The sequence below is a fragment of the Colwellia sp. SU-HH01172 genome (genome assembly GCF_057553355.1).
Genome location: NZ_BAAJMB010000002.1, coordinates 1 through 57,671, shown reverse-complemented (window position 1 = coordinate 57,671; position 57,671 = coordinate 1). Strand labels below are relative to the sequence as shown.

The 57,671-nt window shown below is 39.1% G+C and carries 45 protein-coding genes and 9 tRNA genes (1 of these 54 running past the window's edge); 17 read left to right on the top strand and 37 right to left on the bottom strand.

Going from position 1 to position 57,671, the window contains the following annotated elements; genetic code table 11:
* Window positions 1–326, bottom strand: the 5' portion of a protein-coding gene (locus tag AC27JP_RS07345) for a sensor histidine kinase (protein WP_487113595.1). Its footprint begins 802 nt before the window's first position; only the first 326 of its 1,128 coding nucleotides appear in the window; it begins with the start codon at window positions 324–326; the stop codon falls past the left edge of the window.
* 455 nt (window positions 327–781) lie between these two features.
* Window positions 782–1,003, bottom strand: a complete 222-nt coding sequence (locus AC27JP_RS07340; protein ID WP_487113593.1) for a hypothetical protein — start codon at window positions 1,001–1,003, stop codon at window positions 782–784.
* Window positions 1,004–1,473: 470 nt separating this feature from the next.
* Between AC27JP_RS07340 and AC27JP_RS07335 the strand changes: the two genes are divergently transcribed.
* Window positions 1,474–4,083 (top strand): EAL domain-containing protein, encoded by a 2,610-nt coding sequence (locus AC27JP_RS07335; protein WP_487113591.1) that lies wholly within the window; start codon window positions 1,474–1,476, stop codon window positions 4,081–4,083.
* A gap of 6 nt (window positions 4,084–4,089) precedes the next feature.
* On the opposite strand, the gene AC27JP_RS07330 is transcribed toward AC27JP_RS07335, so the two are convergent.
* From AC27JP_RS07330 to AC27JP_RS07305, 6 genes are all read right to left on the bottom strand, one after another.
* Window positions 4,090–4,989 (bottom strand): ABC transporter ATP-binding protein, encoded by a 900-nt coding sequence (locus tag AC27JP_RS07330; RefSeq protein WP_487113589.1) that lies wholly within the window; start codon window positions 4,987–4,989, stop codon window positions 4,090–4,092.
* Window positions 4,986–5,801 (bottom strand): hypothetical protein, encoded by an 816-nt coding sequence (locus AC27JP_RS07325; RefSeq protein ID WP_487113588.1) that lies wholly within the window; start codon window positions 5,799–5,801, stop codon window positions 4,986–4,988. Before AC27JP_RS07325 ends, AC27JP_RS07330 begins: the two co-directional genes overlap by 4 nt.
* A 161-nt stretch (window positions 5,802–5,962) precedes the next feature.
* A complete protein-coding gene (locus tag AC27JP_RS07320) occupies window positions 5,963–8,383 on the bottom strand; it encodes a DUF748 domain-containing protein (RefSeq protein WP_487113586.1) in 2,421 nt (806 codons plus the stop codon).
* A 134-nt stretch (window positions 8,384–8,517) separates the two neighbouring features.
* Complete coding sequence (locus AC27JP_RS07315; protein ID WP_487113584.1) at window positions 8,518–9,192, bottom strand: DUF2959 domain-containing protein; 675 nt, start codon at window positions 9,190–9,192, stop codon at window positions 8,518–8,520.
* Entirely contained in the window at window positions 9,185–9,418 is a 234-nt protein-coding gene (locus AC27JP_RS07310) for a hypothetical protein (protein WP_487113582.1), read from the bottom strand. The genes AC27JP_RS07315 and AC27JP_RS07310 overlap by 8 nt, the downstream gene beginning before the upstream one ends.
* A 333-nt stretch (window positions 9,419–9,751) precedes the next feature.
* Complete coding sequence (locus tag AC27JP_RS07305) at window positions 9,752–10,540, bottom strand: PEP-CTERM sorting domain-containing protein (RefSeq protein WP_487113580.1); 789 nt, start codon at window positions 10,538–10,540, stop codon at window positions 9,752–9,754.
* 402 nt (window positions 10,541–10,942) lie between these two features.
* On the opposite strand from AC27JP_RS07305, the gene prsT reads away from it, so the two are divergent.
* On the top strand, window positions 10,943–13,780 hold the full coding sequence (gene prsT, locus AC27JP_RS07300) for an XrtA/PEP-CTERM system TPR-repeat protein PrsT (protein WP_487113578.1): 2,838 nt from the start codon (window positions 10,943–10,945) through the stop codon (window positions 13,778–13,780).
* Between the two features lie 104 nt (window positions 13,781–13,884).
* Here the strand turns inward: prsT and AC27JP_RS07295 are convergent, their stop codons facing one another.
* The 14 genes from AC27JP_RS07295 to AC27JP_RS07230 all read right to left on the bottom strand — a co-directional run bounded on the left by AC27JP_RS07295 (window position 13,885) and on the right by AC27JP_RS07230 (window position 20,231).
* A complete protein-coding gene (locus AC27JP_RS07295) occupies window positions 13,885–15,204 on the bottom strand; it encodes an outer membrane protein transport protein (RefSeq protein ID WP_487113576.1) in 1,320 nt (439 codons plus the stop codon).
* Window positions 15,205–15,394: 190 nt separating this feature from the next.
* Window positions 15,395–15,470: transfer RNA gene (locus AC27JP_RS07290), tRNA-Gly, on the bottom strand.
* Between the two features lie 58 nt (window positions 15,471–15,528).
* A tRNA-Leu gene (locus AC27JP_RS07285) sits at window positions 15,529–15,613 on the bottom strand.
* 64 nt (window positions 15,614–15,677) lie between these two features.
* Window positions 15,678–15,753, bottom strand: a tRNA-Gly gene (locus tag AC27JP_RS07280).
* A gap of 58 nt (window positions 15,754–15,811) precedes the next feature.
* Window positions 15,812–15,896, bottom strand: a tRNA-Leu gene (locus tag AC27JP_RS07275).
* Between the two features lie 64 nt (window positions 15,897–15,960).
* Window positions 15,961–16,036, bottom strand: a tRNA-Gly gene (locus tag AC27JP_RS07270).
* 52 nt (window positions 16,037–16,088) lie between these two features.
* Window positions 16,089–16,164 (bottom strand) — tRNA-Gly (locus AC27JP_RS07265).
* A gap of 69 nt (window positions 16,165–16,233) precedes the next feature.
* A tRNA-Leu gene (locus AC27JP_RS07260) sits at window positions 16,234–16,318 on the bottom strand.
* Between the two features lie 4 nt (window positions 16,319–16,322).
* Window positions 16,323–16,396 (bottom strand) — tRNA-Cys (locus tag AC27JP_RS07255).
* Window positions 16,397–16,452: 56 nt separating this feature from the next.
* Window positions 16,453–16,528, bottom strand: a tRNA-Gly gene (locus tag AC27JP_RS07250).
* A gap of 158 nt (window positions 16,529–16,686) precedes the next feature.
* Window positions 16,687–17,265, bottom strand: a complete 579-nt coding sequence (pgsA, locus tag AC27JP_RS07245; protein ID WP_487113575.1) for a CDP-diacylglycerol--glycerol-3-phosphate 3-phosphatidyltransferase — start codon at window positions 17,263–17,265, stop codon at window positions 16,687–16,689.
* Between the two features lie 74 nt (window positions 17,266–17,339).
* Window positions 17,340–19,193 (bottom strand): excinuclease ABC subunit UvrC, encoded by a 1,854-nt coding sequence (uvrC, locus tag AC27JP_RS07240; protein ID WP_487113573.1) that lies wholly within the window; start codon window positions 19,191–19,193, stop codon window positions 17,340–17,342.
* A 2-nt stretch (window positions 19,194–19,195) separates the two neighbouring features.
* Window positions 19,196–19,840 (bottom strand): UvrY/SirA/GacA family response regulator transcription factor, encoded by a 645-nt coding sequence (uvrY, locus tag AC27JP_RS07235; RefSeq protein WP_487113571.1) that lies wholly within the window; start codon window positions 19,838–19,840, stop codon window positions 19,196–19,198.
* Window positions 19,841–19,976: 136 nt separating this feature from the next.
* Complete coding sequence (locus tag AC27JP_RS07230; protein ID WP_169712425.1) at window positions 19,977–20,231, bottom strand: anticodon-binding domain-containing protein; 255 nt, start codon at window positions 20,229–20,231, stop codon at window positions 19,977–19,979.
* A 176-nt stretch (window positions 20,232–20,407) separates the two neighbouring features.
* Here AC27JP_RS07230 and fabA point away from each other — a divergent pair, with 176 nt between their 5' ends.
* Window positions 20,408–20,923, top strand: coding sequence for a bifunctional 3-hydroxydecanoyl-ACP dehydratase/trans-2-decenoyl-ACP isomerase (gene fabA / locus AC27JP_RS07225; RefSeq protein WP_487113568.1), 516 nt, complete (start codon window positions 20,408–20,410; stop codon window positions 20,921–20,923).
* A gap of 93 nt (window positions 20,924–21,016) precedes the next feature.
* On the opposite strand, the gene ggt is transcribed toward fabA, so the two are convergent.
* Window positions 21,017–22,774, bottom strand: a complete 1,758-nt coding sequence (gene ggt, locus AC27JP_RS07220; RefSeq protein ID WP_487113566.1) for a gamma-glutamyltransferase — start codon at window positions 22,772–22,774, stop codon at window positions 21,017–21,019.
* Window positions 22,775–22,875: 101 nt separating this feature from the next.
* A complete protein-coding gene (locus AC27JP_RS07215) occupies window positions 22,876–23,496 on the bottom strand; it encodes a tRNA-uridine aminocarboxypropyltransferase (protein ID WP_487113564.1) in 621 nt (206 codons plus the stop codon).
* 364 nt (window positions 23,497–23,860) lie between these two features.
* On the opposite strand from AC27JP_RS07215, the gene AC27JP_RS07210 reads away from it, so the two are divergent.
* Both AC27JP_RS07210 and rrtA read left to right on the top strand, forming a co-directional pair.
* Window positions 23,861–24,880 carry a sensor domain-containing diguanylate cyclase gene (locus AC27JP_RS07210; protein WP_487113562.1) on the top strand — a complete coding sequence of 340 codons (1,020 nt, stop codon included), beginning with the start codon at window positions 23,861–23,863 and terminating at the stop codon, window positions 24,878–24,880.
* Window positions 24,881–25,062: 182 nt separating this feature from the next.
* On the top strand, window positions 25,063–25,662 hold the full coding sequence (gene rrtA / locus AC27JP_RS07205; protein ID WP_487113560.1) for a rhombosortase: 600 nt from the start codon (window positions 25,063–25,065) through the stop codon (window positions 25,660–25,662).
* 15 nt (window positions 25,663–25,677) lie between these two features.
* Here rrtA and AC27JP_RS07200 read toward each other — a convergent pair whose 3' ends face one another.
* Window positions 25,678–27,165 (bottom strand): FMN-binding glutamate synthase family protein, encoded by a 1,488-nt coding sequence (locus tag AC27JP_RS07200; protein ID WP_487114355.1) that lies wholly within the window; start codon window positions 27,163–27,165, stop codon window positions 25,678–25,680.
* Between the two features lie 282 nt (window positions 27,166–27,447).
* Between AC27JP_RS07200 and AC27JP_RS07195 the strand changes: the two genes are divergently transcribed.
* Window positions 27,448–28,269, top strand: coding sequence for a substrate-binding periplasmic protein (locus AC27JP_RS07195; protein WP_487113558.1), 822 nt, complete (start codon window positions 27,448–27,450; stop codon window positions 28,267–28,269).
* 112 nt (window positions 28,270–28,381) lie between these two features.
* Here the strand turns inward: AC27JP_RS07195 and AC27JP_RS07190 are convergent, their stop codons facing one another.
* Window positions 28,382–30,847, bottom strand: coding sequence for a S9 family peptidase (locus AC27JP_RS07190; protein ID WP_487113556.1), 2,466 nt, complete (start codon window positions 30,845–30,847; stop codon window positions 28,382–28,384).
* A 396-nt stretch (window positions 30,848–31,243) separates the two neighbouring features.
* On the opposite strand from AC27JP_RS07190, the gene AC27JP_RS07185 reads away from it, so the two are divergent.
* The 3 genes from AC27JP_RS07185 to AC27JP_RS07175 all read left to right on the top strand — a co-directional run bounded on the left by AC27JP_RS07185 (window position 31,244) and on the right by AC27JP_RS07175 (window position 37,008).
* The gene (locus tag AC27JP_RS07185; protein ID WP_487113554.1) at window positions 31,244–33,583 is read left to right on the top strand and encodes a YgiQ family radical SAM protein; all 2,340 of its coding nucleotides are present in this window, start codon (window positions 31,244–31,246) and stop codon (window positions 33,581–33,583) included.
* Window positions 33,584–34,477: 894 nt separating this feature from the next.
* Window positions 34,478–36,070, top strand: coding sequence for an ABC-F family ATPase (locus AC27JP_RS07180; protein ID WP_487113552.1), 1,593 nt, complete (start codon window positions 34,478–34,480; stop codon window positions 36,068–36,070).
* Window positions 36,071–36,159: 89 nt separating this feature from the next.
* Complete coding sequence (locus AC27JP_RS07175) at window positions 36,160–37,008, top strand: 23S rRNA (adenine(2030)-N(6))-methyltransferase RlmJ (protein ID WP_487113550.1); 849 nt, start codon at window positions 36,160–36,162, stop codon at window positions 37,006–37,008.
* A 28-nt stretch (window positions 37,009–37,036) separates the two neighbouring features.
* Here AC27JP_RS07175 and AC27JP_RS07170 read toward each other — a convergent pair whose 3' ends face one another.
* The 3 genes from AC27JP_RS07170 to AC27JP_RS07160 are packed head-to-tail and all read right to left on the bottom strand — an operon-like array spanning window position 37,037 to window position 39,522.
* On the bottom strand, window positions 37,037–37,471 hold the full coding sequence (locus AC27JP_RS07170) for a GFA family protein (protein WP_487113548.1): 435 nt from the start codon (window positions 37,469–37,471) through the stop codon (window positions 37,037–37,039).
* 30 nt (window positions 37,472–37,501) lie between these two features.
* Window positions 37,502–38,863, bottom strand: a complete 1,362-nt coding sequence (locus tag AC27JP_RS07165; RefSeq protein ID WP_487113547.1) for a sensor histidine kinase — start codon at window positions 38,861–38,863, stop codon at window positions 37,502–37,504.
* On the bottom strand, window positions 38,860–39,522 hold the full coding sequence (locus AC27JP_RS07160; RefSeq protein WP_487113545.1) for a response regulator transcription factor: 663 nt from the start codon (window positions 39,520–39,522) through the stop codon (window positions 38,860–38,862). The genes AC27JP_RS07165 and AC27JP_RS07160 overlap by 4 nt, the downstream gene beginning before the upstream one ends.
* Window positions 39,523–39,664: 142 nt before the next feature.
* Here AC27JP_RS07160 and AC27JP_RS07155 point away from each other — a divergent pair, with 142 nt between their 5' ends.
* Together AC27JP_RS07155 and AC27JP_RS07150 are read left to right on the top strand one after the other, a co-directional pair.
* Window positions 39,665–40,732 (top strand): efflux RND transporter periplasmic adaptor subunit, encoded by a 1,068-nt coding sequence (locus AC27JP_RS07155; RefSeq protein ID WP_487113543.1) that lies wholly within the window; start codon window positions 39,665–39,667, stop codon window positions 40,730–40,732.
* Complete coding sequence (locus tag AC27JP_RS07150; protein ID WP_487113542.1) at window positions 40,732–43,857, top strand: efflux RND transporter permease subunit; 3,126 nt, start codon at window positions 40,732–40,734, stop codon at window positions 43,855–43,857. The genes AC27JP_RS07155 and AC27JP_RS07150 overlap by 1 nt, the downstream gene beginning before the upstream one ends.
* 187 nt (window positions 43,858–44,044) lie before the next feature.
* Here AC27JP_RS07150 and AC27JP_RS07145 read toward each other — a convergent pair whose 3' ends face one another.
* Complete coding sequence (locus tag AC27JP_RS07145; RefSeq protein ID WP_487113540.1) at window positions 44,045–44,944, bottom strand: LysR family transcriptional regulator; 900 nt, start codon at window positions 44,942–44,944, stop codon at window positions 44,045–44,047.
* A 151-nt stretch (window positions 44,945–45,095) separates the two neighbouring features.
* Between AC27JP_RS07145 and AC27JP_RS07140 the strand changes: the two genes are divergently transcribed.
* From AC27JP_RS07140 to AC27JP_RS07130, 3 genes are all read left to right on the top strand, one after another.
* The gene (locus AC27JP_RS07140; protein WP_487113538.1) at window positions 45,096–45,782 is read left to right on the top strand and encodes a pirin family protein; all 687 of its coding nucleotides are present in this window, start codon (window positions 45,096–45,098) and stop codon (window positions 45,780–45,782) included.
* 58 nt (window positions 45,783–45,840) lie between these two features.
* A complete protein-coding gene (locus AC27JP_RS07135; protein ID WP_487113536.1) occupies window positions 45,841–46,458 on the top strand; it encodes an isochorismatase family protein in 618 nt (205 codons plus the stop codon).
* 128 nt (window positions 46,459–46,586) lie between these two features.
* The gene (locus AC27JP_RS07130) at window positions 46,587–46,781 is read left to right on the top strand and encodes a hypothetical protein (RefSeq protein ID WP_487113534.1); all 195 of its coding nucleotides are present in this window, start codon (window positions 46,587–46,589) and stop codon (window positions 46,779–46,781) included.
* Between the two features lie 36 nt (window positions 46,782–46,817).
* Here AC27JP_RS07130 and AC27JP_RS07125 read toward each other — a convergent pair whose 3' ends face one another.
* Both AC27JP_RS07125 and AC27JP_RS07120 read right to left on the bottom strand, forming a co-directional pair.
* Window positions 46,818–47,285 (bottom strand): GNAT family N-acetyltransferase, encoded by a 468-nt coding sequence (locus AC27JP_RS07125; protein ID WP_487113532.1) that lies wholly within the window; start codon window positions 47,283–47,285, stop codon window positions 46,818–46,820.
* 50 nt (window positions 47,286–47,335) lie between these two features.
* The gene (locus AC27JP_RS07120) at window positions 47,336–47,728 is read right to left on the bottom strand and encodes a hypothetical protein (protein WP_487113530.1); all 393 of its coding nucleotides are present in this window, start codon (window positions 47,726–47,728) and stop codon (window positions 47,336–47,338) included.
* A gap of 252 nt (window positions 47,729–47,980) precedes the next feature.
* Here AC27JP_RS07120 and AC27JP_RS07115 point away from each other — a divergent pair, with 252 nt between their 5' ends.
* Entirely contained in the window at window positions 47,981–48,316 is a 336-nt protein-coding gene (locus AC27JP_RS07115) for a hypothetical protein (protein WP_487113528.1), read from the top strand.
* 156 nt (window positions 48,317–48,472) lie between these two features.
* Here AC27JP_RS07115 and AC27JP_RS07110 read toward each other — a convergent pair whose 3' ends face one another.
* Entirely contained in the window at window positions 48,473–49,822 is a 1,350-nt protein-coding gene (locus tag AC27JP_RS07110) for a DEAD/DEAH box helicase (protein WP_487113526.1), read from the bottom strand.
* 207 nt (window positions 49,823–50,029) lie between these two features.
* Between AC27JP_RS07110 and AC27JP_RS07105 the strand changes: the two genes are divergently transcribed.
* Both AC27JP_RS07105 and AC27JP_RS07100 read left to right on the top strand, forming a co-directional pair.
* Window positions 50,030–50,296, top strand: a complete 267-nt coding sequence (locus AC27JP_RS07105) for a hypothetical protein (protein ID WP_487113524.1) — start codon at window positions 50,030–50,032, stop codon at window positions 50,294–50,296.
* Between the two features lie 59 nt (window positions 50,297–50,355).
* Window positions 50,356–50,865 (top strand): GNAT family N-acetyltransferase, encoded by a 510-nt coding sequence (locus tag AC27JP_RS07100; RefSeq protein WP_487113522.1) that lies wholly within the window; start codon window positions 50,356–50,358, stop codon window positions 50,863–50,865.
* Between the two features lie 26 nt (window positions 50,866–50,891).
* Here AC27JP_RS07100 and AC27JP_RS07095 read toward each other — a convergent pair whose 3' ends face one another.
* The 4 genes from AC27JP_RS07095 to folD all read right to left on the bottom strand — a co-directional run bounded on the left by AC27JP_RS07095 (window position 50,892) and on the right by folD (window position 57,248).
* Complete coding sequence (locus AC27JP_RS07095) at window positions 50,892–51,725, bottom strand: DUF3750 domain-containing protein (RefSeq protein ID WP_487113520.1); 834 nt, start codon at window positions 51,723–51,725, stop codon at window positions 50,892–50,894.
* Window positions 51,726–51,847: 122 nt separating this feature from the next.
* On the bottom strand, window positions 51,848–52,927 hold the full coding sequence (locus AC27JP_RS07090) for an efflux RND transporter periplasmic adaptor subunit (RefSeq protein ID WP_487113518.1): 1,080 nt from the start codon (window positions 52,925–52,927) through the stop codon (window positions 51,848–51,850).
* A gap of 12 nt (window positions 52,928–52,939) precedes the next feature.
* Window positions 52,940–56,050 carry an efflux RND transporter permease subunit gene (locus tag AC27JP_RS07085; RefSeq protein ID WP_487113516.1) on the bottom strand — a complete coding sequence of 1,037 codons (3,111 nt, stop codon included), beginning with the start codon at window positions 56,048–56,050 and terminating at the stop codon, window positions 52,940–52,942.
* A gap of 319 nt (window positions 56,051–56,369) precedes the next feature.
* Window positions 56,370–57,248: a bifunctional methylenetetrahydrofolate dehydrogenase/methenyltetrahydrofolate cyclohydrolase FolD gene (gene folD, locus AC27JP_RS07080; protein WP_487113515.1), complete on the bottom strand. Its 879-nt coding sequence runs from the start codon at window positions 57,246–57,248 to the stop codon at window positions 56,370–56,372.
* Window positions 57,249–57,671 lie beyond the last annotated feature (423 nt).

Here is a 57,671-nt window from a genome sequence, read left to right as displayed (position 1 = left end):
TGATAATGGAAACTAATGAGTAACCCAGCAACTAAAGATAATATCAATAAAAAGACTGCGTGTAAGAGCAAAGCTTTTAACCAATTTTTTGGCATAATTGGAAACTTTCTCGCAATGCCTAATACCACCGGAGTTAATATTACCCATGGTAGCCAAATTCTAAGAGTGAAAAATTTAATATGAGAAAAAAAATGCATTTGAAAATGATGGCTGGTTAGCCAACTTGATACTTGGGATAGCAATGCAAAAAACACTAAACCAAACCAAATATTGACTAAAAGTAAAATGATACCTTTAGCCTTAATTGAGTTTTTCATTTTCTGCATAGTACGCTCATATCCAATTTCCAACTTAGCATATGCTATTTTTCTCGCTATATTAGTGTTATACAACACACAAATTTATTTAATTCTAACTTATGAAGCCTCTTTCCCCGCCATAAATGTTTATCGGGATAAGTCCAAAGTCATCATCTGATTGGCGCAACTCAAAGTCATCCTCAGTGCATTTATAGGAAAATGAATTATTCTCTCGTAAGATAAGTTCACTTTTTACACCACCATTGGCACTGGCATAAAGCTTGTCATTTTCCCAAACTATGTTTTTTATTTTCCCTTCGACACTGCGTCGTTACCAATAAACTTTTGCGCGAGGGTTTCACTAATATCACTAAATAGCTAGTCCTGCGGTATGACTCAAAATAACTACAAGTTTTAATTTTACGATGCAGCTATCTAGCTTTGGAATAAATTTGTCTAACGTATCAGACAACGATAACTTATTACCTTTCACCAACGACAAAATTGCTGCGGCTATGATCAGCTAGGTCTAATGCCACGCGATAAACCGTTTTACCTTTTTGCACCAGTAAAACAGCAAAACCCGGTTTGTCTCCATTTACAAGGCACTTTACTATGTCTCGAAATTCATTAGCATTGGCATTAGCCTGTAGTATTGAAAACACGATACTAACCGTCAAAAGTAATTTAGTGGTTTTAATCATTTATTTCTCATAAATTGAATAACATCACTCGGCAAGTTATTAAAACATGTTATTTTTTGCGATGACGTATCTGGTAATTTTTTGACAAATGAAGCTACAGCCTAAACAAAATCAGCACCAACTTAAAACGCATATCGCTGAAAGCAATAATATCTACGATGAAATGGTTAAAACCAGAGATAAAGATAGTCACGGTTTTAAAATCAATATGCTTTTATCATACAAATACTGTGATATTTTTCTAAGGAGTTAATTTTAAGGGTGAGCTCGCTATTTCCCTATTAGTTTTACATTCATGCCCTATAATTGCGTATGAGCACACAACAATAAATAAATATCATTCAACTTTAGAAGTTAATGTTATTTATTCTGACTAAAAACATCCCTACTTTTAAATATTTCTGCTACATTATCTATATAGGTAGAAAATAATAATCTTTAATAGTCATTAACTTAGACGAGTAATTTTTTTGCAATTTTTCAATGCCAGTAAATGGCTTTTCACTACGCTAATTTCCATCATATTACTAAGTATTGTTATTAGCTTCGCAAGTATCATTAACATTATCGACCAAAAAGACATTACTAAAGAGAATAGTTATTACACTATTGATAGTAGTTATTTCATTGATTCAAAAAATAGTAAAAGCATTGAAAATATATTTCAACATACTGATTTCATTGACAGCGAATTAAATAAAGTTCCGTATACGTTAGCAGATCAAAGCTACTGGATAAGACTAACCTTACATTATCCAAGTGCTCAAACTAGCAGTACTTCTATTTCAACAACCGCGCAAAGCAAAGCACCTCCCCTTGCTAGCCTGATATTGATGGCCGAACATAGTATGTTAGATATATTTGATGTCTATCGCATTGAGCCATTAACGTCGCCCAGAAAAGTATTCAGCAATCAAGATCACGGTAATGTTTCATCCCAAAATGTTTACCCTAACACTAAATTAGAGTTGAACAAATTTGGTCAAAGTGAATATTTAATTCACGTCAAGAATTCAGGACCACCGAATATCCCGCTATTGCTTTTTACTCCAGAAGACTTTGAGCAAAGGTTGTTATTGTCGCAATTGATTTACGGCGCTTTCATCGGCATTTTACTGATCATGGCAATATACAATTTAGTACTATTTTTTGCCGCTAAAGATAAAGTGTATTTGCTTTACATTTCATATTTGCTGTCAGCCTTTACTGTGCTGTCATCACTAACGGGTTATGGTTATTTCTTATTTTCTAACCACATTATGCAACAGTTAAACCAGCACTTAATCTTTTTCGACTTTCTGCTGATTATTTCCCTATTATTGTTTACCTTATATTTTTTACGGTATGAACATTTAAAACATTGGGCCTATAAAGCGTCTCTAATATTAGTGTTTGGTTTTTTTGTTACCGCGCTATATTCACTTTCTTTAAACGAGTTAACGCAAACAAAAATATTTTTCTCCTTACAGCCACTATTTTATATCGTTGCCCTATTTTTAATTATTAATCGTTTAAAACGAGATTTTTCTTGGGCACGCTTCTATTTTATTTCATGGTTGCCGTTACTTATTGGAGCGGTAATTCAACCTATGGTTTTGTTAAATAAACTTGAATATAGCTTCCTTACCCGTAATGCATTTCTATTTGCTGTGATGATAGAAGTCACCTTTATGGCTTTTGCACTTGCGGAGCGTATTCGCCGTAATGAAAAAGAAAAGCTAAAAATGATCGCTTATCATCAAAGTAATCATTTACCACGCAAAACCAACCTAGATCACTGTGTGGCACAAGCACTAGAAAATAATATGGATAACTTAACAATCGTGGTCGTTAAGCCAGAGCAATTTAATCGCATAGAGCTTTATATAGATGAGCCAACTCGCATTAAATTTTTCCAACATTTATATCAAAAGCTATCGTCATTATTTCGATTTAATGACGCGATACTTGCGATTACCGATAAAAATGAAAAATTATGCTTTTTAGAAAGTAACTGTCTAGCTTTAGCTATCAATAATGATACCAACCAACAGGATATTTCCCTGATTGTAAAATCAATTCAAGACGCTGCTAGTGAAGTTTTTTATTTAAGAGAGCTTAAATTGCCGTTATCTGCCTATGTTGGGCTTGCCAATTACCCTGAGCATGGAACAACCAGTGATTTATTAGTTGAAAATGCCTCACAGGCAGCAAAAAGTGCGGAATTGAGCCAAAATAAGTGGGATTATTTTGCCGCTCCTGATAATCACCATACACCATCTTCTATCCAATTGGCGATGGACCTTCAGCAGACGATAGCCAATCAAGGTTTTAAGCTATATCATCAACCGCAAGTCGATTTAAAGACCAATAAAGTCTGTAGTAGTGAATGCTTGATCCGCTGGCAGCACCCAACGTTAGGCTTTGTTTCTCCGGAGCTATTTATTCCCATTGCCGAAGATTTTGGTTTAATGCCTTCATTGACCCTTTGGATTATTGAGACCGCATTACAGCAGCAAGTGACCTTGTCTGAGGAAACAGGGCTTAATCACATGATTTCCATAAATATTAGCGGTAAAGACTTAGTGCAACCCAATTTTTTTGCTGCCGTCGATGAAATAATTAATCGGGTCGATATAAAAGCCGAAAAGATCATCTTTGAATTAACAGAATCATTGTCATTTTCTGAGGATAGTGTCGCAGTTAAAACTATAGAAAAACTAATTAGTTTAGGGATCACAATCAGTATTGATGATTTTGGTACTGGCTACTCGTCAATGTCGCAAATTAGTCAACTGCCATTTCAAGAATTAAAAATTGACCGAGAATTTGTTGAAAATGTTTGCAGTGATAGTAAACGTAAAGTTATTGCCGAAACAACGGTAAAAATGGCAAAAGGTTTAAACTTGGAAGTTGTTGCAGAAGGCATTAACAGCGCCTTAGATGAGGAAACACTACGAGCCTTTGGTTGTGATATAGGTCAAGGTTACTATTACGCTAAACCTATGTCACACGCTGATTACTTACAATGGCTAAATAATCTTAAAAATGGCCAAATTCCCGCCAGCCTCGAAGGTGAATTTATGCCGGCGGTAAAATAGAAAGCGCTAAAACAGTTGATTTTCCAATGTTTTACCATTTATTAGTTGGGCATAAGACCAGTTATTCTCTTGTAGGAGCTTGAGCAGGGCTAATTCAACATTGCTATTGCCTTGTTCGCCACTAATCGATAATAAATATTCTTTATCCTGCGTAACAGAGACGTCCGACAAACCTGGAATGGTCATGAGCTGTTGTGCAATATTTTCGTATTCTTGCTTCATTCGTAAAGTGATAAAACGCTCACTGTCAGCAGAATTTAACGCTTGGTGATGGTTTAACTGGCCATTATTTAAATATAAAACTTGCTCACATAATCGCTCTAGTTCACTCAAGTCATGAGAGCTTAGAATAAAAAGCGTACTGTCAGCATGTTCAGCGACTATGGCTCGAATATCTTTCGCATTAGCGGGATCTAAACCTGCAGTGGCTTCATCTAGCATAACTATTTCAGGGCTACCTAGCAGTGCTTGCGCAATAGTCGCTCGTTTACGCATACCATGAGAGAGTTCACTCGGACGACTATTTATAACCTCTGATAAACCGACCATATCTAAGACTCGGTCAGTATCTTTCTTTGCGACAGCGCGGCTCATGCCTTGCAAACGCGCATAAAACATTAGTTGGCTAGCAATAGAAAAGCGAGGATCTAATTGTGCATCTTGTGGCAACGCAGATAATCGGCCAAATAATTTTGCGCTTCCCGGTGTTTCTGAGAATATTTTAATATCACCGGAAGTCGGACGAATATAACCACAGAGCAAGCTAAATAGCGTGGTTTTACCAGCACCATTTGGCCCAACTAAGGCAACAGGTGCACCTTTTGATAAACTAAATTCCGCATTGTTTAACGCTTGTTTGTCACCATAATGCTTACACAATTGGCTGACTTCAATAATTGCACTCATATTGCAGCCCTCTTCATCACAATGGTACTCATAACAAGTATTATAAAAGTCTGTGATAAGGGTAATAAGTAATGGCCGCCATCAAGACTATTCTGCGATAAAATACTGGTTATTTGGCCACCAGGAAAAATTGAGTTTAGATAAAAATCTTGACCAAATTGGTAGCTTATCAACGTAACAAGCAACGGGCCTAATCCGAAAAAAAGTGTCGCAGCAACAACCGCTAATCTCGACGAGTTAACTAAGGTGTTAAGCAACGACATCAAGGCAATAAAAGGCATAACAACAATCATGATTTCCAGCCATAACTTACTTGATATTTTCACACTCGCTAATAAAAGCGACATATCACGCACGCTTGCCAATATCATAGTTGCAACAAGCGTAATGGCGACTAAGATAGCAATAATAAATAATTGCCCCAAATAGCGGCCTAAGATCAGCTCTAATCGGGTCGAACGCAGAGTAATAAACCGCAACGTACCTCGTTGTTTGTCAGAGCAAATTTGATCGCTACACGCTAGTACCGAAAATATAGGAAAGAAATAAATGGCGACTAACCAATAAATGGCATATTCAGGTACCGGCCATTCAAGCAGTGCAGATAACCCTAGCACTCCAAACAGTTCTTGAGCCATACGTTCAAAAGAGGCTGAAGTGACAATGCCAGCAGCGGAACTAACAAAATAGTAAAGAATAATAAACCAAATCGTGGCAAATGCCAGTAAGGCTAATAAGCCACGTTTAGTTTTAAATAAACGAATCAACTCGAAGAAAATAATATTAGATAATCTGGACAGGTTAATATTCAATCGGCACCTAAAAGTGTCTGTTTTGAATACCTTAAAAGGAAAATTAATAAAAAGCGAGCTTTATCCCTGCGCTTTATCAAATATTTAACGAGTTTAGGAGCTTACAGCAACAATAAAGTAAAAAGTTGCATAAAGCTCCAGTAAGTTTCAAGCGCTAGAGACTAAATAACAAATTCAATTCTCGAGTTTGCATCCGTTGTTGAATCTATTTGTGGTGTACAAAGTAAAAGCTTTGCCGAGTTAACATTTAACTGTTCGACCATATAAGCTTTAAAGGTATCAACCCGCTGTTGAGATATAACTTTCAGGCGTTGCACGTTATCCGCAAGATGCGCTTGCTCAGCACTAGTGACACCAATATCAGCAGGTGTTGCAATCGCACAAAGTTTCACATTAATGTCTGGCTGTTCTTGCAACATAACCGACATTTGACGACTAAATTCAATTTGCTCAGGACTTAGTTCAACTTGCTGCGGTAAGTAATTTAAATCATTTATTCGAAGTTTTAAGGCAAATTCTCCCGCAGCCATCGCCACTTTCATCACACTTGCATAAGGCACAAAGGTAGTGATCAAATAATCTTTAGCGGCAGACATGGTTGCCTGTTTAACGAGTAACGTTAAGAAACCGGTAAAACCAAATGACGGTGAGCTGGTATCTCCTGATAACGGCACCGACAATTCAACATTGCCATCCGAGTCTTTCAACATACCTAAAGCGACATTAAATGGCACACTGGTTTGGTCGGTCACTGTACCAGCTTCATGGTCATCAGCGGCGGTAAAATCGACCCCTCTAAGCAGCAAGTCAACATCGCCATCAATTTCACTGCCATTGAGGCCTGCTGCGATTGTGACATCGAGTTGACCACTTTCTATTTCATATTTCAAGGCATCCTTAATATAACTCGAAACACTCGGCAAGCTGACTTCCTTTATTAAGGCATCGAGCTGAAAACTCTGCTTTTCAGCAAAAGGATAACCACGTCCTTTAACGTCAAAATTTGCATACTTGTCGCTTTTACCTTTTAAATTAAATATGCTTTCCAACTCAGGTTTTGCAGTATTGACTGATGCTAGAGACAAAGTGTCAATTTGCACATTTCGCTCGTAATGCGGGGTAACGCTTTTATCTTTAAAGTCGATCTGCGCTGCATCGAGCAATTTGAATTCACCTAAACTAAATGCCAGTGTCGATTCACCACCCGCTTCATTTACATCTTCAGCCAGTGCTTTTTCTTCTGCTGCGGATTCACCTGTTGAGCGATGTTCTTCACCCCCTGATACTTCTTTACCCTCAAGGGCAACCAGCGTTGACAATTGCTTGTTCTCATCTAATAATAAATTGGCAATTAATCCAGAAATTGTAATATTGTCAATAGAGACATTATTTTGCTCATAGCCAATATCATTTAATGCCAGCTGTTTAAAGGATGCCAAAGCAGGCAATTCGCTTGTCATATGTTGAGAAAATACACCTTCGCCAACAGTAAGCGTACCTATGGCAATATTCGGCGTATTTTCGGCAAATTTTGCCGATATATTCTCAACAGCAATACTTTCAATGTTAGCTAAGCGGCCTTTATCAGCCAGCGTCTGTACTGAAACTTCATTAATTTCAGCAGCCAAAACAGCGTTAACATTAACAGGGGTTTCCGTCATCAGTTCAATCGACAACTCGTTACTTTCTATTTGCTGATCTGCAACATCAACGGCTAGGCCATCTTGTTCAACATGAAAGTTATCAACGGCAAATAAGAATTTATCAAAACTAAGTAATGTTTTCTCGGTTGATAATTCAATATTTATTGCACTCGAATAACTTAACTTTCCGTTTAATGCCTTTAATGTTTCTGGCAAAAAGGCTTGCAAGTGATGTAGAGAAAATTCACCAAGGTTTAATTCAACTTGTACCAAACCTTGTTGCTGGACTAGCCCAGCATTAACGGCTAGATTTAATGGCGCTTGGTTAATGTGACTTGATAATAATAACTCTAAGTCTTGTGATTGTTGAGAAAGTGAAACACTAGCAAGCGAAAGTGAATCTAGTTCAAGACGATGGCTTTGACCTAAATGCTCTAACTCTATAATAGCATTAGTTAAATTAAATTTTGGAATAACAAGCTGGTAAGCAAATGTTGATTTTTCTTCGCTGCTATCTTGTTGCTGAGCTTCCTGTTCCGCGTTCGATGCGTCATTCTCTTTGGCTAACAAATCAAAGCCAGCAACCGTCAATGATGTTTCAGTCAGAACGACAGGAATGTAAATGCCATTAACCTCAAATTCAGCAAGATAAATACGATCAAATAGTAATTGGTGCAAATGCAACTCCGCATCAAGCTTAGCTACTTTTAACACCGCCGTTTGATTTTCAAGCTGCATTTCCAAATCACTAATCGTTAAATGCGCCGTAAACGGGTTGTAACGAACAGTCGAGTCAGACGTAAGAGAATAACCCTGAGGTAATCCATGATTATTAATAACATAATTAACGATTACCGGTGAAAATAACCAAATTAAACAGTACAAGGTGAAAAAAGTGATGGCGATAATTTTACTTAATTTTTTGACAAGGGACCTCATCGTACATTCCTATACTTTACAACGAATAATAATTCTGTGATTTTATTGAATGGTGCAATAGATATTTAACAAACTAAAATCATTAAAAACGGACCATAGCAACTTTACTATGATCCGCATAATAATCAATACAACTACTCAGGTTGAAGCAAATCAATAAATTGTTGTGATTGCTCAATCGCCTTGCTCATTTCAGCTACTAACGACTCAACATCACGTTTAATGGTTTTATATTCGCCTTGCAAGGCACCAATAGCTTGGGCATTTAAATTATGCTTTAGATACAAACTATTGTCTTTTAATGCTGATAATACCGGCGCCATTCTATCTTTTGCTCTATGCATAGATTTGATTAAGCTTTGATAGTTACGCTGAGTTTTTCTCATTTTTTGTTGGCTTTGTTGCTTTAAACTCGCACTAGAGTACTGTTGAATTTCATCATTCCATTCATCAAATAATGCATCGGCGACGCTTTCAATCGCACTAATACGAGCTCCAACTTCTTCGGCAGAAGCTTTGCTTGCTTCATATTGGTCATTGACCAATTCATACTGCGCCGCTAAATCACCACCATCGTAATTTATTAATTGAGAAAGCTGATCAAGTGCTGATTTGAATTGTTGCTGGGCGTCTTGCTGAGCCGTTTGAGCATTTTCTACGCGATCTAACATAATATCACGCTTATGAACGCCAACCTTTTCCATTGCCGAGTAATACGCTGACTGACAACCCAACATCGCAACCGTGGCCACAACCATCAGCGTATATTTTTGCAGTCGTTTTAAAGGGCTAGTTACAGGCTTAATCATGACCACCTCGACTTGTGTATCGAGCCGCATCAATAATGCACCAAATATAGACAATAGGTAGTAAAATCCAACCTATACCTACCCACATTAAGGCACCGGCAATAGTCCAGAAAACAAAGAATAAAATAGCCGGCATGATCCGACCTTGTACCAACTGCCCTAAACCAGGAATGAAAATACTACAAAGTGCCGCCAAGACATTACCACCAGAACCTTGCTGCGCCATAAAAACCTCCAAATGTAAAAAAATTGCTATTGAAACATCTCTTTATTGTCAACAGTATAACATTACCTCCATTTATAATGCTGCTGTTATTAACCTTGAATTATCATTATATTGTAAAAAACATGTCAAAAAATTTTACTTATTTTATCACGCTATTATGAGGCAGACTAAAGCGTGATGATTGCCCTTTTCTACACAACATTAAGACAAGAAAATGGGCCAATAACAAACAGTAAAAATTCAATAGTAAGAAGCAATTAAGTTATGAGTAAAACAAAAAAAGCCAAATGCATTTGCATTTGGCTTTTTTAAATTAGCGTAATTTCTGAAATATTATGCCGAAAATGAATCACGCTTATTTTTTTGTCGATATGCAATACCTGCTAATGCAAGTAACATAAGTACAACTGTTGCTGGCTCCGGCACATCTGCAGGACGAGTTCTGCTTAGCTCAAACACACCACCAACATCATCATTAAAGCATGACTCGGCCCAACTTAACGCTAATGTACTAGCATTTTCAAAAACACTCAAACCAGCAACGTTAAAGGTAAAACTGATTTTCCCGTGGCTTACACCCCAAGAAGTATTGTTACCAATTTCATTGCCAACGGTGTTACCAAAAATATCGCCATCATAACGCGCACGACCATTACTGTTAGTATGGTGTTCTCTAGACGTTGTTGTACCATCTATTTCATACAAGCCACCAACATCAGTACCACCAAATGCATCTTGGCTAGTTCTCATATCACCTAAAGAAAAGGCATAATTAAACGAAGAACCATTATCGATACCAATTAACAAATCACCGTATACAATTTTCTCACCATAATAATTATGTTCGTTATTATGAGTTTCGGTATTATTGTTATGGGAAAAATTAGCGAAGTTGGTAAAAATATCAACGGTAATAGTATTGTCAGCAGACCAAGTAACATCCATTTGATCAATATTATACGTGCTATCACGACCATTTGCGTCTCTGTCACCAGCTGACTCTCTATCATCAACTGAGACTGTAGAGCCCCCAACATTTATCGTTGTAGCATAAACACTTGTGCTAGCAAGTAATGCGGCAAAGCCTAATGTTTTTAATCCAATTTTTATCATCGACATCATAATATTCCAATTAATGTTGTACAACTTTCGAATTTGATAAATTAACTAATTATTCATCATTCATAATTGTGTTTCCGTATACCGCTTAAAAGCAATTACCGAGCCAACAAACATTTAACACATAAAAACAAACACTTAACTGCAATTTAAAATTAAAAACTGCTTAAAAAGCATAAAGTGTAAAAATACTCGACAGTAATTTTAGCACAACAAATAAAATCCGCCATCGCTTTAGTTTTCATCCCATTAGCCCAGAAAATATCTGCCATTAAAAATTAGCGAACGATAAAATGATAATTACTCCAATTTCACTAGCTTAGCTAGGTAAAAGTTATTAACATAATTGCAAACGGGCAAATCAACTATTGCAATATAGCCTCTATATTGAAAATGGATCTTATTATGAACAAATTGATATTCCAGCACTTTTCTATACTCAGAAGTAGTATAGAAGCGTTAAAAAAATTTATTATCATTTTTTTTGCTGTGCTGACTTTACAAGTGAATGCAGAAGAAGCCGCCAGTAAGTTATATGAAAACGCCTTAATTGCATTTCAAAACGAAGAAATAGAAACCTCTATAATCCACCTTAAAAATGCCCTACAGCAGCAAAAAGATCATTTACCTTCTCGAATCTTACTCGCCCAGGCGTTACTAGAGCAAGGCAATGGTGCGTTAGCAGAAATCGAACTAGATAAAGCCCGTCTCGATAATGCCGATAAAAACCGTTTAGTGACACTCTATGCCCATGCCTATGTCTTACAACATAAATATGACGATGCTATGCGTGTTACCAAAGCAGGTAATAGAGGCAACAAAATAGAAACTGAATTACTTATTTATAAAGGTCAGGCACAAATAGGACAAAAGTTATATCGCTCCGCAGACAACACATTTGCAGAAGCCTTAGTGCTATCTCCGCAAAATCAAATCGCATTACTTGGCCGCGCACAAATTGCACTTATATCCCTAAAACCTCAAATAGCATTGAAGTATGCAGAACAGTCAGTTGCCAGTATAAAACCATTCATCAACGGTTGGATTTTCAAAGCAAATATCCTCTCTCAACTTGGTAATACCAATGCTGCCATTACAGCAATAGATAAGGCGTTAAGCATAGATGACACCCATATGGCCGCTCGATTAACAAAAGCCATGTTACATATCGGTTTACAGGAATATGCCATAGCTGAGCCACACGTTGACTTTATTCTCGCTGATATTCCAAACGAACCACGAGCCGGCTATTTAAAAGCGTTAATTAACGCTAGTTTACAAACGCCTTCAGACAAGGACGGCGGTAACAAATTAACGGAAGTTATCGCAACCTTAGCCGCGGTTCCCGATGAAGTAATGAAAAACACGCCTGATTATTATTTTTTGGCCGGCATCACCAACTTTCAATTCGGAAACTATACTGACGCCAAAAGGTACTTAGAAAAATACCTAACTTATGTTGAATTTCACCTTGATTCTGTGCGAATGATAGCACGCATCAACCTAAAGCAAGGGCAACCAACAACGGCTAAAAACTTATTAAAAAAAGCTAATTTAGCACACCCCAATGATGCCAATATTTTAACCTTACTCGGCATGACCTATTTGCAATTAAAAGACTCAGAAAAAGCCGAAAGCTACTTCAAGCAGGTATTAACTATGTTCCCAACCTCTGAGGTAGGGATCAGTAATTTGGCTCGCAGTAAAATGCAATCTGGCGAATATCAATCTGCAATTGACGCCCTACTTAGTATTAAGAGTAATAAATTAGACAACATCCAAGTAAAACTCTTACTGATTGATTCATATGAAAAAAGCAATGCATTTGAGCAAGCAATCATTATTGCATCAGAGCTCACCGAGCAATTTCCTAAAGAAAGCTATTTTCAACAAAAATTAGGCTCATTATATGGCTGGAATAAACAATTTGTTGCCGCGCGAAAAGCCTTTCAGCAGGCATTAACGCTTGATGCTGAAAATATTGCTGCAATAGTGCACCTAGCAAGAATGGATATCATTGAAGGTAAAACAGAAAGTGCAAGAAACTTTCTTAATGGGCAACTGATAAAATTTCCACAAAATGCCTTAATTATGGCCGAAATATCTGACACTTTTTTATATGAAAAAGATAATCAAAATGCCTCTTTATGGATAGAAAAAGCGCACGCACAAGCCCCCAATAATTATTACATCTTGACTAAATATGTAAAAGTTATGGTCCGTAACAACATGCTGCCCAAGGCAATTGAACTTGTGGATTTGTATATTGGGCAAAATTCAAATTCATTAGACGCGCTACGATTAATTGCCGGTCTTTATCAGCGCCGGAACTTGCACGAACAGGCCATATTAGCCTTAAGAGAATTTGTCAAAAGGTCATTTGATAAGTCTCCGGCCTACAACATACTGGCAAAAGCCCAGTTGGCCGCTGGAGATAGTGCCAGTGCAATTCAATCTTATAAAAAAGCCATTGTCGCCGATCAAAACTCAGTCTCAGCACATATTGGATTAGTAAACTTAGTAATTGCAGATAAAAATGAGCAGCTTGCACTCAACCTGATTGAAAACATTGCAAAATTAACCTCAAGTAAAAGTTTAGAGCAAGTGTTTTTGGGCGACTTATACTTTGCATTAAACAATATTAAAAAAGCAAAACAACATTATTTTTCTGCCCTCAAGTTCTCAGATCAAAAACAAGCAATTCTAGGCTTGTATCGTAGTTTTAATAAGGAAAATCAATTAGAGCAAGTTATTCCGCATTTACTTAACTGGCTTAAAAAATACCCTAATGATCTCGCAATAGAAATATCATTAGCCGACAGCTACAAAAACTCAGGCAACCTCAAGTTGGCGGCAGAGAAATATGAGCAATTAATCACTAAACATGGCCAACTGCCGATACTGCTTAACAATGTTGCAAACATTTACTTTTCACTTAATGAGACAGAAAAGGCACGTCAATATTCTTTTCAAGCCTACTCTTACCTAAAAGACAATGTTGCCATAATAGATACTTATGCTTGGATTGAAAGTCGCCTAGGTAACCACAATGAAGCGTTAGCGCTCTTCAGATATGCCTTAACTAAAGAGTATGATAATGCCGAGATTAAGTATCATTTAGCCATTACTTTGCACAAATTAAATAGAATGGTTGAAGCGAAAAATTACTTGATTGAGGCGATAGACAGCCCACAAGATTTTGCCGAAAAAGAACAGGCGAAAGCTTTACTCACCACTTGGTAATGTCGCCGCTCATAACTAGCTATTAAAAAGCCAACCCATTAATGTGGTTGGCTTTTTTTATATTGCTATATTAGTTAAGCGGTTCAAATAAAACTAATATACATTTAAAAGCTTATATTATATTGCAGCGCGACAAGTAAGGCATTTCCTTCAGAAGTAAAACTCCAATCTTTATTAGCAACTAAGGGATCTAACAACTCAGGTAATTGCCCCAGCAAAGCATCTTCTTCGGTAACGACAACGCTATCGCCATTGATGTACGAAATACCAAAATCAATACTTTCGTTGTCAGTTAGTTTATAAGTTGCGCCTGCGCTGTACCATAGTCGGTCACTATCAGGAATTGAAATTGAACGATAATCTTCAACAGCGGCTGATTGATCATAAGCAATACCTGCTCTCACAATAAGCGCTGTATTTACGCTATAAGATGCACCTAATGCAAAACGATAACTGTCCGCAAAATTTTCTTGTTTTTCAAAGGCAAGCTCATCACCGGTATACGCTTCTAATTTTTCAAAGCTAGACCATTGGGTAAACATGACACTGTAATGAGTCGACCACTGCTGAGTGAACTGGTGAAAACCTGAAAACTCAACTATCGCTGGCATATCAATAGTTAAGCTGCCGTCTTCTGTTGGCGTGCCTAAACCAGTAAAATCGCCTTCAAAGGCTAGTTCAACTTTACTACGATAAGTTAACGCAAAGCGATGGTCGGCATTGATTTCATATACTGCGCCAACATTCCAACCATAACCAAAATCATCTCCTTCCATTTTGATGACTTCTGCTGTTGCCGGTACAGGTGGAACAACCAAGCCAACACCAGGAATAGTAACGCCACTTTCTAGCGCCCTGCCAGCGTGCCTAACGAGCTCAGCTTCACCGTAAACAACATTAAGCCCTAAACCTAAGCTCAACTGCTCGTTAACACGGTAAGAGCCACTTACATTAGCATTAATGGTTTTTAAGTCTGTTTTACCACCTATAGAGCCGGCAGCATAATCATTGTCATATTCACTCTTAAGGCCAAAGTTTGAATTAATGCCAAGACCATAAGCAAATGATTCATCAACAGGGTTTATAAAATACATTGCTGGTATGATTGCACTCGGTACCACGCCGTTTTGATCTAGCTGGCTAACATCAAAATTTTCACCTAACAGCTCAGGCGCATTAACTCCTTTAATATCTACACCAGGGTCGACATAAGTTGAGGCAAAAGAGAATGAAGCTTGCTCGAACAGTGCCATAGCTGCTGGGTTGCGTGCTAGAACAGCGGCATCATCGGCAATAACGGCGTCACCTGCAAAAGCTCTACCTAAGCCTGAGGCACTGGTTTCATTTAATTGAAAAGAGGCAGAATGTGCATTGAAAGCTGCCAATGCAATTGCACTGGCAAGAATAGATTTTTGTAATGTCATACTTGGTTCTCGGTAATTTATCGGGAAATTAAAATTTTAGTGAGTCATTGATAATAAAGATAAAAATGCAGATGCTATTATACCTAGCTTGTAGCCTAGTTTAGCGACTAAAGTGTAATAAAAATGTATAAACAAAGGTTTTGTTTTTGCTACTTAGGAGAGACAAGAATTGAACAGCAAAGTAATAAATTGGAGCGGCTAACGAGACTCGAACTCGTGACATTCACGTTGGCAACGTGATGCTCTACCAGCTGAGCTACAGCCGCTTCGGAGCGTTTTAATAAATAAAACTTTTTGAATTTACTTCTTGCTTCATTAAGAAGGTGGTACCCGGGGCCGGACTTGAACCGGCACGCTTTTCGGCGAGGGATTTTAAATCCCTTGTGTCTACCAATTCCACCACCCGGGCAACGAGAAGTATTTTTTATAGTAGAAATTGGTATCCTACTTTGATGAACTACATCATCAGAATTTGGAGCGGCTAACGAGACTCGAACTCGTGACATTCACGTTGGCAACGTGATGCTCTACCAGCTGAGCTACAGCCGCTTCGGAGCGTTTTAATAAATAAAACTTTTTGAATTTACTTCTTGCTTCATAAAGAAGATGGTACCCGGGGCCGGACTTGAACCGGCACGCTTTTCGGCGAGGGATTTTAAATCCCTTGTGTCTACCAATTCCACCACCCGGGCAACGAGAAGTATTTTTTATAGTAGAAATTGGTATCCTACTTCGATGAACTACATCATCAGAATTTGGAGCGGCTAACGAGACTCGAACTCGTGACATTCACGTTGGCAACGTGATGCTCTACCAGCTGAGCTACAGCCGCTTCATTTACTCAATTTACTTGTAGTAAATTCAGTTTTTACTGTTTAAAAATTTGGAGCGGCTAACGAGACTCGAACTCGTGACATTCACGTTGGCAACGTGATGCTCTACCAGCTGAGCTACAGCCGCTTCATAATTTTAAACTTAATTTCCATGCACGTGCCAACATGCATTAACAACCTTACAGTAACAATGAAATGGTACCCGGGGCCGGACTTGAACCGGCACGCTTTTCGGCGAGGGATTTTAAATCCCTTGTGTCTACCAATTCCACCACCCGGGCAAAATGGAGGCGGGTCCCGGAGTCGAACCGAGGTCCACGGATTTGCAATCCGCTGCATAGCCATTCTGCCAACCCGCCAATTTCATCAACTACGAGTAAGGTAGTATTCCTTAGAATATTCTCTAAAGAGAATTTGGAGCGGCTAACGAGACTCGAACTCGTGACATTCACGTTGGCAACGTGATGCTCTACCAACTGAGCTACAGCCGCTTCATCTGTTGACTCCCTGTCAACTGGAAACGCATTCTACATTGAAAAACTGATGAGTCAACCATTTAATTTCAATTTTATTTCGACTGCTCAAAAAGCGACTAATCTGGTGTTTTTTTAACTAAATAGCGCAATTTCAAGGTTAATTTACTCACTAATTACTTGGTCAGTTCTGGCCAAGCGGCTTTAAAGTAGATCACCATTGACCAAAATGTCAGCACAGTTGCGATGGCATAGAAGCCATAGGCAGCAAAAATTAATATTTCATGCGGAAATTCAAATAAAATTAATGGAATATCATAGGTTGGATACCAAATTAATCCCATAATGCCGAGCATTTGCGCTGCAGTTTTATATTTGCCTAATTGAGATACCGCAATATCGTCCCTTTTACCACGTGATGACATAAACTCGCGTAAGGCACTGATAAAAATTTCTCTAGAAATCATTAAAATAGCCGAAACCGATATCCACCAAACTTGTAGATCTTGAATTAAGATAACTAAAGCAGCAATCACCATCAGTTTGTCAGCAACGGGATCAATAAAAGCACCAAAAGCCGACGACTGATTAAGTTTTCTTGCCAAGTAACCATCTAAGGCGTCACTAATTGCAGCAAACCAAAATACCGCAAAAGCACCAAAATGGTTCCAAGACACTGGTAAATAAAATACCACGATAAAAACGGGAATTAAAATGATTCTAAAAAGTGTTATTTGATTGGGGATTGTCCACATAGTCTATCTAATATTCTTATCGTTATTTAATCGAGAGTAAATCGTCTTGCAACACATTTTACACAGATCGCGCGCTAATTGTCATGCAAGGCATCATAAATATTTTCAGCTAATAATTTGCTGATACCCGGTACTTTTTCTAACGTTGCTTTATCCGCTTTTAAAACTTCTTGTAAGCCTCCCAAGTACTGTAAAAGCGCTTGCCTTTTTTTTGCTCCAATACCCGGAATAGTTTCCAAGGTAGACTTTTTACTGACCTTTTGTCTTTTTGCTCGATGGCCGGTAATCGCAAATCGATGCGACTCGTCACGAATATGTTGCACTAAATGTAATGCTGGCGATGTCGAAGGCAAAGAAATCAATTGATGACTTCCGGCTAAAATCAAAGTTTCCAAGCCTGGCTTTCTCGATTCACCTTTCGCAACCCCCACCAGTAACGGTGTTTTTACTTGTTCAATACCAGCAAAAAACTCTTCCGCTTTCGACAATTGCCCTTTGCCGCCATCAATAAAAATAATATCTGGCATCTTTTCTTCGCTAGTCACTTTGCTATAACGCTTATCTAATGCAAACGCCATAGCGGCATAATCATCACCAGGAGTAATACCATAGACATTGTAGCGTCTATAATCGCTTTTTAATGGCCCTTCTTGATTGAATACCACATTTGACGCCACGGTTTGCTGGCCCATGGTATGGCTAATATCAAAACATTCAATTCTAGATATACCATTCGGCAGTTCAAACACCTCATTTAATGCAGAAAACCTCGCCTGCATTGATTCTTTGTGCGAGTTTCTAGTCACCATAGCGGTTTCGGCATTAGTGCAGGCTAATTTAAGATATTGTGCGCGCTCAGTACGCACATTATGAGATATTTTCACCTCATGTTCAGCTTGCGCGCTTATCACTTGCATAAGGTCTGATAAATTTTCAGTAATTTCAGGAATAATAATTTCTTTCGGAATAACACCAGAGTTCAGCTCATTACCAATATAATGCTGGCTAATAAACGCCGCAATTATTTCACCATCGCTAGTGTCAGTAGGCACAGTAGGAAAGTAACTTTTACTGCCGAGTATTTTTTGTTCACGGACAAATAATAGATGGATGCAGGCTTGTGATTTGTGTCGATATAAGCCGATAACATCCATTTCAGCTGCACTACCGCTGACAAACTGTTGTTGCTGTACTTTGCGTAAGGTGACAATTTGGTCGCGATATTTTGCCGCGTGCTCAAAATTTAATGCCTTACTTGCCACTTCCATCTTTTCAACTAGGTACTCAATAACCGCTGAACTTTTGCCTTTAAGGAATAGTTTCGCCAGCTGAACCTGTTGCTGATAGTCATCTGGCGATATTTTATCAACACAGGGGGCAGAACATCGCCCTAATTGATGCTGTAAACAAGGACGGCTGCGTGCGCGATAATAACTATCTTCGCATTGTCGTAATGGAAAAAGTTTCTGCATTAAACGCAAACTTTCCCAAACTGCACCTACCGTTGGGTACGGGCCAAAATAATCACCTTTAATTTTTTTGCCACCGCGATGCAGGCCTAATTTAGGGTGTTTGTGATCGGTAATAAGTAAATAAGGGTAAGATTTATCATCGCGCAGTAAAATATTATATTTAGGTTGATACTTCTTAATATAATTATTTTCAAGGATCAGCGCTTCACCTTCAGTATGCGTGACCGTGACGTCAATTGCTGTTATTTGCTTAACCAGCGCACGGGTTTTGTTACTGCCGACATCTTTACGAAAGTAACTTGATAAACGTTTTTTAAGTTGCTTGGCTTTACCGACATAAATTACCGTTTGGGTAATATCGTACATACGATATACCCCGGCTTGTTCAGATACAGCAGCTAGAAAGGCTTTATGGTCAAATGTTACATCATCATTTGACTGGTGTTCTGTAGACAAGGTTACAAAGCTTCGGTTTTTAACATGCCATGGCGAATAGCTAAGTGAGTCAATTCGACATCATTACCAACATTAAGTTTTTCAAACATACGATAACGATAGCTATTAATGGTTTTAGTGCTCAGTACCAATTGCTCAGAGATATCAGGCACTTTCTCGCCTCGCGTGATCATCAACATGATTTGTAACTCACGCTCTGACAAACTATTGAAAGGGTTTTCATCCGCTGATTTAAACTGGCTTAAGGCCATTTGCTGAGCAATTTCCGGAGTGATATAACGTTGACCGCTATTTACCGCGCGAATGGCATTGATCATTTCATCCGGACCAGCACCTTTGGTTAAGTAACCCGCGGCACCAATTTGCATCACTTTCGTTGGAATCGGGTCTTCACAATACACAGTTAATACGATGACTTTAACATCAGGGGCATAACGGATAATTTTTTTCGTCGCCTCTAAGCCACCAATGCCTGGCATATTCATGTCCATTAGCACAACATTAGGCTCAGTTTTACGACAAAACTGCACCGCTTCTTCGCCCGTTTTGGCTTCACCAATAACCTTAAGTCCCTTCACTTCGTCTAGGATTTTTCGTATTCCAGTACGAACCAACTCGTGATCATCAACTAACAAAACATTTATCAACGTAGAATTACCTTATAGTTTCTTTAGAAACAGCCTAATATTAGACAAAAAGAATATAGCGAATTGCCCTTTAACACAATCTAAATCGCGCTTTTTATCGATTTAACTTACTTATCAAACTTAAAATAAGCTAGGACTATAGTTCATTCTTATTCAACCAGTTATTTAAGAGACCAATTTGGCCATTTTTATAGGCTGCATAAGTTAGCCTAACGGCATTACTTAAGATAATGCTGTCGTTCCATTTTGTTTGCTCGGCTATCAATTCGTAGCATTTTTGCGCTTCTGGTGACAAATAACCGCGCATTTCCTTTTTCCCACGATCTTTTTGTCGTTCGCGATAACGCTTCTGCTTCTCAGCATTCGTTAACGCTTTCTTTTTTATATTCATCAGTACCTTACCTTTTCACTACTTATTAATCACCAGGTTACGCATAACCAATTCTGACAAATATTTCCCCCGTTGTTAAGTGAAATATGCATTTATTTAACTGTTCGGAGTTGTTTAGCGTACAAGTGTTCGCTAAAGTAACGCCTTTAAAATTCTCAATAGATGTAAGTGACCTCATGGAACAAAAAAATTCGTTCACAAAAGAAGACCTAGTAAAAGCAGGTACTGGTGAAATGTTTGGCGCTGGTAACAGCCAATTGCCTTCTGACAACATGTTAATGATGGACAGAATTGTTAGCATCAATGACGATGGTGGCGAACATGGCAAAGGCGAAATTATCGCAGAGTTAGATATTACCCCTGATTTATGGTTCTTCGATTGTCATTTTAAAGGCGACCCTGTTATGCCAGGTTGTCTTGGTTTAGACGCCATGTGGCAATTAACCGGCTTTTATTTAGCATGGTCAGGTGGTCCAGGTCACGGTCGCGCCCTAGGTGTCGGCGAAGTAAAATTCACTGGCCAAATCCTACCAACAGCCAAAAAAGTAACTTACAAAATTACTTTAAAACGCGTTATTAAACGTAAATTATTTATGGGGATTGCTGACGGTACTGTTTCTGTAGACGGTCGAGTAATTTACACCGCAACCGATTTAAAAGTCGGTTTATTTACCGATACCACTAAATTTTAATTTTTGATAGCAATAACTTAACGGTTTTATCGCAATTAAATATAGTTTAAAAAAAAAGCCAGCAAATGCTGGCTTTTTTAATATCAAAATATATTAAAAGCCCAGAGCAAGCCCTTCTCGGCGTTGATCTGCACCAGCTCTTAAACCTTCTTTAGTGACCTCAATCGCTTGAATACCACTATTTAAATCACGCACCAGTACTTTGTGACCTTTAGCTTCTAATGCCGGTTTAATAGTGACTAAATTAGTTCCTCTTTCTAACGTCGTAACTTTATTGCGATTGGTTACCCGAGGTAAGTTGATGGCAGACTGTGGATCTAATTGCCAATCGAGCATAGCGATCATGGTTTGCGCAACATAATTAATAATCCGGCTACCACCAGGTGAGCCAAGCACGAGTTTAAGTGACTTATCTTGATTAAAAACCATCATAGGCGCCATTGAACTGCGCGGCCTTTTTCCTGGCTGCAAACGGTTTGCCACCCATTGACCGTTTCTTTTTGGTGACAGAGAAAAATCAGTTAATTGATTATTCAAAATAAAACCTTCCACCATTACCGCTGAGCCAAAGCCCATTTCTACACTCGTGGTCATCGAAATGGCATTGCCCTCTTGATCAACAATGGAGATATGACTGGTTGATGGCAATTCAAAGGCATTATCATCTGCTTGCGCAAGTGCTCCTTGAGGAGTTCCCGCTTGCGCCATGCCCATATCTTGCTCGCTATTAATTAACTTCCCTCGTTTTGCCATATAAGGTTTTGAAATTAAGCCTTGGGTTGGCACTGCAACAAAATTACTATCGGCAATATAACGGTTGCGATCGGCAAACGCTAAGCGAGAACTTTGGGTAAATAAATGCGCGAACTCTGCATCTGCCATCGATAATTTTGCAATATCAAATTGCTCTAGCTGACCCAGAATTTGTATCACCGCAACACCACCTGAGCTTGGTGGCGCCATGCCACATACTTGATATTGTCGATAAGGACCACAAACTGCGGGTAGTTCCTGCGCTTGATAATTTTTCATATCAGCAAGCGTTAAACGCCCTGGAGCAATGGCTGAGTTCTGTACCGCATTTACTATTTTTTTCGCGATCCAACCTTGATAAAACGCACTAATGCCCTCTTTTGCCAGACTACGATAAACATTTGCCAGCTTAGGGTTTTTAAGTCGCTGACCGGCTTTTACCGGCTGACCATTAGGGAAAAAGTAGCCCTTAATGGTCGCTAGTTTGGTGATACCTGGATTAAACTCCATCGCAACCAACTTTTCTAGCCTTGGTGAAACAATAAAACCATCTTCAGCTAAGGTTATGGCATCATTGAACAACACAGACCAAGGGAGTTTACCGTATTTATCATGGGCCTTTTTCAGGCCAGCTAAAACCCCCGGAACACCGACAGAATGACCACCTACAACGGCTTTTATCCAAGGCATAGTACGACCATTAGCATCTAAAAACATATCGGTAGTTGCAGACGCTGGCGCGGTTTCTCGGCCATCAAATGTGGTTAACTGCTGAGACTGCTTATCCCAATGCAATATAAACGCGCCGCCACCTATACCAGAGGATTGCGGCTCAACTAACGTTAAAACTAGTTGCACCGCAATAGCAGCATCAACCGCGCTACCGCCTTGCTTTAGCATATTAAAACCGGCTTTACTGGCATAGGGGTTTGCCGCCGCAACCATGGCATGTTCAGCATAAACCGTTTGTTTTTTAATAACACCAGTCGCGGCTTCTGGTTCGCGATCTTCACGCTTTTTATCTGGTTCAGCAAATGCCATTAAGCTTGTTGAGATAAACAATGCGGTTAATAGCCCACTAATGGCCGAATTTGACATGAGGTTCCTTAATTAAAGGTTGATAATATGCTCTAAGTTACATTAGCACTTTCTAATATACATTAAAACTGAAAATAACTAATTAGACATCACAAATAAATCTAACAGTGTTGATTAAAGGATTGCTGAAATCGATTAAATTTTACAAAACCATCTAACACGGCTTGAAATTTCTCGGGCTTATTTTCTAAGCGAGCCAATATATGGCAACAGGCTTCCAAAGACGATAAGGCATTGTCTTTTTTAGTTTTACGAATATCGTACAAGCTTTCAATACCGACGGGTAACGTTAGGTGTTTAATATGATGTAAACAAGGATTAAGCATAAACATCCGATAAGCTTTCTTCCATGTTCCATCCAGTATCACAATACATTTAACACCATTATCTGCTGTTATAACCTTTTTATCGTTAACGTCATGTCCCCTAGGCTTCGAAAAGTCAACGGCTAGCGCTTGTTCGCTTGGGTACAGCAAAGCGATTTGTTCACCATATTGACTCAACAATCTATTTAATTGCTTATTGTCCTCAAATGATTCTCCAACGATAACTTCGCATTGTGATAATGATTGTTGCAGCAAAGTCACAGTACCTTTACTCTGCTTAACTTCACTTGGGTGCTGCAAAACAACAACATTAATTTGATTATCAACACGACTTACAAAAGCACAAATACACGCTTTTTCCGGCCGGTGGCATTGTTGGCAAATGGCTCTAGACATGAATAACTTATAAATAAAAATAGGTGTGGCAAGTTTACGTAACTTTAATATTGAGTTTAAGTGATTTTTTATATTAACCGCGATTTTCATTTTTCATGGCTAAGGTTTATTAAGCTTTCAGGAAGACTGTTGCAGCGCTTTGTTGGGGATTCATACAAAGCAAAGCTTTTGTCATGTAATTGTTTCACATAACATAGCTGATAACGCCGTAAAAAGGCCAATAGACCTAAGTTACTAGTTGCTAATTCGTTAGTTCAGCGCTATTAATAAGTAAAAGGTATTTAATTTACATAGAGGTAAGTTATTACATTTCAAAATTATCGCATTTTGAAAGCAAGCATGAAATAACTAACAAGGAATAGTCGTGTATAAAACCTACCAACACAAAGATATTACCGCATCAGAAATAACATTAAACAGTATATTAGAAGTTATCGTGGAAGGCGTATGGGATTGGAATGCCAATACCGGTCATGTTACGCGCAGTCCGGGCTGGTATCATATGTTAGGCTACGAAATTGGAGCTCTGAAAGAAGATGTTTTCACCTGGGAAAATATTATCCACCCAGAAGATTATTCAAGAGTCGTGGAACTCTTTGAAAATTACACTGCTGGAAATGTCGATTGCTATCAAGTTGAATACCGCTGTAAAAAATCAGATGGCAGCTATTTGTGGGTAGCAGACCGAGGCATGATCACCGCAAGAAATTCTGATGGTAGTGTTGCCCGAATGATCGGCGCACATAACAATATCCATCAACAAGTTCTCGCACAAACCGACCTAGTAAAACAAAATAAATTTTTACAGGAAGGTAATTTGTCGTTAGAGAAAATAATTGCACAAAAAACCTGCGAGTTAGAAAAACAAAATCAACAATTAGAAAAGAAAATCATTGAAGTCGAGTCGATTTCTAATTTAGACCCGCTAACGCAAGTCGCCAATCGCAAATGTTTTGAAGCCGAATTAAGCAAAGAGATTATGCGCGCTAATCGTTATCACCATCCTTTAGCGCTATCGATTTTTGACATTGATAAATTTAAAGAAATTAACGATGAATATGGCCATAAGGTTGGAGATAATATTCTTTGCAGCATCTGCCAACTGGTTAAAGACAACATTAGAGATGTTGATTTACTCGCCCGTTGGGGAGGCGATGAATTTGTTATTATTTTTCCTGAGCTATCACAACAGCAAGCCCATAAAACCAGCGAAAAGCTACGAGCAATTATCAGTGAACATAAAACCACGCCAATTATTTCAGTAACTTGTAGTTTTGGTGTCGCTCAGTATCAAGTTGGAGATACCATAAACGACTTATTTCAACGAGTCGATAACTTACTTTATATTTCAAAAGAGCAAGGTCGGAATAAAGTTTATTCTTAATATCACCTGCGGATAACAAAACTGACATTAAGTTATTCATAATTGAAAAAGCATAAAAAAGTAATTTATGTTTATCTCATACTATTTTCTACGACGGCTGTTTCTAAAAACGCTGTCAACTGTTACAGTGCTTGGCATAAACCAAGGCCTTGTTCGACTCTTAATAAATAATAACAATTAACATGCTACAAATTAAACCTTTACCAACCCAAGTGGTGCATATTCTTAGCCCGATCATTGTGCTTGTTTGCGCTTTCTTAGCTTTTGTTTTTGATGAGCAAGTCGCTGATTTTCTCATTTATAACCGCACATTGGTTACTCAAGGGGAATATTGGCGCTATCTTACGGGTCATTTCCTGCATACCAATGGCAATCATTTTATGCTTAATGCTGCCGCCGTTGTGCTACTTTGGGCGTTGCATGGCCAATATTATAATCACGTAAACTTTTCGATGATTTTCATTATCAGCGCCCTAACCTGTGGCTTTGGCATTCATTGGTTCTCACTCGATATTACACTTTATGTCGGTTTATCTGGGGTATTACACGGTTTCTTTGTTTGGGGAGCTTTAATGGACATCAAACATCGAGAAAAAACCGGCTACTTATTGCTGATTGGCGTGATCTTAAAAATTGCTCATGAACAACTTTACGGCGCTAGTGCCGATGTCGAAGCATTTATCAATTCAAGTGTTGCCACCGATGCCCATATGTTTGGCGCTATCGGCGGTTTATTAACATTTTCTATCTGTTACCTTATCAACAAAAAAGCCAAAGCTTAATTTAATAACGCTGTGCTAGTCTTTGTTTTGTTGATAGGGGTACAATTTATCTAAAGCAACAGATAAACCATTGTCTTGAATAATACGCACATGATGGCGTTCAAGCTTTCGGGCGTGTTTAACACCACAAGAGTGCGCTAATAAGCCAACACCGTACTGAATGTATTTATGATAATTGGCAACTCGCTCCGCTTTATCGGTTGGATCTAATCCTTGCTGAAGTTTCGGGTTATGCGTAGTAATACCTGTTGGGCAAGTATCTTTGTTACATTGCAGTGCTTGAATACAGCCCAAGGAAAACATAAAGCCTCTGGCAGAATTTACGGCATCTGCGCCAACCGCTAACGCCCAAGCAACTTTTGACGGTGTAATTAATTTACCTGAGCAAATCACTCGCATGCGATCTCGCAAGCCATATTCTCTTAGTAAATTAACCACCAAAGGGAGACTTTCCTTTAATGGCAGTCCAACATAATCCATTAATGGTTGTGGTGCCGCGCCAGTACCGCCATCTGCACTATCTATGGTGATAAAATCAGGGGCAAATTCAGCTCCTTGCAGATTAATTTCTTCAAGCAATGCTTTTAACCATAAAGACTCGCCAATAACCGCTTTAAAACCAACAGGCTTTCCAGTTACGTTTCGAATACGATTAACCATAATTAAAATGTCTTGTACTGATTTAATTTCTGGATGGGCATTCGGGCTAATTGAATCTTGTCCTTGTTCAATGCCGCGTATTTTAGCTATCTCGGCAGTAACTTTTTTACCTGGCAGAATGCCCCCCTTTCCTGGTTTTGCTCCTTGACTCATCTTGATTTCAAACATCTTTATTTGTGGTTTTTCAGCCATTTCAGTTAGCCGTTTATCACACAACTGTCCTTGCTCATCCCTAACACCATATTTGGCAGTACCTATTTGATAAATAATATCAGCGCCACTGGCTAAATGATGTTCACTCACTCCACCTTCCCCTGTATTCATCCAACAGCCAGCTTTTGCTGCACCATGGGAGAGCGCTTTAACAGCCGGTGCTGATAATGCGCCAAAACTCATGGCAGAAATATTAAATAATGAGTCTGTGCTGTAGGGTTCTCGACAACCTTCACCAAAAGTAATGGTACTTGGCGGCACCGCATCTTCTTCTAATGTTGGAAACGCACAATTCATAAACATGATTGTCCCAGTCGGTTCAAGGTTGCGTGTCGAACCAAAGGCAATGGTTCTATCGACATTTTTTGCGGCACGATACACCCAACTCCTTTCCGCTCGATTAAACGGCAACTCTTCCCTATCCATGGCAAAAAAATATTGGCGGAAAAATTCACCTTGCTTCTCAAATAAATATCGAAAACGTCCTATTACCGGATAATTACGTCGTATCGCTTGTTTGTTTTGCGTTATATCAACGATATACATATAAATAATCACCAGCACCGCTAAGCCTAAAAGGAAAATAAATAGTGCAGAAAGTGTTTCTAAGTACCCTAGCATACCCGCCATGTTATCCATGTTTACCTCGTAATCATTATTTTTATATCTGTGGTTAAGTTTCTAGCATAAATTTCAATTCATAGATAAATGACCTGATACTAAGGTTATTATTTCGTCAATAGAGAATATATACCTAATTTCAAGTCAAAACACCGTGAGTTTTGACACGATCACGCTACTGTCATTTGGTATTAAAATTTGGTTTGTAGTTGATGAAATAACTTGCTTAAAGGTGACACATTGACCAATATAAAATTCAAGTTGCGATAATTTTCAGGTAAGGATATTTAAGTGCGCAAAATTAAAAACAACAAACTTGCTAAACTTAAAACGAAAACAATAATTAACGCTATTTTTGCTTTGTCCTTACTGCCGGCAATTTCGGCCAATGCTGAAAAAACCTCGAGTCCAATCATTCACATTGTTACTGAACACTTACCGCCGTATCAGATCGTTTCAGATAACAAACCTATTTTTGGTTTTGCCGTTGATATCATTAAAGAAACCATGGCGCGCAGCCACTTCGCATATTCCTTAAAAAGCTATCCATGGGTACGTTCTTATAAATTGGCGCAAGTAAAAGCTAACCACTGTATTTTTTCTGTTGCACGTTTAAAGTCCCGAGAGCATCTGTTTAAGTGGGTGGGTCCTATATCTCAGGTCAATAACACTGCCATGTGGGCGCAAAAAGATAAAAGAGTTACCGTGACTAATCTTGAAGATGCCAAAAATTATACAATTGCGGTTAACCGTGATGATATTGGCCACACTGGCCTAGTTGAGCGTGGTTTTATTGAAAATAAGCATCTATATGTCTTAGATGATGCAAAATCTTTAGTAAATGTATTGCTGACACGTCCTGAGATCGATTTAATTGTTGCCGATGACAGCACTATCAGCTTTCGGGCAGAATTAGTCGGCGCTAATATTAATGAGTTACAACGGGTGTTTGAAATTCAAGACTTGCCACTAAATTTCTTCTTTGCCTGTAGTAAAAAAACCGCTGATAAAACTATAAGCCACTTAGCTGAACAGTTACAAAGCATACATCAAGATGGTACGTACGATACAATTTGGGAAAAATGGCGCAGTAAACTCATTAGTGCAAAATAGCCATACATCGACGTGCACGAATGCACTAATGCCTCGAAAGACAGGAAGTCTGAGAGAGGCCTGTACAAAAAAGGCCTCAATTGAGGCCTTTTATCATTCACGCTAGAGCAAGTTATAAGGTATTTTCAAACAGCTTATAAATACGACGATACTCATTCAACCATGAACTTGGTTGCACAAAACCATGCGGTTCAACAGGATAAATCGCTGTTTCAAAGTCTTGTTTTTCCAATTCGATTAAACGCTGAACTAAACGCACAGTATCTTGGAAGAACACATTATCATCAATCATAGGTGCATTGATAAGTAATGGTTTCTCTAACCCTTCTGCAAAGTAAATTGGTGAACTGCGCTCATAAGCAATGGCATCATCGCCCGGCATATTTAGAATATTCGAAGTATAACCATGGTTATAGTAAGCCCAATCCGATACTAAACGTAGCGCTGAACCTGACTGAAATAATTCTGGGTCAGTAAACATCGACATTAAAGTTAAGAAACCACCATATGAGCCACCGTAAGTACCGACACGGTTTGCATCAACATTGGCATTCTCTACTAACCATTCAACACCATCGCGCATATCTTGCACTTCAGGCTTACCCATATGACGATAAATTGCTGTACGCCAGTCACGACCATAGCCTTTCGATGCTCGGTAATCCATATCAATCACGACATAGCCTTGTTGTACTAACATGCTATGGAACATATATTCACGAAAGTAACCTGACCAACCCAAATGTGAGTTTTGTAAATAACCTGCACCGTGGCTAAACATCACTGCTTTATTTTTAGCCGTTGTTTGATCGTAATCTTTTGGTAGATAAACTTTTGAATAAATAGGCTGTTCTTGATGAGAAGATTCTATCGCCGCCACATTCGGTGCCGCCCATGGCATAGCGAGAAATTCTTCAGAAACCGTATGAGTTAAACGAATAGCCTCTGTGTTGTTAACAATATCTTTAACATAAAGCTCTGGCGGCATGGTGATTTCAGAGTGTTCAACCAATAATTTCGACTCATCTGGGCTCAATGAATAATCATTCATACCACCTAAATCCGTTAATGCTGTCATCTTGGCAGAATTTACTTCAACTTTATAAATTTCGTAAATACCGGGATGCTTTTTATTAGCCTTAAAGTAAATGCTTTGCTCGTCTTGCGATAGCGTTAAGTCATTGACCTCAAAACGACCTGAGGTTAACGCCTTAGCTTTACCATTTAACGGTTTAACATATAAATGCGCATAACCACTTTCTTCTGACAGGTAATACAAGCTATCAGCATCATTCAACCAGCCTAATTCATTAAAGGTATAGTTGATCCAAGCATCATCGTGTAATCGGTGTTGTGATACTAAGGCTTTCTTTTCAAAATCAACCGTCGATATCCAACGGTCTTTGTTGTCCCAAGCTTCTAGCATAATAGCAACTTGCTCGCCATTTTCTTGCCACTTAATCGGATGCCAAGCTTGTATTACATGAATATTACGCGGTGATTTTTTTGACTTATATTCTCTACCTTCACGCGCATAATTTTCCGCACGAACGTTAGCTAATACATCTTCATCAAAGCCGGGCAAGGTGTCATAGCTAAGCAGTTCTTTCGTGCCTTGCGTTAAATCTAAAATATAAAGTTGCTCAGCATATTGACGATTATTCGCCACACGAGCACGCACTTTTTCAGCTTTAACATGTCCATCATTAGCAATGTAGTTGGGCATAATATCACTGTCAGCACGAGCAGATTTTGCTGGAGCAACACTCACTACCATTTTGTCACCTGCAGGTGAAAGGCTTGCGTGCACTACTCGGTTACCTTTACCAAAATAAAAGTTTGTTTGTGTGACTGTGCTATTTTTTACTCGTAATTGACGCTTTTGTTCTGCGCGTAAGTCTTTATTGCGCTGCTGCAGCGCAACATATTCGATTAGTTCATTTTGCTCTTTAGCTATGTAACTTGTTGGTGCGGCATTAGACTTGCTGCCATCGGTCATTTGTAAATTTGCTAACTCAATAATTTTTTGACTGCCCATATCATGCGCGTAAAAAACATTACCAACACGATAAGCCACATTGCCATTAGTTAAAAACATCACTGACGATTCAACGGCTGAAGTGTAAGTCAGTTGTTGCACTTTTCTTGTTGCTAACTCTTTAACAAATACGTTGCCTTCAAAGGCATAAGCCTCGTGTGTACCTGCGCTATTTAATACCGCATCGCTATCTGCCACCACATGCATTTGTGACAATTTAACTAAGTCACCATTACCTTGACTAGTTATACTTTTTTTAACTAAATCACGTAATGGGTTACCTTCACGCTTTTGCTTATAAAAAACCGTTTCGTTGTCATCTCCCCAGTACCATGATTCAGGTGCACGACCCAACCAGTCTGGATCTGACATGATTTTTTCTAAAGTGATGGTTGTGGTACTTGCTTGCCCAGTTGCAGCCTTTGCTACAACATTACTAGCAATAGGCGTACTATTTTCTAACGCAACTTTTTTTTGTTCCGTCGAGGCACACGCAACTAAAGAAAAACTAATGGCTGCGGCAATTAATTGTATTTTCATAGGATTTTTACTTACTTTGAGTTAGGTAATAAGTTTATTTTTCTAAACAGTTGAATAAGTGTTAATAAATCATTAACAAAGCTAAATTTATTAAATTTCGTAATACTGGCGCCTAGTTATACTAAGCTATGGCTTAGTTTTCAATGAAAGTGTTAAACAACGCGACCAATAACGAGCTTTATGCGATGAAAGCCTTTCTTGCTTAACTTAATGGGCTTAGTATTAATCCCATTTAAAAACTAAGCTTATTAGGGCTTAGCTTTTAACTCTGGTATAATCGCGCGCCGCTTAAATGTGATAATGATCATCAACACCATCGCATTGCGGATAAATGAGCCTCAACCGATGGCATAAAGTGCAAAAAGTCACAGTTTAAAAATCTAATTTAGGTATGGTATGAATTTAGCGTCAACACAAAAAACAACTCCAAAACTATTCGACTACCCGAAATATTGGGCAGAATGCTATGGAACGGCGCCATTTTTACCTATGTCTAGAAAAGAGATGGATGTTCTAGGCTGGGATAGTTGCGATATTATACTCGTCACCGGCGATGCTTACGTTGACCACCCAAGCTTTGGTATGGCGATTATCGGCCGAATGCTTGAAGCACAAGGTTTTCGCGTTGGCATTATTGCGCAACCTGATTGGAAATCAAAAGACGCCTTTATGCAGCTAGGCAAACCAAATCTATTTTTTGGTGTTACTGCTGGCAACATGGATTCAATGATCAACCGTTATACCGCAGAACGTCGTATGCGTCACGATGATGCTTATACACCTAATGATGAAGGTGGCAAACGTCCCGATCGAGCCGTCACCGCTTATACTCAAAAATGTAAAGAAGCCTATAAAGGTGTGCCGATTATAATTGGTGGCATTGAAGCGAGCTTACGTCGTATTGCCCATTACGATTATTGGTCTGACAAAGTACGGCAGTCGGTATTGTTTGACTCAAAAGCCGACTTACTAGTTTATGGTAACGCTGAACGACCGTTAATAGAAATAGCCCATAGAATTGCCAACGGCGAAGAAGCCAAAAACATTACCGATGTGCGCGGTAGTGCATTTTTAACCAACCAAGTTTTACCAAATTGGAAAGGCATTGATTCTCGTAGCATAGACAAGCCAGGGAAAATTGACCCTATCATCAGCCCTTACCAAGAAATTTCAACCAAAACCTGTTCAGATGAAGGCAAAGACGTTACTGGTGACATCGCCAAAGATGTCACTAAAACCGCACAGCCTATTCAGCTCGATGAATATCGAGCAAAAACTTTACAAAATGATAGTTGGGCAGATAAAAAGAAACCTTGGGAAACTACTTATATTAACTTGCCTACTTTTGAACAAGTTCGCGATAACAAGGTACTTTACGCCCATGCCTCGCGTATTTTCCACCAAGAAGTAAACCCGACTTCTGCCAAGCCGCTTGTACAAAAACATGGCAATAGAATGATATGGTTAAATCCACCTGCAACTCCCCTTTCTGAAGCTGAAATGGATGGTGTTTTTGGTTTGCCTTATCAGCGTGTGCCGCACCCATCTTATGGCAAAGCGAAAATTCCAGCTTATGACATGATTAAAACGTCCATCAATATCATGCGTGGCTGTTTCGGTGGCTGTACGTTCTGCTCGATTACTGAGCATGAAGGCCGCATTATTCAAAGCCGCAGCGAAGATTCAATTATCGCCGAAATAGAAGATATCAAAGCTAAAGTACCGGGTTTTACCGGCGTAATTTCTGATCTTGGTGGCCCAACTGCCAACATGTATCAATTGAACTGTAAAAGTGAGAAAGCGGAAGCAACATGTCGTAAGCCATCATGTGTTTGGCCAACTATTTGTGGTCATTTAGATACCGATCACACGCCAACCATCAACTTATACCGCCGAGCGCGCAAAGTTAAAGGCATTAAAAAAATACTAATCGCCTCAGGTGTGCGTTATGACTTAGCAATTCAAGATCCTGAATACGTTAAAGAATTAGCGACTCATCATGTTGGTGGTTATTTAAAAATTGCACCAGAGCATACCGAAGAAGGCCCATTAAATAACATGATGAAACCGGGTATGGGCAGCTACGACAAGTTTAAAGAAATGTTTGACCATTACTCAAAGCTTGCTGGTAAAAAACAGTACTTAATCCCCTATTTCATTTCTGCTCACCCAGGTACCACTGATCTCGATATGATCAACTTAGCCCTGTGGTTAAAGCGTAATGATTTTAAGCTCGATCAAGTGCAAAACTTTTATCCGTCACCGTTAGCCAATGCGACCACGCTTTACCATACTGAAATAAACTCACTAAAAAACGTTAAGAAGAATAGTGACAGTGTGCCAGTACCTAAAGGCACCATTCAACGTCGACTACATAAAGCCATATTGCGTTACCATGATCCAGCAAACTGGCCGATGCTGCGCCAAGCTTTCACCAAAATGGGCTTAGCAAGAAAGTTAATTGGTTCAAAACCGGGCTGTTTAGTGCCGAATGAAACCCGTGGTGAGCAAAACCAACAACATTATAAAAATAATGGTAAAGGTAAGAATAACGCGCAAGGTAATAAAACCTCACCAGGCCAAGAAAAACGTTTTGGTAAAAAACCAGTGACCGCTAAAAAAGCTAAACCGGGTGAGAAAGCGAAACAAGGCTTAACCCGTTTTTCTGACAACCAATTTAATGATAGAAAGCCGAAAAGTCCAATGAAGAAAAAGCGCAGTAACAACCCGCGTTAACATTAATCTTTAAACGTATTTATAGGTAATATTTCCGTACGATTATTCGATTACTTAGACTCACCTTGCAGTAATTAAACAATATAAAAGCATATCTGATAAATAGCTCTGAACTGTTAATTTATTGGCTATGCTGATTATTCAGCTTTAAAAAGCAAAAATTACGCTACTGCGATAAAAAAAGCCGTCGCATTAGTCACAGTTCAAATTCATCCACGAATAAATAATGAGCCGTTGAGGAATAAATTACAGTTTAATAAAACTGCATAAAAACCTTCACAATCATCAAGTAACTTATCACCATAAAATGTACATGTTGAACTTATTACAGCTAACACTTTAGTGGAAATTTATGTTTAATATATGTGAAAAAGTAGATATTGTTGATGCGGTAATTGAAAACTCAGTAGCCTTAAATCAACACCCCTATACCGTTCTAAAATCATCCATACAATCTTTTGACTTATCAGAAGATGAAGCTAATAACCTTTACCTTGAATGCAAATTAATAGTAAAAAGCAGAACAAGAACATTTTCTTGGTGCTTAAACTAAGCCCTAGACAACAAAAACACTAGGTCAACACAATAACGTAAATGATATTAAGTGTTGCAATTCAAATTAGAGTTAGCATCTCATTTTCAATAATTAAAAGTTACTGATTTAAATGTTACGTCGTTAACTGTTCATCAAACACCATCAACTGGACTTTTTCTGTCTAATTTACTCACTAGCAAGATCGTGATTTTCAGTGATACTTCTTCCATTAAGCAAATTTCAGACTTACAGCCCGTTAAAGAAGACATATCTAATTCAACTCTGTATAATCGCGCGCATTATTTTGACTTCGAGTTATGACTTAATTAGCTCGTTAAATTACTCGCTACGGAACTTATATGTTAGCTGCAAACAATATTACCCAACAATTCGGTGCTAAGCCGTTATTTGAAAACATTTCACAGAAATTTGGTGGCGGTAACCGCTATGGTTTAATCGGCGCCAACGGTTGTGGTAAATCTACCTTTATGAAAATTTTAGGTGGCGATTTAGAGCAAACATCAGGCAACGTAAACTTAGACCCTAACGAACGTATTGGTAAGCTTCGTCAAGACCAGTTCGGTTTTGAAGAGTATTCAGTGGTTGATACCGTGATTATGGGTCACACCGAATTATGGGCAGTTAAAGAAGAACGTGACCGTATTTATGCTTTACCAGAAATGAGTGAAGAAGACGGTATGCGTGTTGGCGATTTAGAATCTGAATACGCTGAAATGGACGGTTACAGTGCAGAAAGCCGCGCCGGCGAATTATTAATGGGCGTTGGTATTCCGGTTGAACAACATTACGGTTTAATGAGCGAAGTAGCCCCCGGTTGGAAGCTGCGTGTATTGCTAGCACAAGCGCTATTTTCTGATCCCGATATTTTATTACTTGATGAGCCAACCAACAACTTGGACATTCACACCATTCAATGGTTAGAAGAAACCTTGAACGAGCGTGACTCAACCATGATCATCATCTCGCATGACCGTCACTTTTTAAACAGTGTTTGTACTCATATGGCTGATTTAGATTACGGCGAACTGCGCGTATTCCCGGGTAACTACGACGAATACATGTTGGCGTCTACACAAGCTCGCGCACAATTAATGGCTGACAACGCTAAGAAAAAAGCACAAATTGGTGAGTTACAAGCCTTCGTTGCGCGTTTCTCAGCTAACGCGTCAAAAGCAAAACAAGCAACATCACGTGCTAAGCAAATTGATAAAATTCAATTAGCGGAAGTTAAAGCCTCAAGTCGTGTTAACCCGTTTATTCGTTTTGAGCAAGAGAAGAAATTATTCCGTAATGCCTTAGTGCTTGAAAACATGAATAAAAGCTTCGACGATAACCATGTATTACACAATATGGATTTAATGGTTGAAGTGGGCGAACGCATTGCCATTATCGGTGAAAACGGTATAGGTAAAACTACTTTCTTACGCACTATTATGGGCGAATGCGAATATAAGCCAACCTCGGGTTTATATACTTGGTCTGAGAATGTGAACATTGGTTACTACGCACAAGATCACGCGCATGAATTTGAAAATGACATGACCTTATTCGAGTGGATGAGCCAATGGCGTCAACCAACTGACGACGAGCAAGCGGTTCGTGGTTACTTAGGACGTTTATTATTCTCAGCTGACGATATTAATAAGTCAGTGAAAGTATTATCAGGTGGTGAACAAGGTCGTATGCTATTTGGTAAAATTATGATGCATAAGCCAAATATCTTAGTGATGGATGAACCGACTAACCACATGGACATGGAATCTATTGAGTCTCTAAACATGGCGATGGAACAGTTTGAAGGTACTATTTTATTCGTCAGTCACGACCGTGAATTCGTCTCAAGTTTAGCCACGCGTATTATTGAATTAAAAACCGGCGGCTACACTGACTTTGCCGGCACTTACGACGAATATTTAGCGTCACAAGAATAAGCGCCATTAGTCACACCCTATCAGGTATTACTGCGTAATTTACTCGCGCAGTAATTCCTGAAAATTCATTTCACCGTTAAGGAAATAACGTGCTTAGTTATCGTCACGCCTTTCACGCCGGCAATTTTGCCGATGTATTAAAACATTCAGTACTAACCTTAGTGCTTGAATATATGACCCGCAAAGATAAGGGCTTTTATTATATCGACAGTCATTCTGGCGCAGGCATGTATCAGCTTGAAGACGATTACGCGCAAAAAACCGGTGAATACAAAGACGGTATTGCTAAATTAATTAATAACGAAGATTTGCCCGAGGCATTACAACCGTATATCGATTTAGTAAAAGATATTAATCAAGCAGAGCAAAGCGATGAACTTGCACTTTATCCGGGCTCGCCGGGCATTGCTCGACAATTCACCCGCCGTCAAGACAGCGCACATTTATTTGAGTTGCACCCTGCCGATATTGAGCACTTACAAGCATATAGCCAACGTTGGAATAAGTCTCACGTTAAGCAATCAGACGGTTATCAAGGTGTTTTAGGTTTAGTACCACCACCAAGCAGGCGTGGCGTGGTGTTAATTGACCCACCGTACGAGCTCAAAGAAGATTACTTAAAAGCGGTTCGCACCATTGTTAACGCTTATAAAAAGTTCGCTACTGGCACTTATATTTTATGGTATCCGGTAGTAAAACGTGAACTGGTAGAACAAATGCAAGATGCCTTTACTAAAAGTGACGTGCGTAACTTATTACAAGTGGAATTTTGCCAAAAAGCCGATACATTAGAATACGGCATGACAGGCACTGGCTTATTTATTGTTAACCCGCCATGGCAGTTAAATAGTCAATTAGCAGAAATATTACCTTACTTAAAAGCAAAACTAGGTAGCGTCGACACCAGCTTTACCTTAAAGCAGCTCATTGAGGAGTAATATTGTCGATTTCATTGTTCACGATAACTTACTCTCGATAACCTGAAAGCTTAGCTAAATCGTCATCTGGTGAATACCAGCTGACTTTACTTGCTAAATAAATATGCGCATCAGGGGTTACCGGCGGTTCAGTGTCAAAACAGGCTAAGGCCATTTCCACGGTTTTAGCTTGTTGATTAAACGTAGAGATAAACATTAAGCTTGAGCCACAATGCTGACAAAATTGTCGAACAGTGTCATTTTCCGCCTGGTAACTGCTGAGTTCACTTTCGCCCCTAAGCCAAGTTAAATGCTCAAGCTTTACTTCAACAAAGGTAGAAAACACCGCGCCGTGAAATTTACGACACATTGTGCAATGACAATGTCCTACTAAGGGCTCAAATTCACTTACTGAAAATACGATTTTGCCACACAAGCAACTACCTTGATGTGGCAATGCTGCATTGCTATTAGCTAAACTCATACCTGCTCTCCCAGAATGTTTTATCAGCTATTATGCTATTTTTTTCTCGCTGTTAGACATATCAATATAAACGCTAGTGCCTTGGCCTAACTTGCTTTTTACATGCATCTGCCAATGTTGTTTTTCACTTAATCGACGTACTATGTTCAGCCCCACGCCTGATTTTTCCATGACATTGGTACTTGGAGATTTTTTTCGCTGTTCGCTCATGCCATCTCCGGTATCACGTACAATAAGTTGCTGGTTTTCAAATAAAACACTAACACTACCGTCATGGGTATGTTGCAAGGAATTTCTGATCAAATTGTCCAGCACTATCGCCAAATGCTGCTTTGAACTGACAATGTTAATATTTGCGTCAATATTATTTTGACATTTAACTTCAGCATGTCGTTTAAGGTAATCATGCTTAGCAAAACTTTGGCTGACGAGTTCATGTAAATTAAAACGCTCTGTTGCAATCGCTTGTTCTTCTTCACGACCTAGCAATAAAAAGGTTTCTATCAAGTGGGTCATATCTCTATTGGCTCGACTGATCCGCAAGAGAAATTTATTTAGCCTACCTGACTGTCCTTCTGGTGTCGATAAAGCCAGTTCAACAGCTGCCCGACTACTAGCAACGGGGGTTCTTAGCTCATGACTGACATCACGAGAAAAAGCTTTTTCCCTTTCAACAAAATCATGGGTGCGAATAACAAAGGAGTCGATTCTTTTAGCGAGAAAACCAATTTCATCATTAAAGTATTTTTCTTCACTTTTCAGATAGTTTTGATGATCAACACTATCAACTGAGTTAGCTAAACGGGTTAATGGCGACACCACCATTTTTGCCAAAACAAACCCGATTGCCAATGCTAGCACCATAATAAACACTAATATTTTTAGAAATAATTCTAAAATATAGGCTTCCGAATGATTGTCATAGTTAATAAAATTGCTGACATCAACCATATAGTAAAATTGCTTAGTTTCATTTTGGGGCAAGGCTGACTGCAAAACATGTAGCGTTTTATTATCAGCAATAAACTCATACATGATATAGCCATGCTCGGTAGTAAATCTTGGCCCCGGTACACGAACGTCTTTAAAAGTATTAACCTGGGTAAACTTTGCCCGTGTTTGTGCATCAACAAAATAATTCGCCGCTGCCTTTAAAGCTTGTTGTTCATCACTAACAAAAACATTGGCTGTGGTGACATGGCTAAAAGTGGCGCTTTTTTCATATTCAGCAATTAATTGCGCCGCTTCTTGTGAAATATGCCAATTAAACAATTCATCGGAATTATATTTAACGCCGTAAAATGTTACCCAGCCATAGCCTAAAGTGACGATAATAGAAAAGATGACACAAGCAATAACAATACGAAATCGAATACTTTGTAGTAGTCTCATGAAATACTGAACCCTCGCCCTTTTACTGTTTTAATTAGTGCGCGCTCATACGGTTTATCTATTTTATTTCTTAATTTATAAATATGGCTGCGCAGTGAATCACTATCAGGCAGGTCGTCTCCCCAAACTAAGTGCTCTAGTTCTGCTCTTAAAACCACTTCTGGCGAGCGCTGCATTAAAATGACTAATAATTTGTAAGTATAAGGTGATAGTGCGATTTCATTGCCGGCTCTAATTACTGTTTCTGCTTTTAAATCAACAACCAGATCAGCAAGTGTTATTTTCTGACTAATACCAACATAGCGGTTGTAAATCGCTTCTATTCGCATCAATAATTCGCTGAGATCAAAAGGTTTGACTAGGTAATCATCAGCGCCAACAGCAAACCCTGCTTGTTTATCTTCTAGTGTGTGTCGTGCTGTTAAAAATAGCACAGGCGTATAGTCGTGATACTTTTCTCTTAATGTTTGGCATAAGGTTAAACCATCCATTTTCGGCATAGCAATATCAAAAATATACATATCGTATTTATTGGCTAATGTTGCTTGCAACCCGGAATCACCATTACAGGCCAAGTCACAAATATGCTGCTGCATTTCTAAATAATCGACGATGCTCGCTGCCAAGTCAGTATTATCTTCAACCAATAAAATTCGCATAATTGCTCCGGCACAAAAGTTAATACTATTATAAACATATATTACGTGATCGGAACGTGAACTGAAGTCACGTTCTGTTCACATACTTAGCAGTAAAATACCTTTAATATCTATAATAGCTGTCGCATAAAAGGAAAAAATAATGCGTGTAACTTCTTTTTTTACCATTTGTTTACTCTTGCTTTGTTCGAGTCATTTCGCTTTGGCGCAAGTTGCTAACGTCGAAGTCATCTATAGTAAACAAGAACAAAGTAACCTTGAAATAGAGCTTACTGGTGATGTGGTCGCATTGAACGATGCGCTGTTAACCAGCTTAGAGTCAGGTGTTGTTAAAACTATTTACGTTGATACAGGTGAACGCGTAACCGCAGGACAAGTATTATTAGCGCTTGACGATTCTTTAGCACAAATAGCCCTTACACAAGCAAAAGCGGCACTGCAGTCGGCAACGGTAACCCATCAAGAAAACGTTCGCCTTTACAATGAGATTACCAATTTAGCTAAAAACAAAGTAGTCGCCGAAACGTTACTGGCAGAGAGGAAGTCTAACGTTGCCTACAGTCAATCTTTATTGGCGCAGGCAAAAGCCGCACAAGCCTTGCAACAAGAAACCGTTAATCGCCATATTTTAACCGCACCATTTTCAGGTATTATCGCGCAACGACATATCGATATTGGAGAATGGGTTAACCCACAAAATAGCGTATTACAACTTGTTTCTGATGACGCTTTACGTATTTTTATAGAGATTCCTCAGCAATACTTTGCTCAAGTAAAAAATAGTCAAGCAATTGAAACCATAGTTACCCCTGATAGCCAAGCACAACAGCCATTAAACTTAACACTTTCAACTTATACTGCGGTGTTAGATTCTGTCAGTCGAACTTTTCAAGCGCGCATCGATTTACCCGAAAACACACCGTTAATTTCAGGTATGTCTGCCAATGTGAAGGTGATATTGCCACAGGCAAATAATCAACAAGTTAGCCTGCCAAAAAATGCCTTAAAGCGTCATCCAGATGGTAGCTATAGCGCCTATGCGGTTGAAAATAATAAAGTAAAACGTATCGGCGTGAAGCTGCTACGCAGTAATTTTGACCAAGTTATTGTCCAAGGTCTTGCCGATAACGTTGCTATTATCACCTCAGGTAATGAACTGCTAATTGACGGAAACCCTGTCACCATTAGCAACAATAAAGGAGCTAACTAGTGTTTAAAGCCGTTATCAGTAAAGGAACACTTGTTGCCGTTATTGTTTCTATTATCACTATTTTGGGCATTGTTGCTTCATTAAATATTCCAGTACAAATGATCCCTAATCTTGAGGTGAGTACCATAACCGTTCGTACCGGTTGGGCTGGTGCAACACCACAAGATGTTGAAAAAGAAATACTAATAGAGCAAGAGCGTTATCTGCGCAGCCTGCCTAATTTAAAACGCATGACTTCCTATGCCGAAATGGGCAGTGCAACAGTAGAGCTTGAATTTCCCTTTGGTGTTGAAGTGAACGACGCCATGATCAATGTTAATAATGCCTTGAGCCAAGTTTCCTCCTATCCGGAAAACGTTGACCAACCAAGACTCATTTCAAGTTCATTCTCTAGCAACGCCTTCATGTACTTCTCGTTAAAACCTGAAAAAGGTAATCCGCTAAATTTAGACATGGATTTAATTCGAGACTACGCTGAAGACTTTGTCCGCACCCGCATGGAAAGTGTACCTGGGGTTTCCGAAGTGCGTGTTGGTGGCGGCGCTGCAAGACAAATTCAAATAAAAGTTGATCCTGCCCGCCTAGCACAGCGAGGCATAAGCATCAGTAGCGTGCGAAATGCTATTCGCAATCGTAATAAAGATGCCTCTGCTGGTGATATTGAAAGTGAAAAAGAGCGCTTTTTAATTCGTGTTATTGGTCGCTTTACGACTGTTGAAGAATTAAAAAATGTCATTATTCAGCGTAATAATAACGTGAACATTCTTTTAAAAGATGTCGCAGAAGTTAACCTAGACCACTATGAAACCCGTAGCCTGTCATTTTTAGATGGCGAACGTACCATTAGTTTATCTGTGCGTCGTGAAAGTGGCTCAAACGTACTTGATATTAAAGAAAAAATGCTCGCGATTGTTGAGCGTATTAATAATGATTTATTACAATACAATGGCCTTGAACTAAAGCTAGTAAGTGATGACGTAAAATACGTTAAAAGCTCATTAAGTAATGTTTGGTTTAATTTATTACTCGGTGCCATGCTAGCCACCATCGTTATGTACTACTTTTTACGATCTAGTCGGGTGACATTAATCGGTGTCCTTGGCATTCCTATCTGTACGATAGCGGCGTTTATCGGATTAATGGTTTTCGATCGAACAATTAACGTCATCTCGTTAGCTGGCGTTGCCTTTGCCATCGGCATGACCGTTGATAATACCATTGTGGTACTTGAGAGCATAATGCAAGCGAGAAAGCGCATCAAAAACAACATAGAAGCGGCTATTGTTGGTGTTAAAGATGTTTGGCCAGCGGTATTTGCTTCAACAGCGACCACCATTTTGGTATTTGCGCCAATTCTTTTCGTTGAGCAAGAAGCCGGTCAACTTTATTCAGATATCGCCATTGCCATATCAGCGGCCATTATCGCTTCAATGTTAGTCGCTATTTTTGTCGTGCCGGTTACTATTGCGAATTTTTCTGGCCGAGACAACACAAAACAAAAATCACAACTCCAGCTATCTAAAAAATGGTTACGCTTTGTTGAATTCTTTATTAGCAGTAAAACGCGCGCACGTAGCACAGTAGCAAGCATTGCTATTGTCACCTTAGCGGTTGCCTATTTTTTCATGCCTGCTGCTGAGTATTTACCTGAAGGTGAAGAGCCCAAAGCATTTTCAATGATGATTGCGCCGCCAAGTTATAACTTAAGTGCAATGAAACTTATTGGTGAAGAGCTAAGAGTGTATTTTGATCAATACATTAACGTTGAAAATAGTGATTTTGCCGATGGCACAACAGAAATGCCGCCACTTGCCTACTATTCAATGTCAGTATCGGCGGGAAGAATTTGGTTACTCAGCAGCCCTGTTGACGCGAACAATATTCAAGCAATGATGGACACGATCACCAAGAAATTTAGAAGTTACGAAAACATGCGCGCCTTTTCTTCTCGCGGCTCAATTATTTCTAGCAATGATGGTGGTACGCGTGCGGTTGCGGTTGATATTTCAGGACCAAACTTGGTTGAACTTTATCAAGCAGCTGAAGCGGTTTATCAGCAAGCAAATATATTATTTGATAAACCACAGATAAACTCACAACCTCGCTCACTAAGCCTAAACCAGCCATTAATTGAGGTAAAACCACGCTGGCAACGTTTAGCTGAATTAGGCTTGAGCAATAATGAACTTAGTTATGCTATTTCAGCATTAAGTGACGGTGCCTATGTTGATGAGTTTATTTTAGGTGATGATAAGGTTGATATTTTCATCTTCAGTAAGGCAGGCAATAAGCAAAATATCAAACAACTATCAAACTCGCCGATTACCACGCCAACAGGACAAGTGATGCCATTAAGCGCGCTTGCGGATATGCAGGCAACCTACAGTAGTGATAGTTTACGCCGAGTTGATGGCAATAGAACGGTTTCGGTTTACATTATACCGCCGAGAAAAGTTGCTTTGGAAAAAGCTGAAGAAATGGTACGTACTGAGTTGTTAACGCAACTAAGGCAGCAAGGAAAAATTGCCCAAGGTATTAACCTCACCATCAGTGGCGCTGCCGACCAACTTGAAGCCACCAAGGCATCATTGTCAGTAAACTTTATTATTTCCATTATATTAAGTTACTTAACTTTAGTGGCCATTTTCACCCATTGGCGCTATCCGCTATTTATTCTAACAACAATTCCACTAGGCATGGCAGGCGGGCTAATAGGCCTCATTAGTGTCAATGGCATTAATGCAGCGCTGACAAGCGTTGGCTTGACTGGCATACATCAACCATTAGATATGATCACTATGTTGGGCTTTTTGATCTTACTCGGCACGGTGGTTAATAACCCGATACTCATTGTTGATCAAACAAGAAAAAACATGCAGCAACAAGGCATCAGTGTTGTTAATGCGGTTAAATCTGCGGTAGAAAAACGTTTAATGCCAATTCTGATGTCTACTTCAACCACTGTTTTTGGTTTAGCGCCTTTAGTTCTACTCTCTGGTGACGGCACTGAATTGTACCGTGGTGTGGGTATTATCGTACTTTCAGGTTTGATGTTTTCAACCTTACTTACCTTAACTTTTTTACCCGCTTTACTGGTAAGTGTGCTTAAACCAAAGTCAGCATAAACAATCGCAACTCAATATGACATGCAACATTGAGGACTATATGTTCTAGAGTGATTTAACAAACGGATCACTCAAGGACGACTTCTACGGTAAATTGTGTCGTCAATAAAGCGATTTAATTGATAGTATTTGATTGCATAATCCGCCTTCGTTTGAAGCTTATTTACAACTCCTGAATAATGCTATTTCAATTCAGAGCCTCAATATAAAGCTCACTAACAAAATCTAAAAATGCTTTTACTTTCGGTATTTTTGCTCTATTGCGTGGGTAAAGTGCAAACACATCAACACTTTCCATGCCCCACTCAGGCAGTACATTCACTAACCTTCCTTCGGCTAGCTCTTTTCTCGCCATATAATCTGGCAAAGCTGCAACTCCCAAACCATCAATTATCGACTGTTTTAAGATAGCAAAATCATCAACTAACAATCGTGGCTGGCAATTTACCGTGAAATGCTCATTTTCAGAGGAAACCAAGTTTAGTTTTAAAGCATTATTTACGGGGTTCATAATTAATAATTGATGCTGTTCTAGCGCTACAACTGACTGAGGTAATCCATGCTTTGCAACATACGCTGGGCTAGCATAAAGTTTTCTAGCCACGGTGCCGAGTTTTTTGGCAATTAGCAATGAGTCGTCAAGTTGACCAATGCGGATCACCACGTCAAAACCTTCTTCAATAAAGTCGACTCTTCTATTAACTAAATTAAGTTGCACATTTAGCTCAGGGTATTGATGCATAAACTTAGCTAGCGCCGGCCTTAATATTTGCTGTCCGCTGGCAACTGAAGCTCCTATTTTCAAGCGCCCTTTATAGCTATGTGCAATTTCATCAACTGAGGCAGTAGCTAAATCCAACTCTTCATGCACACGTTTACAATGCACTAAATAGCGCTTTCCAGCTTCCGTTAAATGTTGTGAGCGAGTTGAACGTTCTAGCAAGGTTATGTTCAACTGTGTTTCTAAGCGAGAAACCTTTCGGCTGACATTTGCCTTAGGTATACCTAGCCTTTCTGCAGCATGAGTAAAACTTCCAGACTCCACCACCGCTAGAAATACCATCATGTCATTTAAGTCATGTTCCATTCTTTACTCTTTCATTCCTGACGCCATTTGAATAAATCATTGTTGTTAATATTGGAATTATCATAACAACAAAGTGATATATATCAAACAATGTCTACATACTACTATAGAAACCATCAACACACAGACAGCATTTACAGCGGAGCAACACATGCAAATACTCAGTAAAAATTCATTACCTTTAGGTGGTTTCGCCGGGTTAACCGAGCACAGATTAGTAATGGACCGTCGGCTTTTTGGTAACCATAAATCTAGCAATACTTTCGATGGTATTGGTAACTTTGTATACCTTGCTGACGCTAGATTTAATCCACACGGTGAAACTCGCATGCATCCGCACAAAGAGATTGATGTCATTTCTATCATGATCCAAGGCCGTGTTAGTCATGAAGGCTCATTAGAACATGGTCAAAGTTTAAATGCCGGTGAAGTTCAAGTGCAACGTGCGGGTGGCGAAGGCTTCTCACACAATGAAATTAACCCTGACAATACGAAAAACCGCATGCTACAGCTTTGGGTCTTGCCTGAAAAGTCAGGCCAACCAGCTGGCTACAAACATTATTCGTTAAAAGCTAACGGCAGCACCCGCATATACGGTGGCACGAATCAACAGGCCGATACCTTTAGCAGTAAAACTCGTATCGATGTCGTGCGTTTATCCGCAGGAGAAAGCATTCATTTTGACCACGAAACTTTGCTTTATATCAGTAAAGGCAACGCAACAATATCAGATCAAAAAAGTACCTTTAATGCAGAAGATGGCGATTTAATACGTAGCTACCAAACAAAAATTACCAGCACTGACGATAGTGAAATCATTGTTATCAGCGAGCAGTAATACAGCACGAAATACAACAAGCAATACCTTAAAAATAACTCAATATTTGGAGAATATAATGAATAAATTCGCAGAAACTTTAACGGTGGATAACGCAGTACTTGCGATGATCGACCACCAAACAGGCCTACTTGTTAGTTGCCGAGATCAAGACCCTCATTTAATGACTGAAAATATTAAAGGCCTTTGTAATATGGCAAAAACTGTTGGTATGCCCACCATTACCACGGCAAGTATGCCTGACGGTCCTAATGGCCCAATTATGCCGGAAATCACTGAAATTCTAGGTAATACCATTATTGAACGCGCTGGCGAAATCAATGCGTGGAAAAGCCCTGAGTTTAAACAAGCGATAGAAGCAACGGGCCGTAAAAAAATCATCATGGCAGGCATAGTGACTGACGTATGCTTACTGTTCCCAGCCATTTCTGCTGTCGCTGAAGGATATGACGTTTACGCAGTGATAGACGCTTCAGGCACATGGAACAAGTCAGTTGCTGATGCCGCTATTCATCGTATGACACAAGCAGGTGTGAAAGTAGCAACTTGGGCCAGTGTATTAGCAGAAGTAATGGATGACTGGCGCAGTGAAAAAGGTATGGAACTAGGTGGCGTTTTAGGTCAGCACACCACTTATCACTGGGTTTATAACAGTTATTTACAAGCAAGCAAATAGTCACCGCTTTCAAGGTAAGTTTTGCTCATTACAATTTACTAAGCATTAGTGCCAGCATGGTTTGTTTGGCACTTTACTTATTCGCTACAGACGGTATTACTTCAGCTTGTGCTATTAGAGAGAATTTCATGAAAACACCAAACAAACACCTTATCGCCCTTATCAACTATTGTGCTTTAGTGCCATTGGTTTATTGTATTCCTGAGCTAATTAATCCATTTTTACCTGCAAATAAATTGCTACAAGTATGCGTCGATGTCGCTATTATCGTGCCGATAATTTCTTATCTTGTTATGCCAATCGCAGTAAAGTATTTAAAATAGTGCCGGCTAATATTACAGTGCTTGAAATGAGGAATATTATAGCTGTTTAACCATAGTAAGCATTTCAGATTGAAAGCCTAAGTTTCGGTAAAAACCTTGTCCATTATCATTATTGGCAAAAACTTCTAAATGTAGTAATCGGTAACCTTGCTGTTTAGTCCAACGTTCCGACGCTTGCATTAATAATTTTCCAACGCCCCTACCTTGTGCAACCGGTGAAACTGCAAGTAACGTAACCATGGCACATGCTTCATTAGAAATTTCATCGTTATGCTCTTTCACATGAATAAAGCCTAAAGGGGATTCATTATCTTCCGCTATCAGCAATGCGAAAGGTACTGATGAATCGCCTAGCATAGCGCTAATGTAATCATCTTGCATGGTTTGTATTACCTCTTCACTATGCCATGCCAAATTTGCGACTTCCGCTAAACGTGGTGAAAGCGCAAAGATAAAGTGATGATCATCTTTCAAAGCATTTCGTATTGTTATTTCAATAGCCATGACTATCCTTATCTATTTTTGAAATATAAGTAAAAGGTAAAACACTAACGTCACTCACGAACCCAACCTTCGTCGGGCACCACATTAACTAGACATTTCTTACCAGCTAACACCAATAAATGCACCCACGACGAATAAGGAATAGCAGATACTGCATCTGGCTCACCCTCACACCATTTACGCAGTGTTTTAGTCTTATCCTTACTTACCGTTTTAATCCCGAGTAACCTTGCAACATCAGTTTTTTTAAAACCAAGGAAAGCCATAGTATCAATGACCTCAATAACCTCTGCATTAGTTGGTTCTCGATATTTTGGGTCGTCAATATCACGATACGAATCATGTTTAATGTTATTCATAAAATAAACAATACCAACATGGCGCTTCATTTTACGAAAGCTTTCCATGACTTCTTGTTCATCGATATCGTTACTGTGATCCACAGAAGCTCTCCTAACATTAAAACTATTGATGAGTGTTATCAAATTAATCATAACTAATCACCATAGGTCAGCTGTTTTTTTTAAAACAAACAATTCCTAACAATACTTAATGGTGATTTGGCAATCGTATCAGCAAAATAAGCAGTATTGTTTACTCTGTACAATTAATAACAACTTAAGGAGGGTTTTTAACTACTTTCCCTCCAAATAAGAGGATAATACATTTTATCAAACACTGTAAGAGTAAGAATTATGAATAACGTAAAAACAATCATTCAAAAATTAACGTTAAATACCGTATCAGGTGTTGTATTAAGTGCCGTACTTAGTTTAGGAATGGCGTCTACCGCACACGCCGGCTTAGACGAAAAAATTGCTGCTAGCTTTGCTGCAAAATATGAAGTTTGCTCAAAGAAATTGGCTGATAAAGGTATGTTAATTCGTGCGCTTAAGCTAAAAGCTAAAGCCGACGAAATTAGTCGTGATAAATTAGGTGGCGGTGGTTACATCAAAGCATTAGTGAAAGAAAAGAAAACTGCATGGCTAATTCCTATTAAGAAATGTAAAAAGTTTGCTGATAATTTATAACGTTTTAAGACATAGTTCTTTTATGTGTTAACGATATAGATAATCTTAATTTTGCTCAGTAAAAATACAAAAAACGCACTAACCACGACCGGTGAATGCGTTTTTTGTTATCTGACTTAAGCCAATCAACGTTCGTTATTGGCGTTAGTTAAAAGCCTAGTCTAATTCTTCCAAATCACTATTTTCAATATCTTTCGGTGCAACGGTTTGCTTACGCTTTAATACAGGTAAATCCCCTGCGTCTTGCGCTAAAAAGCTTTTCTTAACAATTTTCTTCGCCTTCGGCTTTTTAACCTGTGGTGCTGATTTGCTATGGTCTTGCGCTTTAACAGCAACTTTTGCTTTTTTCGGTTTTATACCTTTAAACTTAGCTTTAAATCCGTCAACAGTATCAAAAGTCAATTTTTGTTGTAAAAAGCCTTCAACATTTTTAAAGCTAATCCAATCTTTTGGCCCGACAAAAGAAATGGCATCACCTGTGCTGCCTGCGCGACCTGTTCGGCCAATACGGTGAACAAATTCTTCGGTATGTTTTGGCATGTCAAAGTTAATAACGTGCGAGACGTTAATTAAGTCTAAACCACGTGAGGCTAAGTCAGTAGTGATCAATATTTTTTGCTGACCTTTACTAAAACCGTCCATTATTTGATTACGTTGGCCTTGGTTTAGCTCACCACTTAGCGCTACCGTACTTAATCCTTGCTCAGTTAATAGCGTCGAAAGTCTATCCGTATCTGCACGAGTTGCCGTGAAGATGATCATTTGTTGGTGATCTTCATGGCTAATAAAGTGTTGAAGTAGTTTTTCTTTGTGGGTCAAGTTGTCACAAAGGTAAAAACGTTTAGTGATATCTTTATGCTCAGTATGGGCGCTACCAATAGCAATGCGTTTTGGTTTTTTCAATAATGCCAATGCGAAGTCGTTAACTTGTGCATGGTCTAGCGTTGCCGAAAACATTAAAGTTTGACGTTTACGATGATCGGCAGCTTTATTAATTTGTGCTAATTGCTCAGCAAAACCTAAATCTAACATGCGGTCAGCTTCATCAAGAATTAACAACTCTAAACCATTTAAATAGAAGTGCCCTTGCGTTAGGTGATCCGCTAAACGCCCTGGTGTTGCAACAATAAAATGTGGGTCTTTCTCTAAGGTTTTTACTTGGTCATTAAAGTTTTCACCACCAAGAATAAGCACGGCTTTAAACTGTGAACCCGAGGTAAACATTCTTAATTGGTTAAATACTTGCTTAGCCAATTCACGGGTTGGTGTTAAAATAACCACACGTGGATCACGTTTGCTTAGTGCGCGATTTTTCGATAAACGCTGCATTGCGGGAATAATAAATGCTAATGTTTTTCCTGAGCCTGTTTTAGATGATGCGATCAAATCATGACCTGTCATGGCGGCAGGAATTGCCTGCTGCTGGATCTCAGTAGGTTCATTAAAACCTAAATGCTCCACGGTTGACATTATTTTACTATCTAATCCAAAATCACTAAACTGCAAACTTACTCTCCACTTCGGTTAACTAACCACATAAACTGACATTATATCCGCTATTATAACCTGTAAATGCTTCTCTTTAGCTATTTATTTTTATCTTCACTGTCTTAAATTATTCTCCACTATTTAGGCCAATGTTTGTGCTAGAACAAAGCAGTTTTTTAACTAAAAACGTAGAATATGCCTAAGATAAAGTAATGACATTTCCTTATGAAACCCAACGCTCCAACGGCTATGCAGAATTTAATAACACAAGTTCGAGGTGAATTTCCGTTTACCGTACCTGAAGCACAAATATGTGCTGGAAAGTGTGTTGGTTGTCCAAAGAAGTTACTAGAACTTGCCGATACCGAACTGTGTGATTGGGAAAGCCGTTTAGCAAATAATGAAACACCTTTGCTAGGTGATATCAGTAGGCTTGCAAAACTATGTAAAAATATTCGCCGAGGTTTAGTACGTAATAATTTACTTAAATAAAGCGACTGTTATAAACTTGCCTACAGAGTTTTATCACGTAAGGCTAACCCTGCAATTAAATGAATGTCGACGCTAATAATCCTTCATACAAAGTTGTAAAAGCAACAAAAAACGATAAAAAAAACATATTGCGTTTTTATAAAACCCAGCACTACCCTGCCCGTTATATTGGTCGGGATCAGTGCTATTTTATAAAAACTGATAACTTAATTATTGCTTGTGCGATGATCTCTGCCGGTCAGGAAGCTGGTCATTATTGGTTGTTACATGCCTTAGTCACTAACATAAGTTATCGTCAGCAAGGACTCGCAAGCTTATTATTGCAGGCGATAATGTCAGAGAAAAAAAATACCACAAACACTCAACCAATAAACAATTTAAATTTAGCTACTTACCCAAATATTATTTGTTTTGCTGATGCTAAATTACAACCATTTTACTTAACTAATGGCTTTATTCCTTACCACACATCAAATAATATCCAACAGCTACCTATTGAGTTTCAGCACAGGTTACTGCGCTATCAAGAAAAACAGCCAAGCTTGTGTTGCTATTTATATACTGCGTAAATTAAATATAAATCTGACTTTAAGGCTTAATTGGCGCTAAGCTTTTTCTGCACATTTTTATCGTCAGGATTATTTAGCACATTCTGACGACTAGCCGTATCAACAGGGTTTGAGTTTTGCTCATTATCCGCTTTACTCGCCACTACATCAGCACCAATTCGGCCAAAACCCGGTAATTCAATAGCAAGGTCGAATAAGTCTAATTCAAAGTTTAAGCCCAAAATATTTAGCTCAAGGCCTTCCTCTACGCCAAGAGAAACGCCAAATAAACCAAATAGCGATGCTTGTACACCGCTACCCGACGAGGAGCGACCAAACATTTCGCTAAATGTTTTGTAATCTTTGCCTATAGCAGTAGAAGGTAAATCTAGGCCTAGTTCAGGTATTGCTCGACCAATACTGGCGGTAAAGGTATTACTGTTTGGCCCTGGATACGCTTGATACTCATTTTTATAAGGATAGTTTTCTACAGCCTGTTCTATACGATCAATAAGGATATCTGCATCTGCTGCCCGATAATCTAACAGTAATTCAGGTTGATGGCCCCACCAATCTCGGTCTGGAGTGTTATTTCTGACCACTAAAGCGGTATTATTACGACGAAGACGCCAACCAATAATTTCATAACTGGTATAGTGTTCTTCACCACTACGCTTAACACTGATCCACGTATGAACCGATACCGCTTGTTTTGCGCCCCAAGTACGTGCGGCATAAACCTGAATAACGCCACCTTGATGATGTTCAGGTTGAGGAGCTAATAAACCACGGGTTACCTTTTCATTACTTGAACAACTACTTAAAAAGCCTAGCAGCAAAATCAAGCTAATCGTCACCAAATCGAATCTAAAATAGCCCATAAATTTCCTTTAATATTTTCTATTTTCTTTCATTTATCAGCATTCTCAGCCGTCAATAATAGAAAAGCTAATGGCCAACAGTTATTTTTGTTCTCTATCTGTTCAGTGCTGTCATTTGCCTGTTATCGTTTTGCGACTAGACTTTCCCCCTTTCTGACTTTTTGCCCCTCTTGTAACCGCTCTCCACCACGAATAATAACTTCATCACCCGCCCAGATAGCACCCGTTACTGAGATCCAATTACCACTGCCTTGCCCGACAAGAACATTCACTTTTTTCGCATTACTTTCTTTATCAACAGTTAACACAAAAGTTTCTTTTTCACGCAACACTAACGCGTCTCGTGGCACTAACGTCGCTTGGCTGACTTGTTCTTTAGGTAACGAGACCGTTACTGCTGAGCCGGCTAATAATGCTAAATTTTGTGCGTCCAATCTAACATCAAAAGTACGAGATGATTGCACGCCCGCTTTACTCCATGTTCTGACCGGCAATTCCACTAATTTATTTTGCCATTTAACTAATACTTTCGCGTCTTTCTTTAAAAATGGCGCAATAGAAATAGGTGCAGCAACCATAATATCTAAATGGTTTGTATCTATCAGTTGCACTAACGAGCGTCCTACGGTAATAAGCTCTCCAACATTTGCGAAGCGTTGGCTGATGTTACCGCTAAAAGGCGCAACTATTTCTGTTTTCTCTATTGCCAATTCGGTTTGCTTGATTTGCATACTTAAGGCCAGTACTTCACTTTCGGCAACGGCTAAATCTTTAGTAATTCGCTCTAATTCACTAATGGCGGTATTGTTCTTTTGACTTAATGCAGACATACGCTTTTTCTGACTGGTTAAATACACGACGTCAGCGTGATAACGCTTAATTTCCGCTTGTTGACGCGACATTTGTAATACTAAATGTCGGTTATCAATGCGGGCAATAACTTGTCCTTTTTGCACTTCGGAGCCTACCTCTTCAATCCAAAGTAACTGGCCCATTTGTTCGGCAGATATTGGCGCATTCATTCGACTTATCACATTGCCTGGTAGCCATAATGTAGGATTGACCTGCTCATTTTTTACTTTTTCAACACTGACCAATTGCCCGGGTTGCTCTTTTTCTTTCTCTTCGGCCATCACATTTACATTAACAACAAAGCTCGATGCTAATGTCATTACGCCTAAATATTGGCAAAATTTATTCATAATAATTTCTCCTTATTTGTCAGCAAGTAGCTTAATGTGCGCTGGCTTTTTAATATGGGTTTTGGCTTTGAACGCGAATAAGAAATCTTCGCGGTTAAGCCTTAATAAGCAAGGTAATAAAATGATAGTAAATAGCGTACTAACCGATAAACCACCGACAATCACAACCGATAGACCTCGATAAATAACACTACCTGCACCTGGCATAAGTAATAATGGCAACATGCCAAAGAAGCTGGTTGCCGTACTCATAAATATTGGCCGTAACCTTAAGGTTAACGCTTGCTGAATAGCATCAACACGAGACATGCCATTTTGCTGAGCAATTCGAGTTTGATGTACTAATAAAATGGCATTGTTTACAACTAAGCCAAGTAAGATGACAAAACCTATCATGGTCAGTAAATCTAATGGTTGGAAAATAATAGTATTAAGTAATTGCAATGCCAAGATACCACCAACAGTGGCTAACGGTATGGTGATCAAAACTAAAGCACTGTCTTTAAGTGAACGAAATAACGCGGCCATTAATAAGAAGAGAATAACGAGAGCAAAGGCAAAATTTTCCGCCATGATACTGATCGCTTTTTCTAATTGGTCAGCACTGCCGCCATACAAAATATTTGCATCTAGGGGTAAGCTCGCTTTTAGCTGTGGCTCAACTTCGGCTTTGAGTGTGGCAATGGTTCGTTCCAATGACCAACCTTCAGGTGGGTTAACATTAAGTGTAATTGTGCGATTACCATCAATACGCGTTAATCTCGAAGGTCCAACCGTACGTTGAATGTCAACCAGTTCAGATAACTGGGTAATTGAACCAGTACCAGTAACAACTGGCACATCACCTAAATTGTCAGGATCGTCCCAGCCTTCAGCACGTAAAATCATATTCAAACGTTTACTACCGTTAAAATATTCCCCGACGAACAAGCCATCCCCCATGGTTCTTACCACTCGCCCGAGATCTCGACGATTCCAACCTTGCTCTAAAATGCTGCGATCATTAGGTGTTAAACGCAGTTCAGGCTCAGCCATTTCAGTACCCGGGTTTGCTTGCACTCGTGCACCAGGAATTGCCGCCTTCACCCACTCGATTCCTTGCCTAGCGGTATCTTGCAATGCACGAGTGTCTTTAGCTTGCAAATGTACACTTACCTGACGACCACCACCAAAGCCACCAAATAAATTGCCTTGATAAGCAATAGCTTGGGTATCGGGTAAATCGACCAAGATTTCGTTACGTACAATATCCAGCAGTTCATTGACCTTTGATTGATCTTTCGCCCGAACGCCCAAACTGCCACCAAACGGACCTGAGAATAAATAGTAGTTTTTTAATGCCGGCTCTTTGGTGCCGTCCATATAAGGTTTAAGTCGTGCCACTATAGGGTCAACAACTTCCTTCTCTATGGTATTTACGTTGGCACCAGGAGGAAAACGTAAGTTAGCGTCTACCGCATCACGCTTAACTGGCGGCAAGTAATCAAGTGTCGGCATTGCCACATAGGTAATAATAATCGGTACAATCAGTAACACGCTTGCAACTGTTAAACGCCGCTTAGTTGAATGTGTAATACGCATCACAAATGAGGTGATTCGCTGCCAAAGCTTTTCGTTTGGATCTTCTGCTGATTTTTGCTTTAAAAAATACTTTGCCAACACCGGTAATAACACCACAGCAACAATTAATGAAACAGATACCGCAATCGCTATGGTCAATGCTAAGTCACCAAATAATTGCCCTTCGATATCTTTTAGGAAAAACACTGGGAGGAATATAGCAACAGTCGTCGCGGTTGATGCAAGTAATGCGCCCCAAACTTGTTGAGCACCTTGCTCAGCACTTTCGTGGTTATCCGCACCTTTATCACGCATTCGCAATATATTTTCCAGCACAACAATGGCGGCATCTAATACCATGCCAACCGCAAATGCTAAACCCGCTAGTGAAATAACATTAAGCGAGCGCCCGGTTATTTCAAGCACAATAAAAGTACTTAATAAACTCACCGGTATCGCGGTAGCAATAATTAATGTGGCGCGCATTCGTCGAATAAAAAACCACAGCACCGACAGTGACAAAACAACTCCTGCAAATAGATTGCCAGTCACTAGATTAATTGCGCGATAAATAAAAACCGATGCATCGAATGATTGCACCATCACTAATTGCCGTTCAGCCAAAATTTCAGAGTTAATCAACTCAACTTCATTTTTAACTCGATTTAAGGTTTCTAGAACATTAGCGCCATTGGCACGATTAATTCGCATCGAAAATGCAGGGTTACCGTTTTGTACCGCTAAATTTTGTCTATCATTTCGTCTTACTTCTACGGTTGCAACATCACTTAATTTAATATTGCTACCGTTGCGTGACTCTAATATTAGGTCTGATAGTTCTTCTACACGGTACTTGCCGTTAAACCTTAATGTATATTGCCTGCGCCCAACATCAACAAAACCACCGGAAACATCATTTGATTCTGAAACAAGAGCAATCAACGCGGGAATTTGTATACCATATTCAGCAGCTTTAACAGGGTCAAAACGTATTTGAAGCTCTTCTCTATTTTGCTGAGTAAAAGTTTGCACGCTAGAAACCCCTTCGATGGATTCTATACGTGGCCTTATATTATCGTTGGTAAAATCGATATAGTCAGATATGGGTTTGTCGTTACCCGGCAATGCTTGTAAGAAAAAGAAGGTTAGCGCTGGTGTGCCACCACCAAATCCTCCCAGCATAATTCGCGGCGGTCGAGCATCCCGAGGTAAATTTGGCACACGTGTCATACGACTGATCACTTCAATCAGTGTTTGTTCCATATTGGTATCAACACCGAACTCCAAATTAATATATGAACTACCTCGATTGGCAAAGGCATTAATGGAACTTAAACCAGGAATACCTCGAAGGACCTGCTCTTGAGGCTCGATCAGTTCAGACTCAACTTCTTGCGGTGACGCCGCACGCCAAAAGGTTTGTATCGCAATACGAGGACGTTCTATATCAGGAAATAATTGCACCGGTAGTTTAAATAAACTCAACATGCCGACTAATAAGATTAAAGCAACACCGACGGAAACTGCTGCGGGGCTTGAAAGAGCACTTGATGTTAGCTTCATAAAGTCATTCCACTTAGTTTCGTTATTAACCAATAATTGAACATTGGTATAAAGAGTAATAACTAAAAAATAACAGTGGATTACAAATTAGATAGCAAGCTTACGATTAACCGCAAAGAAAATGGGGTAAATAGCAAAGTCGACATTGTTTGCAATGCTCAGACATAGTTTGAAATATTTTATCTGTTGTAAAATGAAGTATTTGCTAGGAGCTAGCGGTGAGTAATAAAATTCTCTTTATTTATATACTTTTCAAAAACTTAAACAATAAAAATTGAAGGAGCACTAACCAAGCTCCTCCAAAAAATTAGCGTGATAACTAGCTAATACTTTGCTTGGCCGCAGTAATCGTATTTTTTAATAGGCAGGCAATCGTCATTGGGCCTACACCTCCAGGAACAGGGGTAATTGCACCACATTTGCCGACAACATCATTGTAGTCAACATCGCCAACTAACTTGGTTTTGCCTTCATCAGTTGTTATTCGATTAATCCCCACATCTATCACAGTCGCCCCCTCTTTTACCCAATCGCCCTTAACAAATTCAGCAATGCCGACGGCAGCCACTAAAATATCGGCCTGCTGACAAACTTCAGCTAAATTTTTAGTGCAAGAATGAGCAATAGTCACGGTACAATTTTCTTGCAGTAATAGCATAGCAACTGGTTTGCCAACGATATTAGAACGTCCTATAACAACCGCATGCTTCCCTGATAAGTCATCGCCTAAATGTTGTTTAGCTAGCATTACACAGCCTTGTGGTGTACAAGGTACTAATGCACCTTTCTCACCATTAAACAGTCGGCCAGAGTTCATGGCATGGAAACCGTCAACATCTTTTTCTGGGTTAATTGCTGCAATAATTACACTTTCATCAATGTGCTTAGGTAGCGGCAATTGCACTAAAATGCCATGAACACTGCTATCTTTATTCAAGAGCTCAAGTTGGCGTAATAATTCTGCCTGACTCGTATCCACTGGTAATTTGATTTCATTGGAGATCATACCAACTTCTTGTGTTTGCCTAACTTTATTTTTTACATAGACTTGGCTTGCTGGATCTTCACCAACAAGGATCACTGTTAAATTAGGTTGAATATCATGACGCGATTTCAACTCAGATACTTCAACAGCTAATTCATCTCGTAAATTTTTTGCTGTTAACTTTCCATCAATATTCATTATTATTTTTCTCATTGGGTAAACCGAAACAAGCGATAACTGCATAAGCTATAAACAACATAGCAAATATTAGTCTTGCTATCCTATGGAAAAAAAAGAAGATTTACAAAGGCCAGACAATAAAAAATAACAATTAAATTTTATTTAAAGATCTACATCAAATTTTGAAGCTATTTAACTAAAAATGGAAACATAGTGTTAAAAGGATATGAGAAAATTATACACGCTTTTAAAACTCAGAAAGCAAAAGCCCGACTCTTTCGAATCGGGCTTCTTTAATAGGAGCCTAGCAATGACGTGCATGGATGCACTAATGCCGCGAGGGTAGGATACCCTGGAGCGGTCACTTCTAAGGCTGCGGCTACAACGAACGAATGGGATCAGGTGAGTCTACAGCTATTTAGCAAATGTTTACTTTAATTTATTTATCACAGACAG

Bases quoted from the DNA above. Each gene is read 5' to 3' on its own strand.
- AC27JP_RS07340 (WP_487113593.1), bottom strand. From the start codon at position 1,003: ATGATTAAAACCACTAAATTACTTTTGACGGTTAGTATCGTGTTTTCA.
- AC27JP_RS07330 (WP_487113589.1), bottom strand. From the start codon at position 4,989: ATGAGTGCAATTATTGAAGTCAGCCAATTGTGTAAGCATTATGGTGAC.
- AC27JP_RS07320 (WP_487113586.1), bottom strand. From the start codon at position 8,383: ATGAGGTCCCTTGTCAAAAAATTAAGTAAAATTATCGCCATCACTTTT.
- AC27JP_RS07315 (WP_487113584.1), bottom strand. From the start codon at position 9,192: ATGATTAAGCCTGTAACTAGCCCTTTAAAACGACTGCAAAAATATACG.
- AC27JP_RS07310 (WP_487113582.1), bottom strand. From the start codon at position 9,418: ATGGCGCAGCAAGGTTCTGGTGGTAATGTCTTGGCGGCACTTTGTAGT.
- AC27JP_RS07305 (WP_487113580.1), bottom strand. From the start codon at position 10,540: ATGATGTCGATGATAAAAATTGGATTAAAAACATTAGGCTTTGCCGCA.
- prsT (WP_487113578.1), top strand. From the start codon at position 10,943: ATGAACAAATTGATATTCCAGCACTTTTCTATACTCAGAAGTAGTATA.
- AC27JP_RS07295 (WP_487113576.1), bottom strand. From the start codon at position 15,204: ATGACATTACAAAAATCTATTCTTGCCAGTGCAATTGCATTGGCAGCT.
- pgsA (WP_487113575.1), bottom strand. From the start codon at position 17,265: ATGTGGACAATCCCCAATCAAATAACACTTTTTAGAATCATTTTAATT.
- AC27JP_RS07230 (WP_169712425.1), bottom strand. From the start codon at position 20,231: ATGAATATAAAAAAGAAAGCGTTAACGAATGCTGAGAAGCAGAAGCGT.
- fabA (WP_487113568.1), top strand. From the start codon at position 20,408: ATGGAACAAAAAAATTCGTTCACAAAAGAAGACCTAGTAAAAGCAGGT.
- ggt (WP_487113566.1), bottom strand. From the start codon at position 22,774: ATGTCAAATTCGGCCATTAGTGGGCTATTAACCGCATTGTTTATCTCA.
- AC27JP_RS07215 (WP_487113564.1), bottom strand. From the start codon at position 23,496: ATGTCTAGAGCCATTTGCCAACAATGCCACCGGCCGGAAAAAGCGTGT.
- rrtA (WP_487113560.1), top strand. From the start codon at position 25,063: ATGCTACAAATTAAACCTTTACCAACCCAAGTGGTGCATATTCTTAGC.
- AC27JP_RS07200 (WP_487114355.1), bottom strand. From the start codon at position 27,165: ATGGCGGGTATGCTAGGGTACTTAGAAACACTTTCTGCACTATTTATT.
- AC27JP_RS07190 (WP_487113556.1), bottom strand. From the start codon at position 30,847: ATGAAAATACAATTAATTGCCGCAGCCATTAGTTTTTCTTTAGTTGCG.
- AC27JP_RS07185 (WP_487113554.1), top strand. From the start codon at position 31,244: ATGAATTTAGCGTCAACACAAAAAACAACTCCAAAACTATTCGACTAC.
- AC27JP_RS07180 (WP_487113552.1), top strand. From the start codon at position 34,478: ATGTTAGCTGCAAACAATATTACCCAACAATTCGGTGCTAAGCCGTTA.
- AC27JP_RS07170 (WP_487113548.1), bottom strand. From the start codon at position 37,471: ATGAGTTTAGCTAATAGCAATGCAGCATTGCCACATCAAGGTAGTTGC.
- AC27JP_RS07165 (WP_487113547.1), bottom strand. From the start codon at position 38,863: ATGAGACTACTACAAAGTATTCGATTTCGTATTGTTATTGCTTGTGTC.
- AC27JP_RS07160 (WP_487113545.1), bottom strand. From the start codon at position 39,522: ATGCGAATTTTATTGGTTGAAGATAATACTGACTTGGCAGCGAGCATC.
- AC27JP_RS07155 (WP_487113543.1), top strand. From the start codon at position 39,665: ATGCGTGTAACTTCTTTTTTTACCATTTGTTTACTCTTGCTTTGTTCG.
- AC27JP_RS07145 (WP_487113540.1), bottom strand. From the start codon at position 44,944: ATGGAACATGACTTAAATGACATGATGGTATTTCTAGCGGTGGTGGAG.
- AC27JP_RS07140 (WP_487113538.1), top strand. From the start codon at position 45,096: ATGCAAATACTCAGTAAAAATTCATTACCTTTAGGTGGTTTCGCCGGG.
- AC27JP_RS07135 (WP_487113536.1), top strand. From the start codon at position 45,841: ATGAATAAATTCGCAGAAACTTTAACGGTGGATAACGCAGTACTTGCG.
- AC27JP_RS07130 (WP_487113534.1), top strand. From the start codon at position 46,587: ATGAAAACACCAAACAAACACCTTATCGCCCTTATCAACTATTGTGCT.
- AC27JP_RS07125 (WP_487113532.1), bottom strand. From the start codon at position 47,285: ATGGCTATTGAAATAACAATACGAAATGCTTTGAAAGATGATCATCAC.
- AC27JP_RS07115 (WP_487113528.1), top strand. From the start codon at position 47,981: ATGAATAACGTAAAAACAATCATTCAAAAATTAACGTTAAATACCGTA.
- AC27JP_RS07105 (WP_487113524.1), top strand. From the start codon at position 50,030: ATGAAACCCAACGCTCCAACGGCTATGCAGAATTTAATAACACAAGTT.
- AC27JP_RS07100 (WP_487113522.1), top strand. From the start codon at position 50,356: ATGAATGTCGACGCTAATAATCCTTCATACAAAGTTGTAAAAGCAACA.
- AC27JP_RS07095 (WP_487113520.1), bottom strand. From the start codon at position 51,725: ATGGGCTATTTTAGATTCGATTTGGTGACGATTAGCTTGATTTTGCTG.
- AC27JP_RS07090 (WP_487113518.1), bottom strand. From the start codon at position 52,927: ATGAATAAATTTTGCCAATATTTAGGCGTAATGACATTAGCATCGAGC.
- AC27JP_RS07085 (WP_487113516.1), bottom strand. From the start codon at position 56,050: ATGAAGCTAACATCAAGTGCTCTTTCAAGCCCCGCAGCAGTTTCCGTC.
- folD (WP_487113515.1), bottom strand. From the start codon at position 57,248: ATGAGAAAAATAATAATGAATATTGATGGAAAGTTAACAGCAAAAAAT.